This window comes from Phyllobacterium sp. NPDC097923 (assembly GCF_044760925.1).
GTDB classification, from domain to species: domain Bacteria; phylum Pseudomonadota; class Alphaproteobacteria; order Rhizobiales; family Rhizobiaceae; genus Phyllobacterium; species Phyllobacterium calauticae.
Map to the genome: position 1 here is coordinate 839,300 of NZ_JBIWBL010000001.1, position 57,671 is coordinate 896,970.

Annotated in this window: 48 protein-coding genes, 2 tRNA genes and 1 riboswitch (2 of these 51 running past the window's edge); of the genes, 30 read left to right on the forward strand and 20 right to left on the reverse strand. The window is 61.2% G+C overall.

From position 1 onward, the window contains the following. A protein-coding gene (gene uraD / locus ACIQWS_RS04210; RefSeq protein ID WP_403170500.1) for a 2-oxo-4-hydroxy-4-carboxy-5-ureidoimidazoline decarboxylase crosses the window boundary here: on the forward strand, window positions 1–3 show its final stretch. Its footprint begins 501 nt before the window's first position; only the last 3 of its 504 coding nucleotides appear in the window; the start codon falls outside the window, past its left edge; the stop codon is at window positions 1–3. A 10-nt stretch (window positions 4–13) separates the two neighbouring features. Next, window positions 14–370 (forward strand): hydroxyisourate hydrolase, encoded by a 357-nt coding sequence (gene uraH, locus ACIQWS_RS04215; protein WP_403170503.1) that lies wholly within the window; start codon window positions 14–16, stop codon window positions 368–370. Window positions 371–431: 61 nt separating this feature from the next. Here the strand turns inward: uraH and ACIQWS_RS04220 are convergent, their stop codons facing one another. After that, entirely contained in the window at window positions 432–1,607 is a 1,176-nt protein-coding gene (locus tag ACIQWS_RS04220; protein WP_403170506.1) for a DUF2793 domain-containing protein, read from the reverse strand. Between the two features lie 253 nt (window positions 1,608–1,860). Here ACIQWS_RS04220 and ACIQWS_RS04225 point away from each other — a divergent pair, with 253 nt between their 5' ends. Next, complete coding sequence (locus tag ACIQWS_RS04225) at window positions 1,861–3,729, forward strand: polysaccharide biosynthesis protein (protein WP_403170509.1); 1,869 nt, start codon at window positions 1,861–1,863, stop codon at window positions 3,727–3,729. Between the two features lie 86 nt (window positions 3,730–3,815). Beyond that, a complete protein-coding gene (locus ACIQWS_RS04230; protein ID WP_403170511.1) occupies window positions 3,816–4,739 on the forward strand; it encodes a glycosyltransferase in 924 nt (307 codons plus the stop codon). Here the strand turns inward: ACIQWS_RS04230 and ACIQWS_RS04235 are convergent, their stop codons facing one another. Next, window positions 4,740–5,741: a glycoside hydrolase gene (locus ACIQWS_RS04235; RefSeq protein WP_403170514.1), complete on the reverse strand. Its 1,002-nt coding sequence runs from the start codon at window positions 5,739–5,741 to the stop codon at window positions 4,740–4,742. Between the two features lie 442 nt (window positions 5,742–6,183). Here ACIQWS_RS04235 and ACIQWS_RS04240 point away from each other — a divergent pair. After that, window positions 6,184–6,258 (forward strand) — tRNA-Gln (locus ACIQWS_RS04240). Window positions 6,259–6,304: 46 nt separating this feature from the next. Here the strand turns inward: ACIQWS_RS04240 and ACIQWS_RS04245 are convergent. Then, window positions 6,305–7,273 carry an NAD-dependent epimerase/dehydratase family protein gene (locus ACIQWS_RS04245; protein ID WP_403170517.1) on the reverse strand — a complete coding sequence of 323 codons (969 nt, stop codon included), beginning with the start codon at window positions 7,271–7,273 and terminating at the stop codon, window positions 6,305–6,307. Between the two features lie 427 nt (window positions 7,274–7,700). Between ACIQWS_RS04245 and ACIQWS_RS04250 the strand changes: the two genes are divergently transcribed. The 6 genes from ACIQWS_RS04250 to ACIQWS_RS04275 all read left to right on the forward strand — a co-directional run bounded on the left by ACIQWS_RS04250 (window position 7,701) and on the right by ACIQWS_RS04275 (window position 13,901). Next, the gene (locus ACIQWS_RS04250) at window positions 7,701–8,744 is read left to right on the forward strand and encodes an autoinducer 2 ABC transporter substrate-binding protein (RefSeq protein ID WP_223611483.1); all 1,044 of its coding nucleotides are present in this window, start codon (window positions 7,701–7,703) and stop codon (window positions 8,742–8,744) included. Window positions 8,745–8,925: 181 nt separating this feature from the next. Beyond that, the gene (locus ACIQWS_RS04255) at window positions 8,926–10,425 is read left to right on the forward strand and encodes a sugar ABC transporter ATP-binding protein (protein ID WP_223611482.1); all 1,500 of its coding nucleotides are present in this window, start codon (window positions 8,926–8,928) and stop codon (window positions 10,423–10,425) included. Then, window positions 10,422–11,399, forward strand: a complete 978-nt coding sequence (locus tag ACIQWS_RS04260; RefSeq protein WP_288192851.1) for an ABC transporter permease — start codon at window positions 10,422–10,424, stop codon at window positions 11,397–11,399. Before ACIQWS_RS04255 ends, ACIQWS_RS04260 begins: the two co-directional genes overlap by 4 nt. Window positions 11,400–11,416: 17 nt before the next feature. After that, window positions 11,417–12,412, forward strand: a complete 996-nt coding sequence (locus tag ACIQWS_RS04265; RefSeq protein ID WP_403170523.1) for an ABC transporter permease — start codon at window positions 11,417–11,419, stop codon at window positions 12,410–12,412. A gap of 72 nt (window positions 12,413–12,484) precedes the next feature. Further along, the gene (gene rbsK / locus ACIQWS_RS04270; protein WP_403170527.1) at window positions 12,485–13,414 is read left to right on the forward strand and encodes a ribokinase; all 930 of its coding nucleotides are present in this window, start codon (window positions 12,485–12,487) and stop codon (window positions 13,412–13,414) included. Window positions 13,415–13,445: 31 nt separating this feature from the next. Next, window positions 13,446–13,901 (forward strand): RbsD/FucU family protein, encoded by a 456-nt coding sequence (locus ACIQWS_RS04275; protein ID WP_346305210.1) that lies wholly within the window; start codon window positions 13,446–13,448, stop codon window positions 13,899–13,901. 165 nt (window positions 13,902–14,066) lie between these two features. Here ACIQWS_RS04275 and ACIQWS_RS04280 read toward each other — a convergent pair whose 3' ends face one another. The 5 genes from ACIQWS_RS04280 to ACIQWS_RS04300 form a co-directional block, all read right to left on the reverse strand. Then, window positions 14,067–15,050 (reverse strand): LacI family DNA-binding transcriptional regulator, encoded by a 984-nt coding sequence (locus tag ACIQWS_RS04280; RefSeq protein WP_346305202.1) that lies wholly within the window; start codon window positions 15,048–15,050, stop codon window positions 14,067–14,069. A gap of 56 nt (window positions 15,051–15,106) precedes the next feature. Then, window positions 15,107–16,108, reverse strand: coding sequence for an ABC transporter permease (locus tag ACIQWS_RS04285; RefSeq protein ID WP_346305203.1), 1,002 nt, complete (start codon window positions 16,106–16,108; stop codon window positions 15,107–15,109). Further along, entirely contained in the window at window positions 16,095–17,654 is a 1,560-nt protein-coding gene (locus tag ACIQWS_RS04290) for a sugar ABC transporter ATP-binding protein (protein ID WP_403170532.1), read from the reverse strand. The genes ACIQWS_RS04285 and ACIQWS_RS04290 overlap by 14 nt, the downstream gene beginning before the upstream one ends. A gap of 73 nt (window positions 17,655–17,727) precedes the next feature. After that, entirely contained in the window at window positions 17,728–18,663 is a 936-nt protein-coding gene (locus ACIQWS_RS04295; RefSeq protein ID WP_403170534.1) for a sugar ABC transporter substrate-binding protein, read from the reverse strand. 198 nt (window positions 18,664–18,861) lie between these two features. Continuing rightward, window positions 18,862–19,659 (reverse strand): hypothetical protein, encoded by a 798-nt coding sequence (locus ACIQWS_RS04300; RefSeq protein WP_346305206.1) that lies wholly within the window; start codon window positions 19,657–19,659, stop codon window positions 18,862–18,864. Window positions 19,660–20,039: 380 nt separating this feature from the next. Between ACIQWS_RS04300 and cysD the strand changes: the two genes are divergently transcribed. From cysD to cysQ, 3 genes are read left to right on the forward strand one after another with little or no spacing between them, the layout of a single operon-like run. Continuing rightward, on the forward strand, window positions 20,040–20,945 hold the full coding sequence (gene cysD, locus ACIQWS_RS04305; RefSeq protein ID WP_403170539.1) for a sulfate adenylyltransferase subunit CysD: 906 nt from the start codon (window positions 20,040–20,042) through the stop codon (window positions 20,943–20,945). Then, the gene (cysN, locus tag ACIQWS_RS04310; protein ID WP_403170542.1) at window positions 20,945–22,882 is read left to right on the forward strand and encodes a sulfate adenylyltransferase subunit CysN; all 1,938 of its coding nucleotides are present in this window, start codon (window positions 20,945–20,947) and stop codon (window positions 22,880–22,882) included. The genes cysD and cysN overlap by 1 nt, the downstream gene beginning before the upstream one ends. A 3-nt stretch (window positions 22,883–22,885) precedes the next feature. Beyond that, window positions 22,886–23,698 carry a 3'(2'),5'-bisphosphate nucleotidase CysQ gene (gene cysQ, locus ACIQWS_RS04315; protein ID WP_403170544.1) on the forward strand — a complete coding sequence of 271 codons (813 nt, stop codon included), beginning with the start codon at window positions 22,886–22,888 and terminating at the stop codon, window positions 23,696–23,698. Between the two features lie 173 nt (window positions 23,699–23,871). On the opposite strand, the gene ACIQWS_RS04320 is transcribed toward cysQ, so the two are convergent. From ACIQWS_RS04320 to ACIQWS_RS04330, 3 genes are read right to left on the reverse strand one after another with little or no spacing between them, the layout of a single operon-like run. Further along, on the reverse strand, window positions 23,872–24,858 hold the full coding sequence (locus ACIQWS_RS04320; protein ID WP_346305541.1) for an iron ABC transporter permease: 987 nt from the start codon (window positions 24,856–24,858) through the stop codon (window positions 23,872–23,874). 33 nt (window positions 24,859–24,891) lie between these two features. Then, entirely contained in the window at window positions 24,892–25,839 is a 948-nt protein-coding gene (locus ACIQWS_RS04325) for an ABC transporter substrate-binding protein (RefSeq protein ID WP_403170546.1), read from the reverse strand. Next, entirely contained in the window at window positions 25,839–26,645 is an 807-nt protein-coding gene (locus ACIQWS_RS04330) for an ABC transporter ATP-binding protein (RefSeq protein WP_346305538.1), read from the reverse strand. The genes ACIQWS_RS04325 and ACIQWS_RS04330 overlap by 1 nt, the downstream gene beginning before the upstream one ends. Before the next feature lie 318 nt (window positions 26,646–26,963). Then, window positions 26,964–27,177: riboswitch (cobalamin riboswitch) on the reverse strand. A gap of 155 nt (window positions 27,178–27,332) precedes the next feature. On the opposite strand from ACIQWS_RS04330, the gene ACIQWS_RS04335 reads away from it, so the two are divergent. From ACIQWS_RS04335 to ACIQWS_RS04380, 10 genes are all read left to right on the forward strand, one after another. Continuing rightward, a complete protein-coding gene (locus ACIQWS_RS04335) occupies window positions 27,333–30,653 on the forward strand; it encodes a DUF2126 domain-containing protein (RefSeq protein ID WP_403170549.1) in 3,321 nt (1,106 codons plus the stop codon). 186 nt (window positions 30,654–30,839) lie between these two features. Then, window positions 30,840–33,236: a circularly permuted type 2 ATP-grasp protein gene (locus ACIQWS_RS04340; RefSeq protein ID WP_403170552.1), complete on the forward strand. Its 2,397-nt coding sequence runs from the start codon at window positions 30,840–30,842 to the stop codon at window positions 33,234–33,236. 11 nt (window positions 33,237–33,247) lie between these two features. Beyond that, window positions 33,248–34,126, forward strand: a complete 879-nt coding sequence (locus ACIQWS_RS04345) for a transglutaminase N-terminal domain-containing protein (RefSeq protein ID WP_403170555.1) — start codon at window positions 33,248–33,250, stop codon at window positions 34,124–34,126. Between the two features lie 137 nt (window positions 34,127–34,263). Further along, complete coding sequence (gene ppaT, locus ACIQWS_RS04350; RefSeq protein WP_403170557.1) at window positions 34,264–35,385, forward strand: pyridoxamine--pyruvate transaminase; 1,122 nt, start codon at window positions 34,264–34,266, stop codon at window positions 35,383–35,385. Between the two features lie 13 nt (window positions 35,386–35,398). Beyond that, window positions 35,399–37,015: an ABC transporter substrate-binding protein gene (locus ACIQWS_RS04355; RefSeq protein WP_403170560.1), complete on the forward strand. Its 1,617-nt coding sequence runs from the start codon at window positions 35,399–35,401 to the stop codon at window positions 37,013–37,015. A 121-nt stretch (window positions 37,016–37,136) separates the two neighbouring features. Next, complete coding sequence (locus ACIQWS_RS04360) at window positions 37,137–38,117, forward strand: ABC transporter permease (RefSeq protein WP_403170563.1); 981 nt, start codon at window positions 37,137–37,139, stop codon at window positions 38,115–38,117. Beyond that, window positions 38,114–38,932 (forward strand): ABC transporter permease, encoded by an 819-nt coding sequence (locus tag ACIQWS_RS04365; protein WP_403170566.1) that lies wholly within the window; start codon window positions 38,114–38,116, stop codon window positions 38,930–38,932. Before ACIQWS_RS04360 ends, ACIQWS_RS04365 begins: the two co-directional genes overlap by 4 nt. Then, window positions 38,929–39,735 carry an ABC transporter ATP-binding protein gene (locus ACIQWS_RS04370; RefSeq protein ID WP_403170570.1) on the forward strand — a complete coding sequence of 269 codons (807 nt, stop codon included), beginning with the start codon at window positions 38,929–38,931 and terminating at the stop codon, window positions 39,733–39,735. Before ACIQWS_RS04365 ends, ACIQWS_RS04370 begins: the two co-directional genes overlap by 4 nt. Then, window positions 39,732–40,520 (forward strand): ABC transporter ATP-binding protein, encoded by a 789-nt coding sequence (locus ACIQWS_RS04375; RefSeq protein WP_403170575.1) that lies wholly within the window; start codon window positions 39,732–39,734, stop codon window positions 40,518–40,520. Before ACIQWS_RS04370 ends, ACIQWS_RS04375 begins: the two co-directional genes overlap by 4 nt. Before the next feature lie 213 nt (window positions 40,521–40,733). Next, window positions 40,734–41,837: a diguanylate cyclase gene (locus tag ACIQWS_RS04380; protein ID WP_403170581.1), complete on the forward strand. Its 1,104-nt coding sequence runs from the start codon at window positions 40,734–40,736 to the stop codon at window positions 41,835–41,837. A 19-nt stretch (window positions 41,838–41,856) separates the two neighbouring features. Here the strand turns inward: ACIQWS_RS04380 and ACIQWS_RS04385 are convergent, their stop codons facing one another. Both ACIQWS_RS04385 and ACIQWS_RS04390 read right to left on the reverse strand, forming a co-directional pair. Continuing rightward, window positions 41,857–42,786, reverse strand: coding sequence for an aminoglycoside phosphotransferase family protein (locus ACIQWS_RS04385; protein WP_403170630.1), 930 nt, complete (start codon window positions 42,784–42,786; stop codon window positions 41,857–41,859). Beyond that, window positions 42,758–43,402: an FMN-binding negative transcriptional regulator gene (locus ACIQWS_RS04390; RefSeq protein ID WP_403170635.1), complete on the reverse strand. Its 645-nt coding sequence runs from the start codon at window positions 43,400–43,402 to the stop codon at window positions 42,758–42,760. Before ACIQWS_RS04390 ends, ACIQWS_RS04385 begins: the two co-directional genes overlap by 29 nt. Before the next feature lie 206 nt (window positions 43,403–43,608). Between ACIQWS_RS04390 and ACIQWS_RS04395 the strand changes: the two genes are divergently transcribed. Next, on the forward strand, window positions 43,609–43,869 hold the full coding sequence (locus tag ACIQWS_RS04395) for a hypothetical protein (protein ID WP_403170640.1): 261 nt from the start codon (window positions 43,609–43,611) through the stop codon (window positions 43,867–43,869). A 56-nt stretch (window positions 43,870–43,925) separates the two neighbouring features. On the opposite strand, the gene ACIQWS_RS04400 is transcribed toward ACIQWS_RS04395, so the two are convergent. Then, window positions 43,926–44,002: transfer RNA gene (locus ACIQWS_RS04400), tRNA-Pro, on the reverse strand. Window positions 44,003–44,259: 257 nt separating this feature from the next. On the opposite strand from ACIQWS_RS04400, the gene ACIQWS_RS04405 reads away from it, so the two are divergent. Further along, the gene (locus tag ACIQWS_RS04405) at window positions 44,260–46,494 is read left to right on the forward strand and encodes an AGE family epimerase/isomerase (RefSeq protein ID WP_403170643.1); all 2,235 of its coding nucleotides are present in this window, start codon (window positions 44,260–44,262) and stop codon (window positions 46,492–46,494) included. Here the strand turns inward: ACIQWS_RS04405 and ACIQWS_RS04410 are convergent. Continuing rightward, window positions 46,491–47,132, reverse strand: a complete 642-nt coding sequence (locus tag ACIQWS_RS04410) for a TetR/AcrR family transcriptional regulator (protein WP_346305662.1) — start codon at window positions 47,130–47,132, stop codon at window positions 46,491–46,493. The two genes, ACIQWS_RS04405 and ACIQWS_RS04410, sit on opposite strands and share 4 nt — an antisense overlap. Window positions 47,133–47,217: 85 nt before the next feature. On the opposite strand from ACIQWS_RS04410, the gene ACIQWS_RS04415 reads away from it, so the two are divergent. Further along, window positions 47,218–48,411 (forward strand): serine hydrolase domain-containing protein, encoded by a 1,194-nt coding sequence (locus ACIQWS_RS04415; protein ID WP_403170647.1) that lies wholly within the window; start codon window positions 47,218–47,220, stop codon window positions 48,409–48,411. A 39-nt stretch (window positions 48,412–48,450) separates the two neighbouring features. Here ACIQWS_RS04415 and betB read toward each other — a convergent pair whose 3' ends face one another. The 4 genes from betB to betI all read right to left on the reverse strand — a co-directional run bounded on the left by betB (window position 48,451) and on the right by betI (window position 53,898). Further along, complete coding sequence (betB, locus tag ACIQWS_RS04420) at window positions 48,451–49,914, reverse strand: betaine-aldehyde dehydrogenase (protein WP_403177479.1); 1,464 nt, start codon at window positions 49,912–49,914, stop codon at window positions 48,451–48,453. A gap of 209 nt (window positions 49,915–50,123) precedes the next feature. Continuing rightward, entirely contained in the window at window positions 50,124–51,773 is a 1,650-nt protein-coding gene (gene betA, locus ACIQWS_RS04425) for a choline dehydrogenase (RefSeq protein ID WP_403170655.1), read from the reverse strand. A gap of 11 nt (window positions 51,774–51,784) precedes the next feature. Continuing rightward, on the reverse strand, window positions 51,785–53,308 hold the full coding sequence (gene betC / locus ACIQWS_RS04430) for a choline-sulfatase (protein ID WP_403170660.1): 1,524 nt from the start codon (window positions 53,306–53,308) through the stop codon (window positions 51,785–51,787). Next, on the reverse strand, window positions 53,305–53,898 hold the full coding sequence (betI, locus tag ACIQWS_RS04435; protein ID WP_346305657.1) for a transcriptional regulator BetI: 594 nt from the start codon (window positions 53,896–53,898) through the stop codon (window positions 53,305–53,307). Before betI ends, betC begins: the two co-directional genes overlap by 4 nt. 409 nt (window positions 53,899–54,307) lie before the next feature. On the opposite strand from betI, the gene ACIQWS_RS04440 reads away from it, so the two are divergent. From ACIQWS_RS04440 to ACIQWS_RS04450, 3 genes are all read left to right on the forward strand, one after another. After that, the gene (locus tag ACIQWS_RS04440; RefSeq protein ID WP_223611449.1) at window positions 54,308–55,474 is read left to right on the forward strand and encodes an acetyl-CoA acetyltransferase; all 1,167 of its coding nucleotides are present in this window, start codon (window positions 54,308–54,310) and stop codon (window positions 55,472–55,474) included. Between the two features lie 113 nt (window positions 55,475–55,587). Next, window positions 55,588–56,298, forward strand: a complete 711-nt coding sequence (locus ACIQWS_RS04445) for a class I SAM-dependent methyltransferase (protein ID WP_403170666.1) — start codon at window positions 55,588–55,590, stop codon at window positions 56,296–56,298. Between the two features lie 103 nt (window positions 56,299–56,401). Continuing rightward, window positions 56,402–57,421, forward strand: a complete 1,020-nt coding sequence (locus tag ACIQWS_RS04450; RefSeq protein ID WP_403170670.1) for an asparaginase — start codon at window positions 56,402–56,404, stop codon at window positions 57,419–57,421. Here ACIQWS_RS04450 and ACIQWS_RS04455 read toward each other — a convergent pair. Next, on the reverse strand, window positions 57,414–57,671 hold the end of the coding sequence (locus tag ACIQWS_RS04455; protein WP_403170673.1) for a TIGR03808 family TAT-translocated repetitive protein. Its footprint extends 1,071 nt past the window's final position; only the last 258 of its 1,329 coding nucleotides appear in the window; its start codon lies off the right edge, out of view — the gene reads right to left on this strand; its stop codon occupies window positions 57,414–57,416. The genes ACIQWS_RS04450 and ACIQWS_RS04455 overlap by 8 nt on opposite strands.

Genomic DNA, 57,671 nt, shown 5'->3' on the forward strand with positions numbered 1-57,671 from the left:
TGAGAGGTCATCCATGGGAAAACTGTCCACACATGTGCTGGATACGGCGGCCGGGTGCCCTGCCGCAGGCATGACGCTGGAACTGCATCGGATCGATGCGGATGAGATCAGGCATCTGCTCAAAACAACGGTCACCAATGCCGATGGCCGTACCGACGCACTGCTGTTGCCGCCCGGCGAAATGGCGGTCGGGCGCTACGAGCTCAGTTTCTTTGTCGAGGCATATTTTCGGGCAAAGGGCGCTGTTTTGGCGCAACCCGCCTTTCTCGATGTGGTGCCCATCCGCTTTGCCATCGCGGATGTGGAGGCGAATTACCACGTGCCGCTCTTGGTGACGCCATGGTCCTACTCAACCTATCGCGGCAGTTGAGGAACGTTTTGCAGTACAGTGGTGCGCTTGTTGAACCACGCACGATAAAAACCAGTGCCGCTCACCCGTAAATCCCGATCACATTGAATCGCCTGCGCTCGTCAGCTTTGAAGATGAGCAGATTGCCGGATGATGCCGGTGAAGCGATGGGGCATGGGATTGTCACATCCCCGCCCGCACCGTTACCCAGCAATACCCCATCCTGCGGGAAGGCCCCGCCGAGCTGCTTTTGCATGAGCGGTGAGATATCGAGAGCGATGGTCTGATTGGCCGGATCGGCGGTCTGGATCGCGTCGCCCGCGGCCCATGGCCGGATATGGGCGGGATCGCTGACCTGCAGCTGATCGGCAGCGGTATCCCATTTCGCCCAGGCCGACTGAGCCGGCGATTTGCTGGTGTTCCAGATGCGGACCATCGCGATGCCGCGCATGCTGGAGGCGAAGATGCCTGCCGCCGCCTTGCCTTTCAGTGACAGCAGGTCGGCGGAGACGGACGCACAGACGGCGCTGCCGGCGGCGGGTTCGAGAACGGCGGTACCACCGCCATCGGGCAGAAAAATCAGCCCGGACAGTTTCTTGCCCGTCCTCGGCTGGACGATGCCACCGGGAAACTGCACGGCCCCGGTTCTGCTGTCGGCAAGCAGGATATCCCGCCAGTCCTTGCCGTCGATGCTGGCCTTGATGGAAAAATCCCGGTTCCAGATCGTGCCGATCTCGACGCGGCCCTGATAGGCCGACTGAAAAAGAATGGATGCGAGCTGCTGGTCGCCTGCCTTGTTGATTTTCAGCTGATGCCCGCTGCCCGCATGGTCGAACAGTGAGGCGGGGCTCTTCACGCTCAGGCGGTTCGTGTCATCCGCCTGCGCTTGGATGCCGACGCGGTCGACGGGATTTGGTGCCGGACGGAAATCGGTCCACTGTCCCTGATTGAAAATTGCGAGGCAGTTCTCGGCAATGATCCATGCGCGCCATCCGTCCCGCGGCTGGAAGAATGCCCACGCGCCATCCTGCCATGCCGCGATGTGCCCGTCCTTGCCGCCCCACGCACCGGACGCGCCGGATGCGATGCAATAGCGGTTGCCTTCCCGCGGCTCGGCCGGCGGCTCCTTGAGTGTTCTGCTGACCACGCAAAGCTGCACCAGGGCATCCAGTGCCCGGATGGCCTCATTATGGGTGACATGCTTCTGGGCTTGCGACGGTGCGATGTAGGGGAGCTGGAGGTTCGGTGTCTGGTCCATGGCGCGTTGTTCCATCGTTGGAAAAAAGCCAAGGATAAACGCTGCCAGTCTGTGTTGGATAAAGTGGCTGAAAGGACAACCGCCAATTGACCGCCAGACGATGATTGCATTTATGTAACCCTATGTTACTGGTCTTGAAACTATTGGGGAATCTAAGGATGAGCATCTCAATCTCACAAATGCCTCAAATTGGACTTTAAGAAAAATTGCAGTTTCTCATGTCACCCAGGCATACCGTAAGCACCGAGGATCAATGAAATTGGAAAATTTTCGGCAACGCATCGCCATGATGCCGCGTCGTTATAAGCAGGTGCTCCTTGTCAGCTTTGACATGGTGGTGCTGACATTTGCGGCCTGGTTCAGCTACGTGCTGCGGTTCAACACCCTGTTTATGCCCAATACCGAGCAGGCGATGCTGATGATCGCCGCTCCCCTGATCGCATCGCCGGTGTTTATCCGGTTTGGCCTTTACCGGGCGGTTATTCGTTACCTGCCGGATAAAGCCATCTGGACGATGATGCAGGCGGTGACCTTTTCGGTGATCATCTGGGTGGTTGTCGCGTTTCTGACCCAGATGACCGGTGCCGAAGGCGTGCCGCGCGCCGTCCCCTTTTTGTATTGGGTCCTCGCCGTTGTCCTGATCTGCGGCAGCCGCTTTGCCGCCAAATGGCTGCTGTGGAGCCCGATTCGTGAAAAACTCCTGGCCCGGCAGTGCCTGATATTCGGCGCCGGCGATGCGGGGCGGCAGCTGGCCAATGCGCTGCGCAGCCAGAACGAGGTTTTCGTCGCCGGTTTCATCGATGACGATGCCACGCTGCATGGCATGGACATCCTCGGCATCCGCGTCTACCCCACCGCGCAGATCGAAGATCTCATCGATAATTTCGGCATCAACGAAATGATCGTCACCACCTCGTCGCTGAGCGGCAATCAGCGCCGTTTGCTGATGGGCAAGCTCAAGTCGCTCAATGTCAAGGTGCGCATCCTGCCGGCGATTTCCGACCTGACGGCCGGAAAATACATTGTCAGCCATCTGCGCGATATCGATATCGACGATCTCCTCGGGCGCTCGCCGGTGCCGGCCCACCCCGACCTTCTCGACAAGACGGTGGAAAACCGTGTCATCCTGGTGACCGGTGCCGGTGGGTCCATCGGTTCGGAACTCTGCCGGACGATCGTCAAGCTGGCCCCGGCCAAACTCGTGCTGTTCGATGTGAACGAGCACAGCATCTATCAGCTTCACCGCGAACTCGCCGGTATCAGCGATTGCGTTCTGGTGCCTGTCCTTGGCTCGATCAGCGATGGCCCGCTTCTCAAGGTGGTGCTCGATCAGCACAAGGTGGAGAACGTCTACCATTGCGCCGCCTACAAGCATGTGCCGCTGGTCGAGGAAAACGTCGTCGAAGGCGCCCGCAACAATGTCATCGGCACCGATGTTCTGGCGGCCGTGGCCCGCGAGGCGGGTGTCCGCAATTTCGTCCTCATCTCGTCCGATAAGGCAGTGCGCCCATCCAATGTCATGGGTGCAACCAAGCGTTGGGCCGAGCTGATCGTGCGCTACCATGGCGACGTGGCGAAGACGCGCGGCACCGGCCAGATATTCACCTGTGTCCGTTTTGGCAATGTCATCGGTTCCAGCGGTTCTGTCGTTCCGCTGTTCCGCGAGCAGATCGCCCATGGCGGTCCGCTGACGGTGACCCATGACGAGATGACCCGTTATTTCATGTCCGTTCGCGAGGCGGCGGAACTGATCATCCAGGCCGGCGCATTGTCGGAGGGCGGCGACATCCTGCTTCTGGAAATGGGCGACGCCGTACGTATCCGTGATCTCGCCGAAAACATGATTCTCCTGGCGGGGCTGTCGGTGAAGGATACCAAAAACCCCCACGGCGACATCGAGGTCGTCACGATCGGTATCCGCGACGGCGAAAAGCTGCATGAGGAACTCTTCTACGATCCGACAGGTGTTTCGGCGACGAGCCATTCCAAGATTCTGCGCGCCAAACGGCGGGTGGCGCCGGTCGATCATCTGCCTGCAGCGGTCGACGAGCTGCGCGGGCTGATCGCGCAGCAAAACCCGGATGCCGTGCGGACCCTGCTTTTCGAGAAGGCCGTCAGTTAACACGGGACCTCAATCTCGGCCAGATTCCCGTGCAGAAACAGCTGCACTGGTTTCACCGAAACAGACACGAAGCGGGATAGCGGTTGTTGAAAAGGGCTCCATCATCAGGAACGGTTGCCGTCCTCCTGGAAACCTTCAATGGTGCCGCATGTCTCGACGCGCAACTGGCCTCCATCGCCGCGCAAACCTATCCCGATATCGATCTGTGGGTCTCGGACGATGGATCGACGGATGGCAGCCGGGCGATCCTGCAGCAATGGGCGCGGCGCTGGACCAAGGGCCGGGTGACCCTGCTGCACGGCGCCGGTGAAGGGCGAAGCGAAAACTTCCGGTCGCTGATCACCAATCCGGCCATCGAGGCGGAATATTATGCCTTTGCCGATCAGCACGATATCTGGGAGCCGGAAAAGCTTGCCGCCTCCATCCGCTGGATCGAGCACAATGCTTTTGCCGTGCCATCCCTCTTCTGTTCGCGGACGCTTACCATTGCCGAAAACGGCGCCATCGTCGGTTCGTCGCCGCTTTATGCGCGCCCGGCGGAATTCCGCAATGCACTGGTCCAGAACATCGCCGCGGGCAGCACGATGCTTTTCAACCGCAAGGCGCATGATCTTCTCGCCGCGTCGTGCCGGACGACGCAATTTTCCAGCCATGACTGGTGGTTGTATCTGATTGTCTCCGGCGCCGGTGGCGTGGTGCATTTTGACCCGCAGCCGCTGGTGCGGCACCGCCAGCCGAGCCGTGGCGAGGGCTGGCAGGGGCAACTGGCTGCCTTGCGCGCCCGCTTCGCCGTCCGGTTTGCCGATCGGGCCGATCTCAACATTCAGGGGCTGGTGCGCAACCGGGATCTGCTGACCGCCGAAGCGCAGGCGACCTGCGATCTCTACTGGAAGGTGCGATCCGACAACGTCATCCGGCGTATTCTCGCCCTGCATCAGTCGGGCGTTTACCGGCAGACCCTCCCGGGCCAGATCGGGCTTTATCTCGCTGCCATCTTCCGCAGGCTCTGATCAGGCCGCTGTCTGTCTGCGAAAGCGCATCAGCACGGCGGAAACGCATACAATCGCCACCACAATACTGGCAAGCCGAAGCGGAATGCTGGTGGAGCCTGCTGCCAGAGCGCAAATGCCGAGAACGATATTCAGCCCGGCCACCGTCAGCACGACGTGCCAGACGCTCCATCCCGCACGTTTGGCAATCTGATAGGCATGTTTGGAATGAGCGGCGAAAATATTGTCGCCCTCGAGCAGGCGCTTGATCAGCGTCGTCGTGGCATCGGCGATGAAAAACAGCGGCAGGATCAGCCCGGTGGCAATGCGCATGTCGCGGGCGACCATGAAAAAGGCGAGGCCGCACAGGAGCCCCAGCGGCAGGCTGCCGGAATCGCCGAGAAAAACCGTGGCCTTGGGGCGATTGAACAGAGCAAAGCCGCAGAGCCCCCCGGCTATGGCCGCTGCGATGCTGCCGCTGGCCACGCCCGCCAGGCCAAAGGCCGCGAAGCCCGCGAGAAAGGCAAGCGGAATGCCCATGCCGGACACGACCATCAGGTCGAGGCCATCCATGAAATTGGTCAGGTTGATGAAATAGACCAGCGCCAGAACAAGCAGGCCGCGCTCAAGCAGGACCGGGAAAAAATCCGGCAGCAGGCGGAAATCCGGCCCGAGGCCGTAAACGCAAAGGCAGGCGGCGGTCAGCTGCGCGATGATCCGGATGCTTTCCGGCAGGTGATGCCGGTCGTCGAGCATCCCCGTGATCCAGAGGATCAGCGCACCTATGGACGCGGTGACGAGAAAGCGCTGGTCGAGACCCATCCGCGCGCCGAACAGCCAGAGGAGCGCCACGACCACCGGCACGATGGCAAGGCCGCCAAGCTGGCGTGCAGGCTGGGTGTGGTTGGAGCGGTCATTGATTCCCGCGGCCAGGAAATGACTCGGCAGCAACCGGATGAGAACGGCAAGAAGCACGGCGCTGGCAATGGCGGCAAGGACAAAGACGGTGAGGATCGGCGACAAGGCAGCGGCACCCTTAATCTAGGGTCAGGACCCATTAATCTGGTCGAAATGGTATGAGGCCATTTGTTTGGTTACAAGGAGCAAAGACGAAGGCAATGTGGTTCATTGTCGAGTCTTTGCGACGATGGAGCCGGGCAAATGGACCATATCCTGCGGACGCCGAAACGGCTGCAAGCTGCCGTGTCGAACTGCTCGGCCGGGGGGAAGACCCCGCCCTTCGCATCTCTCCTCGCATCTTCTTGCCGTTTCAGGCGCCATTTCGATCATATTAATGAGTCCTGCCCCTAGAGCTTGGCGAATTGTTCACACCCTTGTCATGAAAATAATGCCGAAACAATTGTGAAAGAGCGACAAACTGGGCAATCATTCACGTTGCGCAAGCTGGAACCAGAGGTTATAAGGCCGCGCTGTCCTGCGGTGCAATGCACCCGCATCGGCATTTTGGGGCGTAGCCAAGTGGTAAGGCAGCGGTTTTTGGTACCGCCATTCCCTGGTTCGAATCCAGGCGCCCCAGCCATGTCACAGCAATATCCAAGCCATTGAATATATTCATATAACCGTAATCAATCGCGTGCGGCTGCACGGCTCGCGGGCAAAACCGACTGCGCGATCCGCAACCCGGAATCAACGGTCGGTTCCCAGCCGGTTGATTCCAGCAGGGCGGCGCTTGCCACGAGATTGCCGTTGAGGGTTTGCCAGCGCTGCTGCTGGCCGGTCACGGCGGCGGCGAGATGCAGCAGTCCGGCGGGAATGCTGACCAGTCCGGCATCCCGGCCCAGGCCATGCCGGATCGCCCTGACGATTGCCGCCGCTGTCATGGGCCTCTTGTCCGCGACGATATAGATGCCCCCGTCCGTGTTCGTGCTGCACAGGCTGTGCAGGATGGCGCGGCACAGCGCCGAGCGGTCAAGCACCGAGCGTTGTCCCGTCAGTGACTGCAGCGGCAGGGGTATCTTGCGGGCCGCGAGCCTGATCAGGGCCGCCATGTTGCCTTTCACGCCGGGCCCGTAGACAAGGACGGGACGCAGGATGGTAAAGTTGCGCCTTGGCATGGCCGCGGCGATTTCCGCCTCGGCGGCAAGTTTTGCCCGGCCGTAATCATCGCTTGGCCGGGGTGGCGACAGCTCGGTGACCAGACCCTCCTGCGTGGCTCCCGATTGCGCCCGTATTGACGAAAGGAACACCAGCTTGCCGCTGATCGCCTGATCCGCAGCCCTGGCGAGTTTGGCGGCGAGGACACAGTTCACATCGTGGTAGAGCTGTGCCGCCTCCGGCAGCCGCGTGTGAGCGATGGCCGCCAGATGCACCACATGATCAAACCCGGCGAGCAGCCGCGCGAAATCTTCGTCCGGGGCGGCGGGCGAGGGCAGAGGAATCGTTTCTATCGGGAGGGTCGCCGGGCTCGCCGATGAGCGCGAAGCGCCGGTCACCTGATAACCGGCGGCCATGAGGTGCGGCACAAGCTCCTGTCCGATGAAGCCGGAAGCGCCCGTGACGAGGACCTTGCCCTTGACCATTGTGTGAAACCCCATTCCTGAACCTCACTCATATCAAGAGGTGTCGCTGCCAATCAATGCGCCAATCCATATTCATGGCGCAGAGAGCGGATTTCCTGCTGCGGCAGTACAAAAATTCGTGACAATTCAATATCCCGATAAACATTTGTTCAATCTCGGCCGAGTCGTATTGACAAGTCCCGCATGATCCGAAATGTTAAATGAAACGTTTCATGAAGGCATGAATCGCAGGGAGAGGCACATTTGCGCCGGTTTGGGAGAATCTCGGGCGCAAATTGATCTGACAGTTTTTGGCATCGTACCGCGGCACCCATCGAGGGCGAGCCGGTTTTGATGTGCATCGTCAGGCCAAGGCATTTTCCGCGGCATGAGAAGGATTTCAGGGTGGGCGCTTCGCGCACAGCCGGGAAAATACAAGGCAAAACCAAGGGAGGATAAACCTGTGAAGAAACTGCTCGCATCACTCGCCATCGTTGCGGCACTGGCCGCACCGGCCATGGCCGACAGCGCCGTCGATACATCCAAGGTGAAGAAGGAATACGTCACCTCCGCCAGCGGCAAGACCTATTCGATTGCCACGGTCGTCAAGGTCGACGGCATCGCCTGGTTCGACCGCATGCGCACCGGCGTTGCACAGTTCAAGGCGGAAACCGGCGCAGACGCATGGATGGTCGGTCCGAGCCAGGCCGATGCCGCGGCGCAGGTGCAGATCGTTGAAAATCTGATCGCGCAGGGCGTCGATGCCATCTGCATCGTGCCGTTCTCGGTGGAAGCGGTCGAGCCGGTTCTGAAGAAGGCGCGCGATCGCGGCATCGTCGTCATCGCGCACGAAGCCTCCAACATCGTCAACGTCGATTATGAGCTCGAAGCCTTCGACAACAAGGCCTACGGCGCCAAGCTGATGGAAGTTCTGGCCAAGGATATGGGCGGCAAGGGCAAGTATCTGGCCACCGTCGGCAGCCTGACCTCGAAGTCGCAGATGGACTGGATCGATGGTGCCATCGAATACCAGAAGAAGAATTTCCCGGACATGTCCCTGGCAACGGAGCGTCTGGAAACCTATGACGATGCCAACCAGGATTACACCAAGCTGAAGGAAGCCATGACCACCTATCCGGATGTCAAGGGCATCCTGGGTGCGCCCATGCCGACCTCCGCCGGCGCTGGCCGTCTGATCGCCGAAGGCGGTCTGAAGGGCAAGGTCTTCTTTGCCGGTACCGGTCTGGTTTCCGTTGCGGGCCAATACCTCAAGAATGGCGACATCCAGTACATCCAGTTCTGGGATCCGGCCGTTGCCGGTTACGCCATGAACGAACTGGCCGTCATGGCGCTGGAAAAGAAGAACGGCGAGATCAAGGCCGGTCTTGATCTGGGCCTGCCCGGCTACAACAGCCTGCTCGTTCCCGATGCATCCAAGCCAAACCTGCTCTATGGTGCAGGCTGGGTTGGCGTAACCTCCGCCAATATGGGCGATTACAACTTCTAAGGGAAAACTCACCCCCCTCTGTCCTGCCGGACATCTCCCCCACAAGGGGGGAGATCACATTGCCATCAACTCTCTCACTTACTTTGCAACATTTCAGAAATGATCGATACAGTAGTGAAGGCTGATCTCCCCCCTTGTGGGGGAGATGGGCGGCAGCCCAGAGGGGGGTAAAAGGAAACACATGAGCGAACACCTTCTGGAACTGAAAAATATCGGCAAGCGCTTTGGCGGCCTTGTGGCGCTGGATGCTGTCTCGCTCTCGATCAAGCCTGGTGAAATCCACTGTCTCGCCGGAGAGAACGGTTCCGGCAAATCGACGATCATCAAGATCATGGCCGGTGTTTACCAGCCGACCGATGGTGAAATCCTGATCGATGGCAAGCCGGTCTCCGGCATGACGCCTGCCCAATCGGTGCAGCATGGCATTCAGGTCATCTATCAGGATTTTTCCCTGTTCGGTAATCTGACCGTCGCTGAAAATCTGGCGTTGAACACGCTGCTTCTCGAAGGCAAACGCACCGTCAACTGGCGCCGTGTGCGTGAACTCGCCGAAAAGGCGCTTGCCCGGCTCGGTGTGACCATGGACCTCGACGCCGATGTCGAGACACTGCCGACATCCGGCAAGCAGATCGTGGCGATCGCCCGTGCGGTCATGGCCGATGCGCGCCTGATCATCATGGATGAGCCGACGACGGCGCTGACCCGGCATGAGGTCGATGCACTGTTCCGCATCGTGCGCGATATCCAGGCGCAGGGTATCGCCGTGCTGTTCGTCAGTCACAAGATGCGCGAAATGCTGGAGATCAGCGAACGGCTGACGGTCCTGCGCAACGGCAAGAAGGCCGCCGAAGGCCCGATCAGCGATTTCGATGAGCCTGCGATCACCCGCGCCATGACCGGTCATGACCTGACCGATCAGGTCTATCGCTGGCAGCCGACAAAGGGCGATACGCTGCCGCGTCTCGACGTGCGCAATCTCAGCATTGCCGGCAGCCTCGATGACATCAACCTGACATTGCATGCGGGCGAGATTGTCGGCCTGTCCGGCCTCATCGGCTCCGGCCGCACGGAACTGGCCCTGGCGCTGTTCGGCATGCATCCCAAGTTCACCGGAACCGTCAAGATCGACGGCACGAGCGTGCATCCGAAGACCGTGCAGGAGGCCATTGCCAGCGGCCTGGCCTATGTGCCGGAAGACCGGCTGACGGAAGGCCTGTTCCTGACCCAGTCGATCGAGCGCAACATGCTGGCGACATCGCTCGACAATTTTGTCCGGGGCCTGTTCATCGACCGCAAGAAGACGGCAAAGGCCACCACCGCCATGTTCGGTGCCATGCAGATTGCCGCGCCCGGACCCTATACGCCCGTCAACCATCTCTCCGGCGGCAATCAGCAGCGCGTGGTTCTGGCGCGCTGGCTGTTGACCGGGGCACGGGTGCTCATCCTCAACGGCCCGACCGTTGGTGTCGATGTCGGTTCCAAGGCGCAGATTCATCGCAAGATCCGCGATCTCGCCACCCAGGATGGCCTTGCCGTTTTGATGATATCCGACGATGTGCCCGAGCTTGTGCAGAACTGCAACCGCGTCATCATCATGCATCGCGGCCGTTTCGTCGATGAAGTCGGACCTGATGCTTTGGATGAAGATACTCTAAACGACCGCCTGAAGGCCTTGAAATGACTCTGTTTCGCCGATCGGAATTCATCATCGCGTGCATCCTTTTTGCCGCCATGATCATCATTGGACTGATCAACCCGGCCTTCTGGTCGCTGGACAACCTGTTCGGGCTTCTGCGCAGTAATGTCATCATCGGCATCATGGCGCTCGGTGTTCTCGTGGTGATGATCTCGGGCGGCATCGACGTGTCGTTCACCGCCTTTGCCGCCGCGGCCATGTACCTGACCATCAAGCTGATGATCTATATGGGCTATGAGGGCGTGTTTCTGCCCTTCGTCGCGGCGACGCTGATCGGCCTGTTTCTCGGCGCGTTCAATGCGTTTTTCATCCACACGTTCCGGATGATCCCGCTGATCGTCACGCTGGGCACCGGCAGTGTGGTGCGCGGCTTGCTGCTTGGCCTTGTCGGCACCAGCGTCATCAACATCGACAAGATGCCCCAGCAGCTGATCGCGTTCGCCAAGACCGATCTGGTCAGTCTGACCTCGGCCACCGGCACCAATTTCGGCCTGACGGCGATGATCCTGATCTATCTCGGCCTTGCCCTCGTCACCCACCTTTTCCTGCGCTACACCATGGCGGGGCGCAGCATCTTTGCGTTGGGCGGCGCGCCGGAAGCGGCGAGCCGTGTCGGCTTCAACACCCGCCGCACGCTGTTCTTCGTTTATTGCTTTGCCGGGGCGCTGGCTGGTTTTGCCGGTCTCCTGCACGGCTCGATGATCTGGCTCGCCAATCCGCGTGATTTTGCCGGGCTCGAACTCGACGTCATCGCCGCCGTCGTGCTTGGCGGCGCCTCGATCTTCGGCGGACGCGGCAGCGTCATGGGCACGCTGCTCGGGGTGTTCATGCTTGTCATGGTCAAGAACAGCCTGATCATCATGAAGGTCGACACCACGTGGCAGCGCGTCGTCGTCGGCCTGATCATTATCGTTGCGACAGCGTTGACCGCCTGGCGTGACCGCAAGAAACTGGTGTGAGAGCAGGGAACGTCATCATGCAAAACAGCTCATTCGCCAAGCGCATTTTTGGACAGGACCGCAACATCCTGCAACTGCTCGTCATCACCGTGCTCGTCTTCGCACTGATGTCCTATCTCAACCCGGACAAGTTCCTGCGCTACTACAACTTTGAATCCATCACCTACATCATGCCGGAGCTTGGCATCCTTGCCATTGCCATGATGATCGCCATGCTGACCGGCGGCATCGACCTTTCGGTGGTGGGCATTGCCAATCTCGCCGGCATCCTTGCCGGTGTGTTCTTCCATTCGGTGATTGTCGGAACCAGCCAGTCCACCGGCATGGTGCTGCTTTATACCGGCATCGGCGTCCTGATGGCGCTCGCCATCGGCCTTCTCGCCGGGGTGCTCAACGGTTTCCTCATCTCCAAATTGCGCATCACGCCGATCCTGGCGACGCTGGGCACCGGGCAGATCTTTACCGGTCTTGCCGTGGTCCTCACCGGCGGCCCGGCGATTGTCGGCTTCCCGGATGCGTGGAATTTCATCGGCAACGGCAAGATTCTGGGCATCGCCACCCCGTTCATTCTGTTCGTCGTCGTTGCGGGTGCCGTCGCTGTCCTGCTGACGCGCACCACGCTCGGCGTCAACCTGATGCTGATCGGTACCAATCCGCGCGCCGCGATCTTTGCCGGTCTGCGCAAGGACCGGATGATTTTCTACTCCTACATGATGACGGGGCTGCTCGCGGCCATTGCCGGGATCATCCTGTCGGGCCGGACCAATGCGGCCAAGTCCGATTACGGCGCATCCTATCTCCTGCAGGCCATCCTGATTGCCGTGCTCGGCGGTACCAATCCGGCTGGCGGTAAGGGCAGGGTGCTCGGGGTTTCGATTGCCCTGATCGCGCTGATGCTGCTGTCTTCCGGCTTCCAGATCCTGCGTTTTTCCAACCACCTGATCGACTTCATCTGGGGTGGTTTCCTGCTGCTGGTCATCGCGCTCAACGCTTTCAGGAACAGCGACAGGTAGGGGCATGTTTCTTTCGTGAAGTCATTGATATAGAGCAATTTCAAACACTACGGATAAGGCAAGGAACATAATATGGCTCGTCGCATTGCAGTCGTTGGCAGCAACATGACCGATCTCGTCACGTCGATCATCCGCATGCCGGCGCCCGGCGAAACTCTGGAAGCACCGGCATTCGCCATGGGGTTCGGCGGCAAGGGTGCCAATCAGGCCGTGGCCGCCGCCCGGCTTGATGCCGACGTGATGATGGTCACCAAGGTGGGCGATGACGTGTTCGGCCAGAGCACCATCGACAATCTGCGCAACAACGGCATCGATATCAGCCATGTCGGCATGGTGGCCGGGCAGTCGAGCGGCGTTGCACCGATTTTTGTCGACGAGTCGGGCGAGAATTCGATCCTGATCATCAAGGGCGCGAACAATGATCTCAAGCCCGCCGATATCGATGCGGCCGCCGAAGACCTGAAGCAATGCGACCTGATCCTGATGCAGCTGGAAGTGCCGCTGGAGACGGTCTACTACACCGCCGCCTTCGCCGAGAAACACGGTATCGAGACCATCCTCAATCCTGCCCCTGCCGCGCCCGATCTGGATGCCGCGAAGGTTGCCAAAGTCACCTTCGTGGTGCCGAACGAGAGCGAGTTGGCCTTACTGACCGGCATGCCGACCGATACCGACGAACAGATCGAACAGGCGGCCCATGCGCTGATCACCCGGGGTATCCGCACCGTGATCGTCACGCTCGGCTCGCGCGGTGCGCGGCTGATCACCGCCGACAAGTCGACCATGATCGAACCGGTCAAGGTCAAGCCGAAGGACACGACCGGTGCCGGCGATGCCTTCATCGGCAGCTTTGCCCGCTTCTACGTCGAGACCAAGGAGCTGGAAGCGTCGCTGCAGAAGGCGGCGCTTTATGCGGCGGATTCGATCACGCGTCCGGGCACGCAGAAATCCTACGCGACGACGGCGGAGTTCGAGGCCTTCGTCGCTGCCAACAGGGCTTAAGGCCAATACCCGCAAGAATGAGGAACCAACCGTGCTGAAAAATCTCGATCCGCTGCTGAATGCCGATGTCCTCTATGCGCTGAAGTCCATGGGGCACGGCGACCGTCTGGTCATTTGCGATACGAATTTCCCCGGCGATTCCGTCGGCCGGCAGACCCGTCTCGGCCGCCTGCTGCGGATCGATAATGTGAGCGCGCCGCGCGCCGCCAGGGCCATTCTTTCGGTCATGCCGCTCGATACCTTCATCGATGACGCCGCCGCGCGCATGGAAATCGTCGGCAGCCCCGATGAGATTCCGGATGTGCAGAAGGAACTGCAGGCGGAAATCGATGCCGCCGAAGGCAAGCACTGGCCGATGGTCTCGATCGACCGCATGGCCTTCTACGAGCACGCCAAGAATGCCTATTGCGTCATCGCCACCGGCGAGCGGCGTTTTTACGGCTGCTTCATCCTGACCAAGGGCGTGATTGCGCCGGACGCAGCCTGAAATCTTTTGTTGCCGTTGCACTAAGCGTGGTGCGTGGTTCGACAAGCTCACCATGAGGGATGGAACGAGCTGCAGGAAACTATGTTCTGCAGCGTTTGTGATCAACCGTGCACCAGACCACTTCCCTCATGGTGAGCTTGTCGAACCACGCACCACCCAACGCCTTCAGACGTCCCGGCGCGGCGGCGCCGTCGAACCGCGCACCACCAGCGTTGCCTCGAGATAATCATCCTGCAAAGGCCCGTTGTCGGTACCCGTGATGGCGGCAAACGCCCGCGCGGCGATCTGCTCGACGGGCTGGCTGATCGTGGTCAGGCGCGGCGTCACCAGATTGGCCAGCGGAATATCGTCGAACCCGATGATCGACACGTCGTCCGGCACTTTGAGGTCGAGATCGCTGGCGGCGCGCAGAAGACCGATGGCCTGCTGGTCGCTGGCCGTGGCAATGGCGGTCGGGCGCTCATGCGGCGGACGGTCGAGCAGGAAGCGCCCGAGTGTTTCGCCCGACGCATAGTCGAAATGGCCCTCAACCGCCTCGCAGCGCACGCCTGCCGTGCCAAGCATGTTGAGGAAGCCGGCGCGCCGTTCGCGCGAAACCGGCGCATCGGCGGAACCGGCGATATAGGCGATACGCTCATGGCCGAGCGCCACGAGATGCGCAGCGGCAAGCGCTGCTCCCCGGTAGTGATTGACGGAAATGAGCGGCAATCCGGTAAAGCGCCGGTCGACGGCAACCGTCGCCACGTCGCTGCTCCAGCCCTTTGAGGCACCGAACTGCGTCGGCACGACGATGAGGCCGGTGGGATAGCTTTTGAGCAGGCTGTCGATCTGCGCCAGTTCGATCTTCGGATCGTCATTGGTGATCGACAGAAGCACCGAGAAACCGGCCTGCGAGGCAATCGCCTCCACATGTTTTGCCAGTTCGGCAAAGAACGGGTTGGTGATATCGGGAATGACGAGGCCGATCATGTCCGTGCGGCTGCGGCGCAGACCGCGCGCGACGCCGTTCGGCCGGAAATTCAGCTCGCGAATGGTGGCTTCCACCAGTTCGCGCAGTTCCTTGCCGACGGTCTCGTTCTTCGCCAGAACGCGTGAAACAGTGCCGACGGAAACATTGGCCCGTGCTGCTACATCTTTGATGTTGACCATCTTCCCATGCCTGACCTGTTGCGGGTGCCGTGTGAAGCCGGCAACTCCATATATCCCTATGCTTTCGTCAATCTTTCACGATATTTGTCAAGGATTACTGCAAGGATAATCACAAATCCGGTGATCATCTGGCGCATGAAATCGCTGAGGCCGAGCAGGATGAGGCCGTTGGCGAGTACGCCGATGATGCAGGCACCGAGCAGGGTGCCGACAATGCTGCCGCGTCCGCCGCTCAGGCTGGTGCCGCCGATGATGACAGCGGCAATGGCATTGAGCTCGAAGCCGATGCCGATGATCGGGCTGGCGATGTTCAGGCGGGCCATGTAGATGATCGCGCCGATGCCGACGAGAACGCCGCAGATGGTGAATGCAGCCACCTTGTAGAAGAACACGTTGTGGCCGGCGAGGCGGGCCGCTTCCTCATTGTTGCCGATGCCGTAGAGCACGCGGCCGAACACGGTCTTGGTCAGCACGAACCAGCCGATTGCCACCAGCACCAGCGCAATCAGGAACAGGAGCGGAATGCCGTAGAAGGTCTGCGAGCCGAAGGCGTTGAAGGCGGCCGGGAAGGAATAGATGGTCGATGCATTGGTGACCTGCAGTGCCGCGCCGCGGGCAATGTTGAGCGTGCCCAACGTGACGATGAAGGAGGGGATCGCCCACCAGGCGCTGATCAGGCCGTTGAGGAGGCCGAAGGCGATGCCGGCCACGATGGCGCTGATGGTGGCGAGGAACACGGCAACGGCAGGATCGAGCCCCGGCAGCGTCATCACTGTGCCCGCAACCACCGCGCAGAAGGACAGGACGGAGCCCACCGAAAGATCGATGCCGCCGATGAGGATGACGAAGGTCATGCCGATGGACAGCACCAGATTGATCGTCACCTGCGTCAGGATATTGGTGACATTGCTGGAGGACAGGAAGTGCGGCGTGAAGGAAAACACGATGATCAGCGCGATGAGCGCGATGCCGATGCCCGCTTCGCGCAGCACGGTCTTGGTCGTGGTGGCGATGGTTTTGCTGCCCGCCTGCGCCGTGGTCAAATCAGTGGTGTCCATGGTTGCGTTCGTCCTTGTAGGCAAAGTTCAAAATGCGCTCTTCGGAAAAGTCCGCGCGTGCCACTTCACCGGCAATGCGGTGTTTCGACATGACGAGGATGCGGTCGCTGAGGGTGATGAGTTCGGGCAGTTCCGAGGAGACGATGAGCAGCGCCAGCCCCTTTTCCGAAAGGCCGCGCAGCAGCGCGTAGATTTCGGCCTTGGCGCCCACATCGACGCCGCGGGTCGGCTCGTCGAGCAACAGGATTTTCGGGTTGTTCGCCAGCCACTTGGCCAGGACGACCTTTTGCTGGTTCCCGCCCGACAGCGTGGAGACCGCATCGGCGGTGTCACCGTATTTCAGCTTGATCTCGCCGCCGAGCGCACGCGTCAGCCGGGTTTCCTCGCGTTTGTCGAGAAGGCCGAGCCGGGAAACCTTGCGCAGGCTCGCCAGCGTGACATTGGCCGCAATTGCCATGCCGAGGATCAGGCCCTCTTCCTTGCGGTCTTCCGTGACGAAGCCGATGCCGTCACGAATGGCCTGTTTGGGATTGCGGTAGTGGCGCGGCTGGCCGTCGCGTTCAATCGTGCCGGACAGCGGCAGGTCGGCGGCGAAGATCGAGCGCAGCAGTTCGGTGCGGCCGGAGCCGACCAGTCCGGCGATGCCGAGGATTTCACCGTAATGCAGATCGAACGAAACGCCTTCCGCGTGCGGGGAGGCGGGATGGCGCAGATTGCGCAGGGAAAGCGCGGTGCGGCCGCTCGTGTCGAGATCGCGCGCGGCGGCCATGGCGGCGGCAAGCTGGCGCCCGACCATGTTGGTAACCAGCTGATCGGTCGTCGTTCCCGCAATATCCGCCGTCATGACGGATTCGCCGTTGCGCAGGACCGTGACCCGATCACAGATGGAGAAAACCTCGTTGAGGTGGTGTGAGACAAACACGACAGCAACGCCCTTAGCCTTCAGGGCGGCGATGATCTGGAACAGCCGTTCGGTCTCGCGTGCCGTCAGGGTTGCGGTCGGCTCGTCGAGAATGAGGATGCGGCTGTCGCCCATCAGCGCCCGGGCGATTTCCACCAGCTGGCGGTGCGCCACGCCGAGGGATTCCACCGGGCGGCGCACATCGACATCGCCCAGCCCGATGGCATCGAGCGCCTTGCGGGCTTTTGCGTAGAGCGTGGGGTAATCAACCATGCCGAACGCCTTGTGCGGCATGTCCTCAAAGCAGATGTTTTCGGCAACCGAGAGGTAGGGCAGCAGGTTGAATTCCTGGTGGACGACCTGAATGCCGGCCTTCTTCGCATCGCCCGGCGTGTGCGGATCATAGGTCCCGCCGTCGAGTGCGATCTCCCCGGCATCCCGCTGGATGATCCCGCACAGGATCTTGATCAGCGTCGACTTGCCCGCGCCATTTTCACCGACCAGCGCATGCACCTCGCCGGGGCGCAGCGAAAAGCTGACGCCGTTGAGGGCGACAACGCCGCCGAAGCGTTTCTTGACGCCCGAGAGTTCGAGCACCGGCCCTGCACCAGCACCGGCCGGTGCCGGAGCGGCTGCGCCTGCCATGTCAGTGTTTTCCATGATCATCGACCCGGTTGGCGGCTGTGCCGAACCAGACACAGCCGCGGTTTACCCCGTGTTACTTCACGTCGTCCGATGTCACGAGCTTGATGTCGGTCTTGACCCAGCCTTCGAGCGGCTTGCCGCCGGCCACGACGCCAAGCGCCTTGTCGATGGCGTTGGCGGCCATCTGCTGGCCGAACTGGTCGACCGTGGCAAGCAGCTTCTTTTCCTTCAGCAGCGGCTGGACAGCCGGGATATTGTCAAAGCCGACGACTTCGATCTTGCCTGTTTTACCAGCCGCTTCGATGGCCTTGACGACGCCGAGAACCATGGAGTCATTGGCTGCCATCACGCCCTGGATATCCGGATGGGCGGTCAGCATGTTGGAGAATACCGTGTTGGCTTCTTCGGTTTCCCAATGGGCGGTGCGCGAGTCGAGCAGGTCGAGCTTGCCCGCCGTGACGGAGTCCATGAAGCCGAGCTTGCGCTGGGCCGCATTGTCGGCGCCGGGATTGCCTTCGATGATGACCACCTTGGCGCCTGCACCGAGCTTTTTGGCGAGCGCATCGCCGGCCATCTTGGCGCCTTCGCGGTTGTCCGGGCCGACAAAGGCGAGCTTCAGGCCTGCCTCCTGCTTGGCCTTGTCATCGAGCGCCACGTCGAAATTGACGACAGTGATACCGGCATCCACGGCACGCTTGATCGGCGGAACGAGCGCGCGGGAATCGGACGGGGCAACAACGATGGCATCGACCTTTTGGGTGATGAAGCTCTCGATGGCATTGATCTGCGTCTCGACATCGGTCTCGGACTGCATGCCGACGGCTTTCAGCGTGTAGTCGCCGCGCTTGGCCTCGTGGGCCTTTGCGCCCTCGAGCATGTTCTTGAAGAATTCATTGGCAAGGGATTTCATCACAAGCCCGACGACGGGCTTGTCGGCGGCATAGCTAACTGCAGGCATGGCGAGCGTGCCGGCCAGAAGGCTGGCGGCAATAAAACGTGCGAATTTCATTGTATTCCTCCCAGAATGACAAAAGACGTTCAGCGGTTTGCCACGTCCTCCAACATGGCGATGAAACGTTTCATTGCGCGGGCGCAATAGCGGCGTCTCAGCTCAATAGGAGCCCGAAGATCACGGATTTGTCAACATGAAACGTTTCATTCAAGAGATGGGCGGGTTGCGTGCGAACAGAACGCTGCCTGTGGAACCTTACAGATAATCCGCGACGCGGTTGGCAGCCCAGTGGTAAAAACTGCCGGGAACAAGCGGCTGGTTGGTCGGGTCTTTCTTGTGGACGTGGAAGCCGATGAAATCCGGATGGTCGAGCGGTTCCAGTCCATAAGCCGGGTCAAAGATGCGCAGGGCATCGCGCGCCGTCCAGTAGTAGAAATTTTCCTTCGGCGCGGCATCCTTGAAGAAGCCATAACGCTTGGCCATGCGCGAAATGCCGTCATTGGCGAAGGCCGTGATGCCGATGGTGGCCGGGGTTACCTTCTGTCCGGTCATCCGGAACCAAGCCGGGCGCATGACGCGGCGGCGAAAGCCCAGCCATGGCGGAACGACGACCGTTCCTTCCATATAGGCGTCGAACTCGCCGATGACAGGATTGTCCGGCGGCAGGTACATCGCCGATACGCCGAGGCGGAAGTGGTTTTCCCGGGCGAGGTAAGGCTTGTCGGTCGCCGGATGAAACTGCTTCATCAGATAGATGTCGGTATCGAGCCAAAGGCCCTGCTGTTTCTTCATCAATGTGACGCGAAACAGGTCGCTGAACTGGGATACGACGTGGCCGGCATTCTCGATATCGGGAAAATCCGGGTCGATGCGCCGAAGATATTTTTTGTCCAGTATCGGTGCCGCATCGCAAATCTCGATGCCCTTGGGAAGGTTTGCGATCTCGTCGAACGCGTAGAGTTTCACCCGCTGTCCGGTCATCACCATCGATGCCAGACAGACCCGGTCCACCTCCCGAAGGCGCGGGCCATACCAGAAGGTGCAAATATCCATGAACTATTCCAGCGGAAAAAATTGTTAAAGTGCCAGTCCATCTATGAGAGTTGCTGATCCCGGTCAATCGCATTGTTAGACTAAAGTCGTAGACGTTTGGCCGCATTTCAACGACGCAAAACGTGAGGGAAGGCACGGCCGGGTAGCGGAAATCAGAGTGGATCAATTTTCCACGGATCCGCATTTTTAAAAAAGCCGGACTCCCGCATTCCGCTTCGCTGGAATGAAGTTCTTTCATTCATTGTTGCGGCAGCAATAAATTGGCGCGAATTTGCCCCGGGTTGTGAAACCATCCTTTTCTTCCGGCGACGCGTTCCACTATGGTTGCCGCTCGTATCGGCACATCGTAAGACGCCGAAAAACAGTGGACAGTGATTTTCATGACCAAGAGCCTGACGCACCTTCAGCGTCTTGAAGCCGAAGCGATCCATATTTTCCGCGAGGTTGCCGCAACATTCACCAAGCCGGTGATGCTGTATTCGATCGGCAAGGATTCCTCCGTGATGCTGCATCTGGCGATGAAGGCCTTCTATCCGGCCAAACCGCCGTTTCCGTTCCTGCATGTGGATACCACGTGGAAATTCAAGGAGATGATCGCGTTTCGTGATTCAGAAGCGAAACGTCTCGGCTTCGACCTGCTGCTGCACAGCAACCAGGACGGCATTGACCAGGGCATCAGCCCCTTCGTGCATGGATCGAACACCCATACCCATATCATGAAGACTGTCGCCCTGCGGCAGGCGCTTGACAAATACGGCTTCGACGCGGCATTCGGCGGCGCGCGGCGCGACGAGGAGAAGTCGCGGGCCAAGGAGCGCATTTTCTCCTTCCGCAACGCGCAGCATTCCTGGGACCCGAAGAACCAGCGCCCGGAAATGTGGAAGATCTACAACACGCGGGTCGCCAAGGGCGAATCCATCCGCGTTTTCCCGATCTCCAACTGGACCGAGCTCGACGTCTGGCAGTACATCCTGCAGGAGAACATCCCGATCGTCCCGCTCTATTACGCCGCCAAGCGGCCGGTTGTGGAGCGCGATGGCATGCTGATCATGCGCGATGACGAGCGCATGCAGCTGCTGCCCGGCGAAGAGCTGCAGGAGAAGCTTGTTCGCTTTCGCACGCTCGGATGCTATCCCTTGACCGGTGCGATTGAATCCGATGCGGTGACCTTGCCGGAAATCGTCAGCGAAATGCTGATCGCCCGCACCTCCGAACGGCAGGGCCGCATGATCGACAAGGACGAAGCCGGTTCGATGGAGAAGAAGAAGCGCGAGGGCTATTTCTGATGAACACCGTTGCCCCGATCGAGGCTTCCGCCGCCGAGGAAATCCGCGCCTACATGGCCGAACAGGAAAAGAAGTCGCTGCTGCGCTTTCTCACCTGCGGTTCGGTCGATGACGGCAAGTCGACGCTGATCGGCCGTCTGCTCTACGACACCAAGCTGATCTTCGAGGATCAGCTGGCCGCCCTGCAGAATGACAGCCGCAAACATGGCACCAATGGCGAGGATATCGATTTTGCGTTGCTGGTCGATGGTCTGGAAGCCGAACGCGAGCAGGGCATCACCATCGATGTCGCCTACCGTTTCTTCTCCACGCCCAAGCGCAAGTTCATCGTCGCCGACACGCCCGGCCACGAGCAATATACCCGCAACATGGCGACCGGTGCCTCCACCGCCGATCTTGCCATCGTGCTTGTCGACGCGCGCCAAGGCATCCTGCGGCAGACACGCCGCCACAGTTTCATCGCCTCGCTGCTCGGCATCCGCAACATCGTTCTGGCCATCAACAAGATCGATCTCGTCGATTACTCCCAGACCATTTTTGACAGGATCGTCGCCGACTACCAGGACTTTGCCGGCAAGCTTGGTTTCCAGTCGATCCAGCCCATTCCGCTTTCGGCCCGCTTCGGCGACAATGTGATTTCCGCCTCCGCCAACATGCCTTGGTACAAGGGCCCGGCGCTGCTCGAACATCTCGAAGACGTGCCGCTTGCCGATGCGGATGAGGAGCGCCCGTTCCGGTTTCCGGTGCAATATGTCAACCGGCCCAATCTCGACTTCCGCGGCTTCTCCGGCACCATCGCCTCCGGTGTCGTGTCACCGGGAGACGAGGTGGTCGTCGCCAAATCAGGCAAGTCCTCGCGCGTCAAGCGTGTGGTGACGCTGGACGGCGACCTTGACCGGGCTGTCGAAGGGCAGGCGGTGACGCTGGTGCTGGAGGACGAGGTCGAGGTGTCGCGCGGCAACATGCTGGTGGCACCTGGTGCCCGGCCCGAGGTGGCGGACCAGTTTGCCGCGCATCTCGTCTGGTTTGCCGAACATGCGCTGATCCCCGGCCGTTCCTATATCCTGCGCACAGAGACCGATCAGGCGACAGCCACGATCACCGATCTCAAATACCGAATCGATATCAACAGCTTCGCCCAGGAAGCGGCCAAATCGCTTGACCTGAATGAAGTGGGCGTTGTCAATATTTCAACGCAGGAGCCGATTGCCTTCGACCCCTACAAGTCGAACCGCTCGACCGGGTCGTTCATCCTGATCGACCGTCTGACCAATGCGACGGTCGGCGCCGGCATGATCGATTTCGGCCTGCGCCGCGCGTCCAATGTGCACTGGCAGGCGCTGGATGTCAGCAAGGCATCGCGCGCCGACCAGAAGAACCAGAAGCCGGCGGTGATATGGTTCACGGGCCTGTCCGGTTCGGGCAAGTCGACGGTCGCCAATCTCGTTGAAAAACGCCTGTCGTCGCTCGGCAAGCACACCTATATTCTCGATGGCGACAATGTGCGCCATGGGCTCAACCGCGACCTTGGCTTCACCGAAGAGGACCGGGTGGAAAACATCCGCCGCGTCGGCGAGGTGGCCAAGCTGATGGTGGATGCGGGCCTGATCGTGCTGGTCTCGTTCATTTCGCCGTTCCGTTCGGAGCGCCGCATGGTGCGCGAGCTGCTGGCCGATGGCGAGTTTCTTGAAATCTTCGTCGATACGCCGTTCGAGGAATGCGCGCGGCGTGACCCGAAGGGGCTTTACGCCAAGGCACTGCGCGGCGAGATCAAGAATTTCACCGGCGTCGACTCGCCCTATGAAGCGCCGGAGAATCCGGAACTGCATCTGCACACGGTCGGCCGCACGACGGAGGCACTTGCCTCGGAGGTGGAGAAGCTGCTGGTCGAGCACGGCATCATCTTCAACTACGATCAAAGCTCATGGTCGATTTAGGCGATGCCTGATTTATTCACCCCCCTCGATCACTCGAGCCTGCTTGCCGTCCTGGAAACCGCGGCCATTGCGGCCGGGCAGGAAATCCTGCGCATTTACGCGGAGGGCTGTGATTTCGCGCTGAAGGATGACCAGTCGCCGGTCACGGAAGCCGATCACGCCGCCGAAGCCATCATCCTGGCGGCTCTGCGCAGGGCGACGCCTGACATACCCGTCGTGGCGGAAGAGGAAATCTCCGGCGGCCACGTGCCCGGCGATCTCGGCGCGCGCTTCTATCTGGTGGATCCGCTCGACGGAACGCGGGAATTTGTCAGCCGCAACGGTGATTTCACCGTCAACATCGCGCTGATCGAAAACGCGGCGCCCGTTCTCGGCGTTGTCTATGCCCCCGTGCGCGGTGTGCTGTTCACGGGCGGCACTGCCGGCGCGCAGGAAGTTGCCATCGGCGAGGGCGGTGCCGTCACCGCACGCAAAGCCATAGGCTGCCGCACCAGTCCGGACGACCTCATTGCCGTTGCCAGCCGCTCGCACCGCACGCCGGAAACCGATGCCTATCTGGAAAAATTCCGTGTTGCCGACTGTGTGTCCGTCGGGTCGTCACTGAAATTCGGCCTGCTTGCACGCGGTGAGGCCGATATTTACCCGCGTTTCGGCCGGACCATGGAATGGGATACGGCGGCGGGCGATGCGGTCCTGCGCGCTGCCGGAGGCATAACCCTGACGCTGGATGGCAATCCGCTGACCTATGGCCGCCGCAATCAGGCCGACGACGCCGATTTCGCCAATCCGGATTTCGTGGCCTGGGGAAAGCTATAGTCTGATCGCAATGACATTTGCGTGGTGCGTGGTTCGACAAGCTCACCATGAGGGATGTGGATTGGTGCAAGATCAATCGCGAAGGTTGCAGAGTGTAATTCCCTGCGATCCACGCCCTCCCTCATGGTGAGCTTGTCGAACCACGCACCGCGCTGTTGCCATCCGATCGCCGGTTACCCTGGTCGCTTCCTCAACAGGATCGTCACCACAAAAAACGCGCCGATGGAACTGGTAACGATACCGATGGGTAATTCCTGCGGCGCCAGCAGCAGACGGGCCGCGAGGTCGCTGAGCAGGATCAGCAGGGCGCCGAGCACGGCGCAGGTGACGATCAGTCCCGCATGCAGCTGCCCGGAAAAACGCCGGGCAATGTGCGGGATCATCAGGCCGACAAAGCCGATGACGCCAGCCACCGAGACAAAGATCGCGGTGGAGAAGGCGCAGACGATGAACACCGTGTTGCGCAGGCGCGTCACCCTTATGCCAAGGCTTTCCGCCGTGTTTTCGCCAGCCAGCAGGGCATCGAGATTGCGGTGGTTGTACAGGGCGTAGACCAGGATGGCGGCAAGCCCGGTGAGGGCGAGCGGCAGGTTCTCCCAGCGGGCAAGGCCAAGGCCGCCGAGTGTCCAGAACATCACCGAATGCGCGGCGCGCTGGTCGCCGGCAAACACCATGTAGTTGGTGAGTGCAGCAAACAGGAAGGAGACGGCAAGGCCCGCCAGGATCAGCCGCTCCGGCCCCTGTCCCTGCACGCGCCGCACCAGCATCAGCACGACGATGGCCGCCAGCATGCCGCCGCTGAAGGCGGCAATCGGCAGCGTCCAGATGCCGAAGCGGTCGCCGATGACCGTAATCACCGAGACTGCTCCCGCCGCCGCGCCATTGGAAAGGCCGAACAGGAACGGATCGGCAAGGTCGTTGCGGGTGACGGTTTGCAGCAGCGCGCCGATAATGCCGAGCCCCGCGCCGACGCAGATCGCAAGGATCACCCGCGGCAGGCGCAGGTCAACGATGATCTTGCCGACCGGGCCATTGACGACGGTATCGGAGAGACCGGCGGCATGGGCGAGGGCGCGCAGGACGTCGCCGAGCGGAATGACCGTTGCCCCATAGGCAATCGACACGAGGGCGAGGGCCAGAATGGCCATCACCCCCGTCATGAGTGTCAGATGCTGACGGAAAGGCAGATGCACTCAGAATGCTTCCGGATGCATGGCCTTGGCCATCTTGGCGATGGCCTCGATGTTGGCCGGTCCGGGCGTCAGTTCCGCATAGCGCAGGGCGACGAAGCGGTTGTTCTTGACGGCGTCGGTTTCCTTCATTGCCGGATGGGATTTGAGGAAGTTGAGCAGCTTCTGGTAACCCGCATCATCCTGATAATCGAGGAGGACGAGGAATTCCGGATTGCGCGTCGCCACGGTTTCCCACGAAGTAGTGCCCCAACTGGTGTCGAGATCGGCCATGATGTTGGTGCCGCCGGCTTCGCTGATCATCGCCGTGGGAATGGCGAACTTGCCCGCTGTAAACGGCTTGTCCTCGCCGGAATCATAGAGGAAGACGCGGGTGCCGCTCTTGTCGCCGATCTTGGTCTTGATCGCGGCAAGTTCTGTCTTCCAGCCGCCGACGAGTTTATTTGCCTCGTCCTCTTTGCCGAAAATTTTGCCGAGCTTTTCCATGTCGCCATAAAGCAGGTCCATGGATGCAGCGGGCCGGGACTTGTCGAGATGAACGCAGCTTTCGGTCAGTTCAAGCGTCTTGATGCCATGCGGCGCCAGCGTGTCGGGGGTCACTTCGCCGCCCGGCTTCATGCCGTAATTCCAGCCGGCGAAGAAGAAATCCGGTTCCGCCGCAATGAGATTTTCAAGGGTCGGGTATTTGGGCGCAAGCTCGGGAATGGCGCCCAGCTGCTTCTTGAAGGCGTCGTCGAGCTTGTACCAGCCGGTAATGCCCGAAACCCCGACCATCGAGGATTGCAGGTGCAGGGCGAAGGCCATTTCGCTCATGTTGATGTCCTGGATGACCGCGCGCTTTGGCGCGGCCTCGAAGGTGAGGGGGTTGCCGCAACTTTCGACCGTCACGGGAAACGCCCATGCGGGGGCGGACAGCGCCGATAAGGCGAGGGCGAGCAGCATTCTTTTCATCAAATTCTCCGTAGCTGAGCAGTTTGTTTTGTGGTTGGTCCGGGTGCTTCGAACACCATGAGATCGCGATCCTGCGAGGGATGGCGCAGGCGCAGCACATCGAGATCGAAGACATCGCTGACGATGCGCGGCGTCAGCGTTTCGTCGGGCGTGCCGGCGGCGACGAGCTGGGCGGCATGCATGACGGCGACGTGGGTGGCAAACGGCGCCACCAGCGGCAGGTCGTGCAGGACTGCGATGGTTGTCACGTCGAGGCCGGCGACCAGCGCCAGCAGTTCGCTGCGCGCTTTCGGGTCGAGGTGATTGGTGGGTTCGTCGAGAAACAGGATATCCGGCTGCTGGGCGATGGCGCGCGCCAGCTGCACGCGCTGCCTTTCGCCGCCGGAGAGCGAGCCGATGGGACGGCGCGAAAACGCGGCGATCCCGGCGCGGAGCAGGGCTTCCGTCACGATATCCCGGTCTTTCGCCTTGGTCAGGGTGCCGGTGTGCGGGATGCGGCCAAGGGATACATAATCGTCCACCAGCAATTGCGGGTCCGGCATGTCGGTCTGGCCGACGAAGGCAAATCTCCTGGCCCGTTCCTTCGGCGGCAGCCGGTCTATTGCCGTGCCGTCGAGATGGACGTTGCCGGAGGAGGGACGCAGCAGCCCGGCCAGCATGCGCAAAAGCGTGGATTTCCCGGCGCCATTCGGCCCGATAATGGCAAGACGCGCGCCGCGCACGATGTCGAGCGATACCTCATCCACCAGCGTCTGGCCGGCTGTGCGGAACGTCACCTCGTCGGCACGCAGGGCGACATGGCTCATGGGCGGATATCCGTGACTGCAGGCAAGGCACATGGTGTCAAATCCCAACCGGTAAACGTCGTCGCGTCATCGCGGACGCGTCGTTCTCGTATAGTAACGTTATAACATTAGTCAATACCCGATATGTCATGGCTGCCCCGGCCGCGGCTGGCCGCCGGCGGTCTTGCACGGGGTGCAGAGGATAATCAGGTGGTCGGGTCTTGGCGTGGTCATGCCGGTGCCTTGCCTTGTGGACAAAGGTTAGGGGAACGCGGCCAATGCACCATCGCGACAATGCGGGAGAGGACATCGCATCGCTCCCGGCACACCCCGTCCGGTTCGAATTGTAGATGAGATGGCAGGTCTCCTGGCTCGCGGGTCTCAGCTTCGCCTTGCCTTCCCGACCTTCCGGTCAGTGGCATGTCAGGCATCGCTCACCGCTTACAGTTGCGGGGGCAGCCACGGTCTCGGTCCCTTTTGGGTACGCCTCACCGTGTTCCCTTTTCATCTCCCGCGTTGTCGTGCAGAAGAAACCATCGGCGCGAATGCTATGCGGCCAGCCGCGCAGTTGCAAGCACGTTTATGCGGCAATTTTTGCCGCTGCCAAAATTTTTGGCAAATGAAAGATTTCAATTGGCCGGTAACTCGTTAGAGTGCGGGGAGCATTTGTGGAACCGCGGTTTTTTTGAATCAGACTTTTGAGGCGATATGGCAATTCACGCAGCAGTCTATCATCTGACGCATTACCGGTATGACCGGCCCATCACGCTCGGGCCGCAGATCATCCGGCTCCAGCCAGCACCCCATTCCCGGACAAAAGTTCTCAGCCATTCCCTGAAAGTCAGTCCGGCCAATCATTTCGTCAACCTGCAGCAGGATCCCTACGGCAATTTCCTCGCCCGCTTCGTCTTTCCCGAACCGGTGACGGAGCTGAAGATCGAGGTCGATCTCGTCGCTGATATGACCGTCTACAATCCATTCGATTTCTTCGTCGAACCGGTCGCCGAAACCTGGCCGTTCAGCTATCCCGAAGAGATCAGCGACGACCTGTCGATCTATATGAAGCCGGAATCGGCAGGACCGCTGGTTTCGGCTTTCCTTGCAACCATCGATCGCAGCCCGACGAACACGGTGAATTTCGTCGTCGATCTCAACGCACGTATCCAGCGCGAGATCGGCTACGTCATCCGCATGGAAACCGGGGTTCAGGAGCCGGACGCCACCTTGAACCTGCGCTCGGGATCGTGCCGGGATTCAAGCTGGCTGCTGGTGCAGGTCCTGCGCAATCTCGGTTTTGCTGCACGGTTCGTCTCCGGCTATCTCATCCAGCTGAAGCCTGATCTTGTCGCCATCGATGGTCCCGCCGGAACGGACAAGGATTTCACCGATCTGCATGCCTGGTGCGAAGTCTATCTGCCGGGGGCGGGCTGGATCGGTCTCGACCCCACCTCCGGGCTTCTGACCGGCGAAAGCCACGTACCGCTTGCCGCCACCCCGCACTATCGCAACGCTGCACCGATTTCCGGCATGGCGGAATTCGCCAATGTGGAATTCGGTTTCGATATGCGGGTGACGCGTGTGTCCGAGCACCCGCGCATCACCAAGCCGTTTTCCGACGAATCCTGGAATGCGCTCGATGCGCTCGGCGAAAAGGTCGACGCGATCCTGAACGAACGGGATGTGCGCCTGACCATGGGCGGCGAGCCCACATTCGTGTCCATCGATGATTTCGAATCGGGCGAATGGAACACCGATGCGGTCGGGCCGACCAAGCGCGAAAAGGCCGACAAACTGATCCGGCGGTTGCGTGAGCGTTTTGCGCCGGGCGGTTTTCTGCATTACGGGCAGGGCAAGTGGTATCCGGGCGAAAGCCTGCCGCGCTGGACGTTCTCGCTTTACTGGCGCAAGGACGGCAAGCCGATCTGGGTCAACCCCGATCTGATCGCGCCCGAGAACGGCAAGGCTGACGTCAAGCCGGAAGATGCCGGGAAGCTGCTCGTCGCGTTGGCGCAGGAGCTCGGTGTTGAAGAAGAGATGGTGGCGCCCGCCTATGAAGATCCGGCGGAATGGATCATCAAGGAGGGCAATCTTCCCGACAATGTCGATCCGTCCAACTCCAGGCTGAAAGACCCGGAAGAGCGCAGCCGCATCGCCCGGGTTTTCGAGCGGGGCCTGACCGAGCCGAGCGGTTTTGTCCTGCCGGTGCAGCGCTGGAACAGCCAGGCCTCCGGCCCGCGCTGGCGCAGCGAAAAATGGAAGACGCGGCGCGGCAAGCTGTTCCTGGTGCCGGGCGATTCGCCCGTCGGATACCGCCTTCCGCTCGGCGCCCTGCCGCATGTTCCGGCCTCGGACTATCCCTATATCGTGCCGGTCGATCCGTCGGTGGATCGCGGGGCGCTTCCCGACCCAGCACCGCAGGCGCGTGAGAACATCCTGGCGGTTGCCTCTTTCACCGCGGACGAAGGCAACCAGCAGGAGCGGGTCGAGCAGGAACTGGGGGAAATCGGCGGGGCCGTGCGCACCGCCATATCGGTCGAGCCGCGGGACGGGCGCCTCAGCGTGTTCATGCCGCCGGTGGAGGCGCTCGAGGACTATCTGGAACTGGTTGCGGCGGCGGAAGCTGCGGCGCACAAGCTCGGCCTGCCGGTTCACATCGAAGGTTACAGCCCGCCGCAGGATCACCGCATCAACGTCATCCGCGTTGCGCCCGATCCCGGCGTGATCGAGGTGAATATCCATCCGGCCGCCAACTGGCGCGACTGCGTGGCAACCACAACGGCAATCTATGAGGAGGCTCGCCAGACGCGCCTCGGTGCCGACAAGTTCATGATCGATGGCCGCCATACCGGTACCGGCGGCGGCAACCATGTGGTGGTCGGCGGGGAAACACCCGCCAACAGCCCGTTCCTGCGCCGTCCTGATCTGCTCAAAAGCCTTGTCCTGCACTGGCAGCGGCATCCGTCGCTTTCCTACCTGTTCTCCGGCCTGTTCATCGGGCCCACCAGCCAGGCACCGCGCATCGACGAGGCGCGGCATGACAGTCTCTACGAGCTGGAGATTGCCCTTTCGCAGGTGCCGCGGCCGGGCGAGGGCACGCCGCCTTTGCCCTGGCTGGTCGACCGGCTGTTCCGTAATCTTTTGGTGGATGTCACCGGCAACACGCATCGTTCGGAAATCTGCATCGACAAACTGTTCTCACCCGATGGTCCGACCGGCAGGCTCGGGCTGGTCGAGTTCCGCGGTTTCGAGATGCCGCCCAATGCGAGCATGAGCCTTGCCCAGCAATTGCTGATCCGCGCGCTGATCGCCCGGTTCTGGAACAATCCGATTCAGGGCAGTTTCGTCCGCTGGGGCACGGCACTGCATGACCGTTTCATGCTGCCGGCCTATGTCTGGCAGGATTTCCTCGATGTTCTCGCCGATTTGCGCGAGAACGGCTTTGATTTCCGGCCGGAATGGTTCGAGGCTCAGCTGGAATTCCGCTTCCCCTTCTGTGGGGAAATCGAAAGTGAGGGCGTCAAGCTGGAAATCCGGCAGGCGCTGGAGCCATGGCATGTGATGGGCGAGCAGGGTGCCATCGGCGGCACGGTGCGCTTCGTCGATTCCTCGGTGGAACGGCTGCAGGTCAAGGTCGACGGCTTCAATCCGGCCCGCTACAGCGTGGCCTGCAACGGGCGCGAGGTGCCGCTGAAGATGACGGACAGCCAGGGCACGGCGGTTGCCGGTGTGCGCTACAAGGCGTGGCAGCCGCGCTCCGGCCTGCATCCGATGATCCCGGTCAACACGCCGCTGGTTTTCGACATTTACGACCAGTGGTCGCAGCGGGCGATCGGCGGTTGCGTCTATCATGTCGCACACCCCGGCGGGCGCAGCTATGATACGTTCCCGGTCAATTCGAACGAGGCCGAGGCGCGCCGGCTGGCGCGTTTCGAGCCGCGCGGCCATACGGCCGGCGGATATGAATTGCGCAGGGAGCAGCCGTCGGGTGAATTTCCGATGACCCTTGATCTGAGAAGGCCGAGGCATTGAGATATGGTTGGCATCATGGCTGTGCGTGGTTCGACAGGCTCACCATGAGGGAGCGGGAGGATTGCAGGCAGACATATCCTGCGACGTGGCAGATTGACGTTGCAAACCACGCCTTTCCTCATGGTGAGCCTGTCGAACCACGCACTCCTGTCCTGCAGCACTCACAAACCGGTTATCGATAGACACATGTCACAGAGCGTGAAAACCAACCTACTCCCCGGTCTCCTTGCCAGCTACAAGCCCCTGCAGGGCGTGGCGGACGAGATGATCGATCCTAACGGGGCTGTTCGGCCCGGCTGGGAAAAGCTGCTGCGCTCGCTCGACACGCTCGGCCCCGAAAAACTCGCCACCCGCTTTGCCCGCGCCAACCAGTATCTGCACGATGCGGGCGTGTTTTACCGGGTCTATGACGAGACCGGCACGCAGGAGCGCGAATGGCCGCTCGCCCATGTTCCGCTTCTGATCAACGAGGATGACTGGCGCGCCATCACATCAGGGCTGACCCAGCGCGCCGATCTCCTGGAGGATATCGTTGCCGATATCTATGGTGACAACCGGCTGGTGCGCGATGGCCTGCTGCCGCCGGATCTGATTGCCTCGAACCCCGAGTTCCTGCACCCCGTCGCCGGTGTCAAGCCGGCCAGCGGGCATTTCCTGCATTTCTGCGCTTTCGAGCTGGGGCGCGCACCCAATGGCCAGTGGTGGGTGCTGGGCGACCGCACGCAGGCGCCTTCGGGTGCCGGGTTTGCCCTGGAAAACCGCGTTGCCACCACCCGCGCCCTTTCGGATATTTCCGGCGCGATGAACGTTCATCGGCTTGCCGGTTTCTTCAAGGATTTCCGCGATTCCCTGCAGAGCCTGATCCACGATCCTGCAGGCCGAGCGGCCATTCTCACGCCCGGCCCGAACAACGAAACCTATTTCGAACATGCCTATATCGCCCGCTATCTCGGCATCATGCTGCTGGAAGGCGACGACCTGACCGTCAGCAAGGGCCGGGTCATGGTGCGCACCGTGTCCGGTCTGAAGCCCATCGATGTTCTGTGGCGGCGTATGGATGCCGCCTATATGGACCCGCTGGAGCTGAAGTCCGATTCGTGGATCGGCACCCCCGGCATGGTCGGCGCGCTGCGCCAGCGTTCCGTCTCGCTGGTCAATGCGCTGGGGTCTGGCATTCTCGAAACCCGGGCGCTGCTCGCCTTCCTTCCGGCGATCTCGAAAGCCCTGCACGACCGCGATCTCGCTTTGCCGAGCATCGCCACCTGGTGGTGCGGCCAGGAGAAGGAACGCCAGCACGTCATGAACCGGCTCGACCAGATGATGGTCGGCCCGGCGCTGTCGACCCGGTTGCCGTTCGAAGACGTGCAGGCCACGGTTCTGGGCTCCGCCCTCGACGATGCGGCGCGTCAGGCCCTGTTGCACAAGCTCAAAACCGACGGCCGTGGACTGGTCGGGCAGGAAGCCGTCAAACTGTCGACGACGCCGGTCTATGTGGACGGCAGGCTGGAGCCGAGGCCTTTTGTCCTGCGCGTCTTTGCGGCGCGTCATGGCGATGGCTGGAGTTTCATGCCGGGCGGGTTTGCACGCGTCGGGTTCACGCTCGATACGGCGGCGATTGCCATGCAGCGCGGCGGGCAGGCGGCGGATGTGTGGATCACCAGTTCGGCGCCCGTGCGCAAGGATACGCTGCTGCCGCGCGAGGACGATGCCTTCCGCCGCAATGTGCCGGGCACGCTGCCGAGCCGTGCGGCGGAAAACCTGATGTGGATGGGCCGCTACATCGAGCGTGCGGAAGCCACGGCGCGTATCCTGCGGGCGTGCCATGCCCGTTATGCCGAGACGGCCAATGCGGAATTGCCGCTTCTGACGGAAATGCGCGATCAGCTCAAACCCCTCGGCATTGATCTCGATGAAGCCATTCCCAAGGGCCTCCTGCGTTCCATCGATGGCGCCATGCTCAGCGCCGGACGTATCCGCGACCGGTTTTCGCCCGATGGCTGGTTGGCGCTGCGCGATCTGTCGAAGACCGTGCACCGGTTCCAGGGGGTGGTGTCGCAGGGCGATGACGGCACCCGCGCCATGACGATCATCCTGCGCAAGCTGGCCGGGTTCTCCGGTCTGGTGCATGAGAACATGTATCGTTTCACCGGCTGGCGTTTTCTTGAAATCGGCCGCAGGCTGGAGCGCGGCATCCAGATGGCGCGCATCCTGGCAAACCTGTCCCGCCATGAAGCCCCGGAAGGTGCGCTGGAAATGCTGCTGGAAATCGGCGACAGCGTCATGACGCATCGCCGGCAGTACAGCGTCTATTCCGGCCGCCTCAGCGTGCTCGATCTTCTGGCGCTTGATCCGCTCAATCCGCGCTCGATCATTTTCCAGCTCGATGCGCTCAAAACCGAGTTCAATCTTTTGCCGCAGCGCGAGGCGGGTGCGCATATGTCCGCCTTTTCCAAGGATGTGCTGCGCCTGCACACGCAGCTTGCCATCATGGAATCCAGCGAACTGACCGCTGACAAGCTGCATCAACTCGCCAATGAAATCGGCGCGCTGTCCGACACCATCTCCGATACGTATTTTGCCTGAGGGGGTGAGGAATGCTCTATAACATCCGCCTCCACCTGCATTATGACTATGAACGCTCCGCAGCGGGCGGGCGCCACCACATCCGGGTGATGCCGCAGACCCTGCCGGGAATCCAGCGCGTGGTCGCCTCAAGTCTCTCCTTTGATCCTGCCGCGGCGGAACGCTCCGATTTTACCGATTTCTTCGCCAATACGGTGACCTCCATCGTCTGCCGCAATCCGCACGAGACGCTCGATGTGACGATGACGGCCCGCATCAATGTGGCGCGGCCGCAAACCATGCTCGATGTTTCGCCTGATATCGCCGGTCTGATCCGGGAAATACGCGGCGTCTGGTCGGTGGCATCCGATGCGCCGCATCACTTTCTGACATCCAGCGCCCACGCGGCCATCGACCCTGACATATCGGCCTACGCTGCGACAAGCCTCGGCAGGACGCGCACCGTCATGGAGGCGGCGGGCGATCTGTGCAACCGCATCCATGCGGATTTCGCCTATGATTCCGACGCCACCAATGTGCGCACCACGGCGCGGGAGGCGTTCGACCTGCGGGCGGGTGTCTGCCAGGATTTCAGCCACATCATGATTGCCGGCCTGCGCGGCATCGGCATTCCGGCGGGCTATGTCAGCGGTTTCCTGCGCACCATCCCGCCACCCGGCAAGGAGCGGCTGGAAGGTGCCGACGCCATGCATGCCTGGGTGCGTGTCTGGTGCGGGCGCGAGGCGGGCTGGCAGGAGTTCGATCCCACCAATGCGATGATGGCCGGCAATGACCATATCACCGTGGGTTACGGCCGGGATTATGCCGATGTCTCGCCCATCGTCGGCGTGCTGAAAACCAGCGGTTCGCAGGAAGCAAAGCAATCGGTGGATGTGATCCCGCTGGAGTAAAGGGATAGACAGCGCTTTTGTCCTTCGCGTTGCCATTATTGGAATAGTTTTTCTTGGTTTCCAGCAAACGGGAGAATATGGTCTGCTTCAAGTGCCATTTGCGCCGGTGAATGGGATGAAATTTCGAAGTGCGATCCATGCTCCCCATTCCACCGCTGATGCTGACCACAGGTCCGGTTCCCGCCTATCCGCAAGTGCTTGCCGCGCTCGGAAAGCCTGTTCTTTATGACTATGATGCCGCCTTCCAGGCCTTCTATGCCGAGGTGATCGAAAAACTGCGGCTGGCGCTGCGGCAGGACACGGCGCCGGTCATCATGCAGGGGGAGGCCATTCTCGGCATCGAGGCCGCCGCTGCCGCGCTGATTGCCCGTGACGATGTGGTTCTGAACCTTGTCTCCGGTGTCTATGGCAAAGGGTTTGCCGGCTGGGCCGCGCGCTATGGTAGGGAAGTCATCGAGCTTGCCGTGCCCTATGACGACATCATCGACCCGCAGGCAGTTCGCGAGGCGCTGCGCCAGCGCCCGGATATCAAAATTGTCTCGCTCTGCCATCACGACACGCCGTCCGGCACGCTCAATCCGCTGCGGGACATCGGCGCTGTCGTTGCCGAGCACGGGGCCTATCTCATTGTCGACGCGGTGTCGTCCTTTGGCGGGTTGGATGCCCATCCGCTTGAGGCGCATGCCGACATTTTCATTACCTCGCCATCGAAATGCCTGGGCAGCACGCCGGGTCTCAGCCTCATCGGCGTGAGCGAGCGGGCCTGGGCCAAGATCGAGGCCAACCCGGATGCGCCGCGCGGCTCGTTCCTCAGCCTTCTCGGCTGGAAAGGCGCCTCGGAGCCCGGAAAGCCCTTTCCGGTGACGCCGTCCATTGCGGAAATCTATGCGCTGGATGCGGCGCTGGATCTCTATGCCGCGGAGGGCGCCGAAAACGTCTGGGCCCGCCATGCGCAAACGGCTGAAATCACCCGCAACGGCCTGCTTGAGCTTGGCCTGACGCTGTGGCCGAAAAAGCTGGAATTCTGCGCGCCGACGGCGACCGCTTTCAAGCTGCCCGATGGTTTCAGCGACACGGCCTTGCGCGACCGGTTGCGCGATGAGCACGGCATCCTCCTGTCGCTCGGCCGCGCCGACACATCGGGCAAGCTGCTGCGCGTCGGGCACATGGGCGCGTCCGCCAAACCCGATTTTGCCCGCGCCACCATCAGGGCTCTCAGCCAGATTCTGTCCCGCCCCCTCGGCCAAACCTATGCATAAGAGGATCGCAAGCATGTCCCGTATCCTGTTGAACCGACGCTCTTTTCTCCATCTGACCGCCAGCGCCGCCGCGCTCACCGCCATGCCGGGTCTTGGCTGGGCGCAGGGGGAAACGCCTGTCAAAGGCGGGCGTCTGATCGTTGCCGGGGACAGTGAACCGGCCAATCTCAATCCCGCCATCGTCGCCTCCAACGGCGTGTTCTTTGTCGCCAGCAAGATTGTCGAGCCGCTGGCCGAACAGTCCTATGACGGCAAGGACGGCCTGTCGCCGCGCTTGGCCACCGCCTGGGAGGGCTCAGCCGACGGCCTGACTGCAACGTTCAAACTGCGCGAAGGCGTGACATGGCATGACGGCAAGCCGTTCACCTCGGCTGACGTTGCCTTCTCCGCGCTGGAAGTGTGGAAGAAGCTGCAGAATCTTGGCCGCGTGGTCTTCAAGAACCTTGAGAGTGTCGAAACACCGGATGACCACACGGCCATCTTCAAATTCTCCCAGCCGACGCCATTCCAGCTCATCCGCAATGCGCTGCCGGTGGTCACCTCCGTCGTGCCGAAACATCTCTATGAAGGCACGGATATTGCCAAGAATCCGGCCAACCAAACATTGGTCGGCACCGGTCCGTTCAAATTCGGCGAACACAAGCCGGGCGAATATTATCTGCTGAAGCGCAATGAGGCGTACTGGCAGAAGGACCAGCCATTGCTGGATGAAATCGTCTACCAGATCCTGCCGGACCGTTCATCCGCCGGCAATGCGCTGGAGGCCGAACAGATCCAGCTGGCTGCTTTCTCCGCCGTGCCGCTTGCCGATCTCGCCCGCATCTCCAAGGTGCCGGGCCTGAAGGTTTACGCCAATGGCTATGAAGGGCTGACCTATCAGCTCATCGTCGAAATCAACCATCGCCGCAAGGAACTGGCCGATCCGAAGGTGCGTCAGGCGCTTGCCCATGCCATCGACCGGGATTTTGTCGTCAAGACGATCTTCCTCGGCTATGCAAAACCGTCCACGGGGCCGGTTCCTGCCTATGACAAGGCGTTTTATGAGCCAGATGTGGCCGCCCATGCCTTCGATCCGGCCAAGGCGGAAGCGCTGCTCGACGCGGCGGGTTACAAGCGCGGCGCCGATGGCAACCGCTTCACGCTCAAGCTCCTGCCTGCCCCATTCTTCAATGAAACCAAGCAGTTCGGCGACTATCTGCGCCAGGCGCTGGCCAAGGTGGGCATCGATGCGCAGGTTGTCAGTAATGATACACCCGCCCATCTGAAGGCGGTCTATACGGACCATGATTTCGATATCACCGTGGCAACGCCGGTCTACCGTTCCGATCCGGCGATCTCCACCACCATCCTGTTCGAAAGCGGGCTGCCCGCCGGTGTGCCGTTCTCCAACCAGTACGGCTATGCCAATGCGGATGTGGACAGGCTGATCAAGGATGCCGCTTCCACCGTGGATAGCGAAAAGCGCGCCGGCCTCTATAAGCAGTTGCAGAAGGTTGTGGCCGCGGACCTGCCGCTGATCAATGTGGCCGAGTTCTCTTTCATCACCGTTGCCCGCGATACTGTGCAGAATGTGTCCGACAATCCGCGCTGGGCTGTGTCCAACTGGGCGAATGTCTGGCTGAAGGGGTAGGGGTTAAGGGTATGGTTTTATCGTGATACCGCATCTTCCCTCCTGAAAACAAACCCGTTTGTCTTCCGGCATTATTGGCTCTAGTGTCCCCCTCCATTTGCATGACCTGTCGGAGCCCTTCTTGTCGCCTCTTGCATCCTTTTTCCTGAAACGCCTTTTGGGTGCGATTCCGGTTCTGGCCGTTGTGCTCATCGGCAGCTTTCTGCTGCTGGAGGCGGCATCCGGTGATGCGGTGGATTCCTATGTCGCGGGTTCCGGCGGCATGGATGCCGACCAGATGGCACAGCTGCGCCAGGCATGGGGCCTTGATCAGGGCCCATTCCATCGTTTCATCGCTTATGTCTCGGCGCTCGGCCATGGCGATCTCGGCTGGTCGACAGCGTTTCAACGTCCGGTGCTCTCGGTGATTGCCGAGCGCCTGCCGGTGACGCTGCTGCTGATGGGCATTGCCACCGCACTCGCCTTTTTCCTCGGTTCACTGCTCGGCGTCATCGCCGGCGCAAAGCCCGGCTCCCTGCGCGACCGTTTCCTGTCCGTCGGTTCGCTGGCGCTTTACGCTGTGCCCGGCTTCTGGCTGGGGCTGGTGCTGATCGTGGTCTTCGCCGTCGATCTGCGCTGGTTGCCGGTCGGCGGCATCGAGACCATCGCGTCCGGCAAGAGCGGATGGGCGCGCATGGCGGATATCGCCGCGCATCTGGTCCTGCCCGTCGCTTCGCTCGCCATGGTGTACCTCGCGCTGTATCTGCGCCTGATGCGCGACCGCATGAGCGAGGTCTGGCGCGATCCCTTCGTCACTGGCCTGAAGGCGCGCGGCCTCAGCCGTGGCCGTATCGTCTGGCGGCACGTGGCGCGCAATGCGGTCCTGCCGGTCATTACCATGCTCGGCCTGCAGGCGGCGGTCATGCTGGGCGGCAGCGTCGTGGTGGAAAGCGTTTTTGCCATTCCGGGATTCGGACGGCTGGCGGCGGAGGCTGTCTCGCGGCGCGACACGCCGCTGCTGCTGGGTGTCATCCTGTGCAGCGCCATAACGGTGATTATCGCCAATCTGCTGGTCGATCTGGCCTATGGCAGGCTCGATCCGCGCGTGAGGATCGGCCGATGACGATCTGGCGGCGTCTCAACCTTGAAGGCAGGGCCGGGCTGGTGCTGCTGCTTGCGCTGGTTCTCATGGCCTTGCTCGCCCCGTGGATCGTGCCGGGCGATCCACTGGCCATCGTCGGCGAACCGCTGCTGCGGCCTTTCGCATCGCAGGCGCATTGGCTGGGCACCGACCGTCTTGGCCGCGATGTGCTGTCGGAGCTTCTCTACGGCACGCGCACGACGCTGCTGGTGGCGTTCTTCTCGGCTGCGGCATCGCTCGTCATCGGCAGTCTGGTCGGCACGCTGGCCGGTTTTCTCGGTGGTATTGCGGATGCAATCCTGATGCGGATCACCGAGGCATTCCAGACGGTTCCGGGTTTTCTGCTGGCGCTGGCGACAATCAGCGTGACCGGGCCGAGCGTCCCGACCCTCATTCTGGCCATCAGCCTCGGCACGTGGACGCAAGCCGCGCGGGTGACACGCGCGGAGGTGCTTTCCCTGCGCGAGCGCGATTTCGTGGCCGCCGCCCGCACATTGGGTATGCGGCCGCTGGAGATTGCCTTCCGGGAAATATTGCCGAATGCCTTTGGTCCGGCCGCCTCGCTCGCTGCCATTTCCGTAGCCGCGGCCATCCTCATCGAAGCTGCCCTGTCGTTCCTCGGCTTCGGCGATCCGAACCGGGTGACCTGGGGCAGCATGATTGCCGAAGGGCGCACGGTGCTGCGCGCGGCGCCTTATCTTTCCATCGTGCCGGGTCTGGCGCTGGTGGTCACGGTTCTCAGCGTGCATCTGATCGGGCGCGGCCTGTCGCGCAGTGAAAGGTTCCTCGAGCCATGAGCGAACCATTGCTGCGCGTGGAAAATGTCGGCGTGACCTACGGCAAGACCGTTGCGCTGACGGATGTCTCACTCGACCTTGTCAGGGGCGGGCGGCTTGCCCTGATCGGCGAAAGCGGCTCGGGGAAATCCACTCTGGCCATGGCCGTTGCGGGGCTTCTGCCAAAACAGGCGCGCCAGACCGGCTCGATCGTCTTTCCCGGCACGTCGGGCCGCCCGCGTCTCGGCCGGGATATCGGTGTGGTGTTCCAGGACCCGGGCGGCAGCCTCGATCCGGTCATGAGGGTCGGCGACCAGATTGCCGAGGTTATCCGGGCGCATGAGGACACCAGCTGGATCGCCGCGCGGGTGCGCGCCGCCGACCTGATGGACCGGGTGCGTATCCCAAAAGCCCTGTCGCGCCTCAACAGCTATCCGCACGAATTCTCCGGCGGGCAGCGCCAGCGCATCGCCCTTGCACTCGCTTTGGCAGCCAATCCGTCGCTTGTTATCGCCGATGAGTTGACCAGCGCGCTCGACACGGTGGTGCAGCGCCATATCGTCAACCTGCTGGACGAGCTGGTGCGCGAGGATGGACTGACGCTGCTGTTCGTCACCCATGACATCGCGCTGGCGTCCGAACGCGCCGACCAGATCGCCGTTCTCTACAAGGGACAACTGGTCGAACGGGGCGCTGCAGCCGATGTTCTCGGCCAGCCCGCGCATCCCTATACCAAGGCGCTGATCGGCGCGCATTTGTCACTCGACACGCCGCGGCAAAGGCGGCTTGTTGAAATCAACCCTGACAGCCTGAACCTGCCATGAGTGGAACCGACAATTCCACTGTTCTCGAAGTAAAGGATGTTGCCAAGCGCTTTGGCGAGCGCAACGCATCGGGCTTGAAGAATATCGGATTTACCTTGCGGCGCGGTGAAACGCTGGCGCTGGTCGGGGCATCGGGTTCGGGCAAGACGACGCTCGCCCGTCTCGTCATGCGGCTGGGCAATCCGGATGCGGGATCAATCCACCTGTGCGGCCACAATATCACGGCCCTGCGGGGCGAAGCCCTGCGGCTGCTGCGCCCGCGATTCCAGATGGTGTTTCAGGATCCGCTGGCGGCATTCAATCCGCGCGCCACGGTCCGGCGCATTCTGGAAGACCCGCTGCGCCTGCACGATCTGGCGCCGAGGGACAACTATGGCCAGCTTATCGCCGCCGCGCTCGAACGGGTGGGGCTGAGCCCTGATCTGATGCAGCGCAGTCCGCTGGAACTGTCCGGCGGTCAGCGCCAGCGTATCGCCATTGCCCGGGCGATTGCCACCCGGCCCGACCTGATCGTGCTGGACGAGCCGGTATCGGCGCTGGATGTTTCCGTGCGGGCACAGATCCTCAATCTCCTGCTCGATCTGCAGGAGGAAACCGGTGTGTCCTATCTCTTCATTTCCCACGATCTTGCCGTGGTTCGGGCCGTGGCCGACCGCATGATCGTGCTGGATGAGGGGCGGATTGTCGAAAGCGGCGAGACCGAACGGGTTCTCGCCGCCCCGCAGGCCGAAGCAACGCGGGTTCTGATCGATGCCGTGCCCAGGCTGCAGGTTCCCGCCGGTTGAGAACCTGGCGATCCCCGCTCCGGGAATAAAAATCCGCTCTCATGCTTTTCAAGCAATCGATTGGTAAAATTTGTTTCAAAGGTCGTCAGTCAATACAACCTGTGGTAGAAGATTCGCGTGGTATCGCCCAATAGTTCAATTTTTAAGGATGTCCTTCGCACGAAATTAGCCCGCAAACGCTAGTGTCGCGTGAAGTGGAATTGAGGTTGATAATTGTACGCTGAATATTTCCCTGTCTTTGCCGATCTCGTCCATCGTCTTGGGTTGGTTGCCCTGATCAGCATGGCCTATGGCTCCATTATCCGCGCTTTCAATCTGCCCTGGACGCGCGGCCTGATGGTTGGGCTTCTGTTCGGCGGTGCCGCCATCATTTCCATGCTCGACCCCGTCATCGTCGATGATGGCATCATTGTCGATGCGCGTTCCATCCTGCTGGCGCTCAGCGCACCGTTCGGCGGCGTTGTGGCGGTGCTGGTGTCGACAGCTCTAACGATCCTGTCCCGCGTCCTGATCGGAGGCGTTGGTGTGCAGGCCGGTGTCGTCGGTATTGTCATCATCGGCCTGATCAGCCTGATCTTCACGCTGGTCTACCGGCCCCAGACCTATTCCTGGAAACATTTCCTCATTCTCGGCCTGACGGTTCCGCTCTACACGCTGAGCATCTTCATCCTGCCGTTCGAGCAGGCGCTGCCGATTTTCCAGCGCATTGCCTTACCGATACTGACCTTGAACGTTGCCGGGATTTTTCTCATCTCCATGTTCCTGCATCGGGAACGCCTGCGTGTCGACCGGGTGAAGACGCTGGAGGTGGACGCCCATACGGATCCGCTGACCAACCTTGCCAACCGCCGCCTGTTTGACCGGGTCGCGCGGCGCACCTTCCGCAAGGCGGCATCGACCGGTGGCGACGTCTTTTCGCTTGTCATGATCGACATCGATTCATTCAAGAGCATCAACGATCGTTGGGGCCATTCCAATGGCGATCTGGTGCTGGTCGAAATTTCCACCATCATTCGCTCGCTGGTGGGCAAATCCGATCTGGTCGCCCGCTATGGCGGGGAGGAGATAGCGATCCTGATGCCGTCCGCAGCCGCCGGCGAAGCCATGGTGATGGCCGAAGCGATCCGCCGGCGCGTCAACGAGACCTTTTTCGATCTCGGGCGCACGCGGGCCCATGTCACCGTCAGCGCCGGTGTCGCCACCTTCACGGCGCAGCATCAGTCAATGACGGAATTGATCGAGGAGGCGGACGTCGCGCTCTACCGGGCCAAGCGCCTCGGCCGAAACCGCATCGAGCTGGCGGCCATGGCTGCCTAGGGTCTGGATCCTACGCTGCTCACAGTAGGCTGTCGATGGCGCGGCAGCGTTGAAGCGCCCAATGCATGTCGTCGATCGCCCCGTCGACGGCGCTCTCATGGACCTGCTGCAGCCCGATGCGCAGCTGATAGCACGCGAGTACGGTTTTGTCCTGGACGAGATCCGGCCGGTGAACCTCAAAATAGCGGGCCTGCTGCTCCATACAGTCCAGCCACGGCCGCCAGAACAGGATATTGGCGATATCGTAGAGCGGGTCACCATACATGGCTTCCGACCAGTCGATAACACCTGTGATCCTACGGCCATCGGTCAATACATTGTTCGAACCGAAATCCGCATGCACAAGCGCCCGCACATCGGGGCAGTGCCTGGCCAGTTCGGCACAGCGTCCGGCCATATCCGCGACCTGGTCACCGCCGGTCACGCCATCCCAGTCATAGGCTGACACGGCGGACAGGAATTCCTGCCAGCTTGCATTAAGTCCGTTTCCCGACGCATCGAACGGGCCGTAGCCGCGCGCTGAGCCAATGTCTGAGACAGCAATGGCCTGGAGGACATTGGCGACCGGTGCAAGAACCGGCGGCAGATCCTGCGGTGGCAAACCCTGCAGGGTGACACCTTCTGCCATGTGCGAGATACAAAACCCGTTGCCGTCATCGAGAACGCCGTGGGCGACAACGGCAGGAATGGGCAGCGCGGGCGCGGAAAAATGCCGGCTCGCATAGGCGTCCTTGGCAAATCCATCAGCGGACCGGTTGACGCGCAGGACAAAGCGCTCGTTGCCCAGACTATAATGGAAGGCGCGCGAATCCTCGCCTTCCGTGATCGGGACGAGCCGGACGGTCTCGCCCGTCAATTGCCGGAGCTTGCCTGCGGCGGCGGCCAGTGAAATATCAGGTTTTTGCATGACGGGAAGGCGGTCAGGCGCCGCCGGATTTTCCCCGTTCATGCACGATCCGCGCCATGGCCTGCGCTTCCGGGCCTTCCCCCTGCAGGCCCTCGGCAACGCCGGTCCTGTCGGCTTCAGCCCGGTTCTGGCTGACTTTCCATTTGCCTTCGATGCGGGTGATCGGGATTTCAACGCCGATAATGCCTTTCACCTGTCCGGCAATGAATGGCTCGGGCGCATCTTCCACCGCCCATGGCTGGGCGCGGCCGCCTTCCTGCGTGCGGGTGAGGCTGCCGATCTGCCGGCGCAGCCATTCCGGATCGTCCTGTATCTGCGGTGTACCCCAGGCCTGGACAACCACATAGTTCCAGGTTGGTACAACCTTGCCGTGTTCGCGCTTGGCCGCATACCAGGACGGCGTGATATAGGTGTTGGGGCCCTGGAAAATGACCAGCGCCTCGGCACCCGCCTGCAAGGCCGCCACCTGCTCGTTGGCTCTGGCCAGATGCGCGCGAAGGGTTCCGTTCGGCCCCGCATCCGCATCGAGCTCGAAGGGAATGAGGTTCGCCATCAACCCGTGTTCGCCGCTCGTTACCAGCATGGCCAGCGGATGCTTGCGGATCAATGCGTGCATCACGTCAAGGCGATCTTCACGAAACGCGGGTGGTCTGTACATGGATTGCTCCGGTCGATCTGGAGTGGTCATGGCTTCATGCCATGCATGGAACTTGGACTGGAATAATAGTGGATCGGTACGGCGGCGCAAGGCGCATGCATGACCGGGCCCGCCAGTACGGATGAATCTGGATTTTCCCGCTTGCTATTTCACGATGCGTCGTAAGATGATGAAGCGAGAAACAAGGAATATCCCGAGGGCTGATGATGGACGAAGAACCCGAACTGGTTGTATCGCGTTTGTCGAAGGAGTTCACGCGCGATGGAATCACCGTCAGCGTTGAGATTTACCGCCTTGCCGAGCAGAACGAATGGACGCTCGAAGTGGTGACCGAAGACAAGGATTCGATTGTCTGGGACGATCCGTTCGAAACGGACCAGGCTGCATTTGACGAATTTCTGCGTGCGGTCGAGGACGAGGGGCTGGCCGGCCTGATCGATCCCGACGGCGGCGATACGCTGCACTGACAGGCGCGTGGCATGTCCGCAGATCGGACATCGAATGGGAAAGCTGTTGAAAACACTGGTCGGAGTGAGAGGATTCGAACCTCCGACCCCGTCGTCCCGAACGACGTGCGCTACCAGGCTGCGCTACACTCCGTGACCAGCGATGCGGGGTATATACCGCCGAGTTTTTATGCCTGCAAGTCGTTTCATAAGCACTTCTTCAATTATACCCGTGCAAACATAAACCTTGTTCCGGAAATGGTTGAACCGGCCTTGTGATCGCTGCTGAAAGTCTTGTATCGGTAAAATACGGATGATGCGATGTATCGCAAAGTCTGCCGGAAGAGAGCGAATTGTATATCGGACGAGATATCGACTGAAACAATGGGGTTGCATGCAATGACATCGGGAATGAAGCGGATTATCAGCTTTGTGATGAGTGGCGGTGTTGGTTCGAGGCTCTGGCCTTTGTCGCGCGAAGACTTTCCCAAGCAGTTTCATAATCTTTCCGGTCAAGGTTCTATGCTGCTGCGCACCGTCAAACGCATGGGCGCACGCGGCGGCGAAATGCCTGTTCCGGTCTATCTGCTTGCCTCCGAACGGCATGCCGACCGCATCAGCCAGGATCTTTCCGGCGTCGATCTGGCGGGCGGGCGGGCGATTCTCGAGCCCATGGGCCGCAATACCGCGGCCGCCGTCGTGCTGGCAACCGAGATCACGCTGCGCGAACATGGCGATGATCTGGTGCTGGTCGTGCCCTCCGATCATGAAATCACCACGGACCGGGATTTCTGGAACACGGTGGAAGCGGGCACCGATGCGGCCATGGCCGGCCGGATCGTTGTGTTCGGCATCCAGCCGGACCGGCCGGAGACGGGCTACGGCTATATCGAGGTCGGACCGCAGAACGAAAACACGCGCGACGTTATCCGTTTCGTGGAAAAGCCGAACGAGGAAACCGCGATCCAGTATCTCGAATCGAAGAACTTCCTCTGGAATTCCGGTATCTTTCTGTTCCGCGCCAGCACCATGCGCGATGCCTTCCGTGCCCATGCGCCGCAGATCTGGGATGGTGCCGTCACGGCGCTCGACGAGGCGACAAGCAATGTCTCCGGCACCTACCTGCCGCATGATCTCTACGCCGAGGTGCCGTCGATTTCCGTCGACTATGCCATCATGGAACATGCGCAGGACATTGCGCTGGTCCCGGCGCGCTTCCGCTGGAACGATCTCGGATCGTGGCAATCCCTGCTCGAAGTCAGCTCGAGCGACGGCAGCGGCAATGTGATTGTCGGCGATGTCGTGGCCATCGATTGCGAGAACAGCTATCTGCGCAGCAATGGCCGCCTTTTGTCGGCCATCGGCCTGCGCGATCTTGCCGTCGTGTCGACCTCGGACGCGACATTCGTGGCGCCCGTTACCGAAAGCCAGAATGTCCGCAAGATCGTCGAACAGCTGGAGAAAACGGGACGGCTTGAAACCAAGTTCACCCCGGCGCAGGACCGGCTGCCGCAGGTCGGCGCCTATGAAAAGCGTGTGCGCCACTGGCTGTTCGAGGAAACGTTGCCGCTCTGGTCGACGGTCGGCGTCGACCGGCGCTATGGCGGTTTCCATGAGGCGCTGACCTTCGACGCCACGCCCATCGTCAAGACCAAGCGGATGCGCACCACGGCGCGGCAGATCTATGCCTTCGCGGTGGCGCACGAAATGGGCTGGGATGGCCCGGCCCATGATCTGATCGACCACGGCATCCGCTTCATCACGGCCAATGGCCGCACGAAACGCGGCGGCTGGGTCAAGACCTTTAACCCAGATGGTACGGTCCTCGACGGGGCGGAAGATGCCTATGACCAGTCCTTCGTGCTTCTGGCGCTGGCGCATGCCCATCGGGCGGGCCATCCGCAGGCGCTGGGTCTTGCCACGGAAACCTTTGCCTTCATCGATGAGTATCTCGCCGATTCCAAGCTGCGCGGTTTTCTGGAAATGCCGGGGGATACCGGTCTACGCCGGTCCAACCCGCATATGCACCTGCTGGAATCATTCCTTGCCTGGTACGATGTGACGGGCAACCGTGATTACCTGCAGCGCGCCGCGCGCATCGTCGATCTGTTCCGGCATCACCTCTTCGATGCGGAGACATGGACGCTCGGCGAATATTTTACCGATGACTGGGAGCGGGCAGCGGGCGAAAAAGGCGAATGGACGGAACCGGGGCACCATTTCGAATGGGCCTATCTTCTGTCCAATTTTGCCAAGGCGTCGGGCCAGAAGGATATCATCCGCCACGCACGCAAGCTCTACGCCTCGGCCATTGCCAACGGGCTGAACCGGACCACGGAACTCGCCTATGGCGCTGTATCCCGGCACGGCCTGCCGCTCGACACCAATTCACGCAGCTGGCCGCAGACCGAGGCGGTGAAGGCCGCGATTGCACTGGATGGCAATGGCGGACCGGACCTCAAGCCGGAAGTCGAAGCACGCGTGGGCCGTCTGTTCCGCTGGCATATCGAACAGGCGCCCAAGGGCCTGTGGATCGACCTGATCGATGAAAAGGGCAGGGCAAGGGCCGAAGACGTGCCGGCCTCGATCTTCTATCATCTCGTCTGTGCCCTGACGCAGTATGTGGATTACATCGGCAAGGCTTAATCCGGGGCTTGCACGGGCCATGCACGCATGGCCGTTTCAGCAATGCCTGTCAATTCTTCGACACTGGCACCGTCGCGCGCCTGCACCGACATGCCTTGAATGATGGTGCCATAAAAACGGGCAAGCTGGCGCACATCGGTGGTCTCCGGCAGTTCGCCCGTGCCGATGCCCTTGCGGATATAGTTCTCGATCATGTCCAGACTGCCGCTGCGCATGGCGGCCAGACTATCGGCGACCCCTTTCACTTCCGATGCGCAGGAGAGAACCGCCGTCGAGATCATGCAGCCGCCCGGGCCTGCGGTGAACGTTTCCGCCGCGCCGCGCAACAGACGTCGGATCCCGTCATAAACCGTCTTTTCCTCCGTAAGCGCCGAGGGGAAATAGGCTCCGAAACTGCTGCGGTAGAGGTCGAGGACCTCCGCGTAGAGCGCTTCCTTCGAACCGAAGGCCGTGTAGAGGCTGGGCGGGGTAATGCCCATCGCCGCCGTCAGGTCGTTGATCGACGTGCCCTCGTAGCCGTGCTCCCAGAAAAGTTGCAGTGCTTTCTCCCGCGCCGCCTCCCGGTCAAAGCTGCGCGGACGGCCGCGCTTGCGGGCGGGTTCTTCAACGGTGCTGACAGATGGCTCATTTATTTTCATAGTGACCACTAATAAATTGTTGACGCGAGGCAGGCTTGTGCTAATCCTATTATATAGCGACCACTATTAAAAAAGGAACAGGCCGATGAACATACCAGTTGCTACCGCCCTGACAACACTTGCCTTGACCGCTCCGGCACTGGCTGCACACACCAGTTTCAAGGACCGGCTCGACGCCGTGATTGATCACGCCATCGCCGATCAGACCATCGTGGGCACCGTCATCCTGGTCGCCGAGAATGGCGAGATCGTCTATCGGCGCGCTGCCGGATTTGCCGATCGCGAGGCCGGGATTCCGATCAGGGAGAACGCCATCTTCCGCTTTGCGTCGATGACCAAGCCGATTGTTGCGGTTACAGCCCTGCGGCTGGTGGAAGAGGGAAAGCTGAACCTCGATGATCCCGTCACGCGATACCTGCCGGATTTCCGGCCAAAACTGGCCGACGGCCGCGAATCTGTCATCACCATCCGGCAACTGATGGACCATACGTCAGGCCTGAACTACGGTTTCCTGCAACCCGCCGATGGCCCCTATCACAAGGCCAACATATCCGACGGTCTTGACCAGCCGGGGCTCTCCATCGAAGAAAATCTGCGGCGCATCGCAATGGTCCCGCTGTCGTTTGAACCCGGTACCGCCTGGGGGTACTCGGTCGGCATCGACGTGCTGGGCGCAGTGCTTGCCAAGGCCACGGGGAAAACGCTGCCCGAACTGGTGACGGAAAATGTCACAGGCAGGCTGGATCTCAAGGATACGGCATTCAGCGTGAATGACCGGGCAAGACTGGCGGTAGCCTATGGCGATGCCAAGCCGCCGGTGCGGATGGAGGGACCGCACGTCGTGCCGTTCTTCGATGGCGGCGTCAGCTTTGCCCCGGATCGCATCTTCGATCCTGCTTCCTACGCGTCCGGTGGTGCTGGCATGGCCGGAACAGCCGACGATTACATCCGCTTCCTCGAAACCCTGCGCAAGGGTGGTTCGCCTCTGCTGAAGGCAGGCAGTGTCGAGCTGCTGGCTGACAACCAGATTGGCGATATCGTCGTGACGGCCACGCCGCCGGGTTGGGGGTTCAGTCTCGGATTTTCGGTCTTGAAAGATCCTGCGGCGGCGGGCTCGCCGCAATCGGCAGGCACGTGGCAATGGGGCGGTGTCTATGGCCAGTCGTGGTTTGTCGACCCTAAGCGCAAGCTCACCGTCGTCGCGCTGACCAATACCGCCCATGCCGGCATGATGGGGGCATTTCCCGATGGTGTGCGCGACGCCATCTACGGCAAATGATGGAGATGGCGGGACAGATCGATGTTCCGCCTCCACGCCTCAATAGGGGCTCTCGACCTTGCCCGTTTCCACATAGACCGACTTGATCTGGCTGTAGTGGTAAAGCGCAGCCAGACCGTTTTCACGGCCGACGCCGGACTGCTTGAAGCCGCCGAACGGCATTTCAACCGGTGCGAGGTTGTAGGTGTTGATCCAGCACGTACCGGCCTTGAGCTGGCTGATCACCCGGTGCGCGCGGGACAGATCCTTGGTGAAGACACCCGCTGACAGGCCGAACTCCGTATCATTGGCGCGGGCGACAACCTCGTCCTCGTCGTTGAAATCGAGAACAGCCATGACGGGGCCGAAAATTTCCTCCTGCGCGATGGTCATGCCATCGGTGACACCGGTAAAGATCGTCGGTTCGACATAGCAGCCGCCTTCAAAGCCCTGCATGTTCGGCACGCCACCGCCAAAGGCGAGCGTCGCCCCCTCAGCCTTGCCCTTTTCGATATAGGCAACAACCTTGTCGCGCTGCGCCGCGTTGATCAGCGGTCCCAGATGGATTTCGGGATCGAGCGGATCGCCGAGGCGGATTGCCTTGGTGCGCGTCACCAGCCGGTCGAGGAACCTGTCCTTGATGCCCTTCTGGACAAAGACGCGGGTGCCGTTCGAGCAGACCTGCCCGGTGGAATAGAAATTGCCAAGCAGCGCGCCGCCAACGGCGTTCTCCACATCCGCATCGTCGAAAATGATCAGCGGCGACTTGCCGCCGAGCTCCATCGTGGCGTGTTTCATGTGCGAACCGGCCTGTGCCAGCACCTTCTTGCCGGTGGGGACGGAGCCGGTCAGCGACACCTTGGCCACGAGCGGATGATCGACGAGCTGCGAGCCGACATCACCAAACCCCTGCACCACATTGAACAGGCCATCGGGCAGACCGGCTTCCCTATAGATCTCTGCCAGAGCGAGGGCAGACAGCGGGGTGTTTTCCGACGGCTTGAAGATCATGGCATTGCCCGCAGCGAGCGCTGGGGCTGACTTCCAGCCGGCACCCTGGATCGGATAGTTCCATGCGCCGATGCCGACGCAGACACCCAGCGCCTCGCGGCGCGTATAGGCATAGGAGCCGCCAAGTTCGATCATCTCGCCATTGAATCCGGCGATGATGCCGCCGTAGAATTCCAGCGCGTCGGCGGCCGAAGCCGGATCGGCAACCAGCGTTTCCTGAATGGCCTTGCCGGTATCGAGCGTTTCCAGCTCGGCGATCTCGGCATTGCGGGCGCGCAGAAGGTCCGCCGCACGGCGCAGGATACGGCCGCGTTCCACCGGCTTGAGCGCCGCCCAGGCGGGCTGCGCAGCCGCCGCAGCCTGCACGGCCTGTTCGATCAGGGCCGGTGTTGCGCCAAACAGTTTTGCGATGATTTCGCCGGTCGCCGGATAGATCACATCGAGCGGCTTGCCGGCCTTGTCCTCGACGAAGCGGCCATTGATGAAATGCGATGCCTTCGGCTGCGCGCGCATGGTGTTCTCCTGAAGTTTGTTCATTCTTATATTACTCACCCCCCTCTGTCCTGTCGGACATCTCCCCCACAAGGGGGGAGATCAGCCTTCATCGATATTTCTACCAATCTTCAAGGTTGCAAGGTAAGCGAAAGCGTTGATGTCGATGTGATCTCCCCCCTTGTGGGGGAGATGGGCGACAGCCCAGAGGGGGGTGAATACACAATCACTCACCTATCACTCACTTCCCAGCGTGGATTGATCCACGGCTCCTGATTGGAGCGCGGCAGGGGATCGCGGCCAAGAATATGGTCGGACGCCTTTTCGCCGGTCATGATCGAGGGACCATTCAGATTGCCGTTGGTGACGCGCGGAAAAATCGAGGAATCCGCCACCCGCAGGCCCTCGACACCGATCACCCGGCACTGCGGATCGACCACGGCCATGGGATCGCTTGCCGCGCCCATCTTGCAGGTGCCGCAGGGATGGAAGGCGCTTTCCGCATGTTCGCGCAGGAAATCGTCGATGGCTTCATCGGACTGCACATGCGCGCCCGGCGAAATCTCGCGGCCGCGATAGGGATCGAGCGCCGCCTGGCCGAAAATCTCGCGGGTCAGCCGCACCGCATGGCGGAAGTCCGCCCAGTCATCCGGATGCGACATGTAGTTGAAGACGATCGTCGGCTTTTCCAGCGGGTCGGACGAGCGCAGGGTGACGCTGCCGCGCGACTTCGAGCGCATCGGACCCACATGCGCCTGGAATCCGTGGCCCTTGGCTGCCGCCTTGCCGTCATAGCGGATGGCGGCGGGCAGGAAGTGATACTGGATGTCTGGATAGTCGACACCGGGTTTTGAGCGCACGAACGCGGCGGATTCAAAATGGTTGGTGGCGCCGTCGCCGGTCTTGAAGAACAGCCACTGCGCGCCGATCCTTGCCTTGGAAAACAGCCCGAGTTTCGAATTGAGCGTGATCGGCTTCAGGCTTTCCTGCTGGATGTAGACTTCCATATGGTCCTGCAGGTTCTGGCCGACGCCGGCGCGATCGGCCACCACGGCAATACCATGGTCCTTCAGGTGCTGCGCCGGGCCGATGCCCGACAGCATCAGAAGCTTTGGCGAGTTGATCGACGACGCTGCCACGATCACCTCACGCCGCGCGCGCACGATTTCCGTCTTGCCGCGCCGGGTGATTTCCACCCCCGTCGCCCTTTGATTCTCGATGACCACACGCCGCGCGAAGCCATTGACGAGACTCACATTCCGTCGCTTCAGCGCCGGGCGCAGATAGGCATTGGCCGTCGACCAGCGGCGGCCATTGTGAATGGTCTGTTCCATGGCACCGAAGCCTTCCTGCTTGGCGCCGTTATAATCTTCGGTGACTTCGAAACCGGCCTGCCTGCCCGCATCGACAAAGGCGTGGAAGAGGGGATTGTCGCGGCGCCCACGCTGCACATGCATCGGACCGTTGGTGCCGCGCCATCCAGCCTCACCGCCATGGGAATGTTCCATGCGCTTGAAATAGGGCAGCACGTCCGCATAGGACCAGCCGGTCGCGCCACTCTCCGCCCAATGGTCGAAATCATGGGCGTGGCCGCGCACATAGACCATGCCGTTGATGGAGGAGGAGCCGCCGATCACCTTGCCACGCGGGGTCACCAGCGTGCGGCCGCCCAAATGCGGTTCGGGTTCGGATGAGAACCCCCAGTCATAGGTGCTCATGTTCATCGGGAAGGAGAGGGCGGCGGGCATCTGGATGAACGGCCCCATATCCGTGCCGCCGAATTCGATAACGATGACCGAATGCCTGCCGTCCTCCGACAGGCGGTAGGCCATGGCGGAACCGGCCGAACCCGAACCGATGATGACGAAATCTGCTTCCATAGCTGGCCCCATTATTCGCCGCGCGGAAAACGCGCGTTTTCTTCCAGAACATTCAGATCCATGTGATTGCGCATGTAGCGCTCCGAGGCCTTCTGCAGCGGCTGGTAATCCCAGGGATAATAGGAGCCGTTGCGCAGCGCCTCATAGACCACCCAGCGCCGCGCCTGGCTCTCACGCACGGCGGCGTCATAGGCCGCCATGTCCCAGCGCGCCCTGGCGGCGGCCGTGAACTGGGCAAGCAGCGCGGCATGGGCGGGATCACCGGCAAGGTTGGTCAGCTCGTGCGGATCCGATTCAAGATCAAACAGTTGCGGCGGATCGATCTCGCAATGCACAAACTTGTACCGGCCGTCGCGGATGCAGACCAGCGGAGCATTGGAACCCTCCGCCGCATATTCCATCAGCACCGGGCCCTGCCGCTTGCCGCCCGCGATGACGCCGGTCAGGTCCTCGCCGTCGGTCCATGGTTTGACGGCGGCAATGTCGATACCGGCGAGCGCCGCAAGTGTCGGGTTGATATCGAGCGTCGAGGCCGGCTGGGTGACCAATTGCGGCGTGATGCCCTTGCCTGCAATCATCAGCGGCACGCGGGCCGACCCCTCGAAAAAGTTCATCTTGAACCACAGTCCGCGTTCGCCCAGCATGTCGCCATGGTCTGACGTGAAGACAATGATGGTGTCGTCGAGCATCCGCGTTGCCCGCAGCACCTGCAAAATCTCGCCGATCTTGTCATCGACATAGGAAATATTGGCGAGATAGCCCTGGCGCGCCCGGCGGATGTTATCAGGGGTAATATCGAATTGCGTGTAGTCGCAGGCCTGCATCAGACGCTGTGCATGCGGGTCCTGCGCTTCGAAGGGGATGGCGGCAACGGCAGGTTCAAGCGCCGGCGAATTCTCGTAGAGATCCCAATATTTGCGCCGTGCCACATAGGGGTCATGCGGATGGGTGAAGGAGACCGTCAGGCACCACGGGCGGCGCGCCGGATCATCCGACGTGCGCGACAGCTGGTAGAGTTTTTGCGTGGCGTGAAACGCCACCTCGTCGTCATATTCCATCTGGTTGCTGGTTTCAGCGACGCCGGCGCCAGTGACCGAACCAAGATTGTGATACCACCAGTCGATGCGCTCGCCCGGTTTGCGGTAGTCCGGGGTCCAGCCGAAATCGGCGGGGTAAATATCCGTGGTCAGGCGTTCCTCTAGGCCGTGCAACTGGTCAGGCCCGACAAAGTGCATCTTGCCGGAAAGGCCGGTGTAGTAACCGGCGCGGCGCAGATGATGCGCATAGGTCGGAATATCCGAGGCGAACTCGGCGGCATTGTCATAGACGCGGGTGCGGGACGGCAGCTGCCCGGACATCAACGAGGCACGGGCCGGGGCACAGAGCGGCGAAGCGGTATAGGTGTTGGCAAAGCGGGCCGAACGCTGCGCCAGCGCATGCAGATGCGGGGCATGGATGAAATCGGCCGGGCCGTCCGGAAACAGGGTTCCGTTCAGCTGGTCGACCATCAGGATGAGAATATTCGGCCTTGTCATAGGGATGCTCCGGCGGCGGCTAGTTTCGTCGTCACGTAATCTTCCACGAGCGCGATTGCCGAGGCTGCCTCAGGCGCGCCATTGCGCAGCGCATGGCGGATATAGAGCCCGTCGATCATCGCCCCGGTGCCCTCGGCGATCTGCAGGGCGGTGTCCCGGTCGGTCATGCTGCTCAGCGCAAAGGCGAGGTTGGAGTGCATGCGCCGGGCATAGACACGCAGGAGCCGGCGGGTCTCGACCGACTGCTGCGCATGCACGTAAAAGGTCAGCCACGCCGCCACGGTCTGCGGCGCGAATTGCGAGGCGGAGAAGTTGACGGCGATGATGGCGGCAACGCGTTGTGCCGGTGTTTGCGCTGGCGCCAGCGCGGCGAGGAGGTCCTGCCCGAGTTCTTTCAGGAGATGGCGCATGGTGGCGAGGATCAGCTGTTCCTTGCCGCCGAAATAATGATGCGCCAGCGCCGGCGAAACCCCCGCTTCATGGGCGATTTCCGCGACGGTCACATCAAGCGAGCCGCGCTGGCCGATGGTGCGGATCGCCGCATCGATCAACTCCCGCTTGCGCAGTGGTTCCATTCCGACTTTGGGCATGCTGAAAAACCTCGTTCAGCGGCATTATTAATCTTGATTGACTGATCAATCAATAAAAATAGCGACGTTTTGGAGCGGTATTTGATGGGAGTGGCGCAAAGCCTCCGTGCGTGGTTCGACAAGCTCACCATGAGGGAGGGTGAGGGCTGCAGTGAGTATATTCTGCAAGGATTGCAATTGGCCCTACACCAAACCACTTCCCTCATGGTGAGCTTGTCGAACCACGCACCACATTCTGGCAGCGCTGGTGTAACCACAGGCAAGCAATAAACGACTCTCCACGATGCTCCCAACCGCACGATAATTGCCAAACCACAGGCGCCGGTATTGCACTGCAACAAAGTCCTTTACCTTGAAACGATGCGGGTTCATGGTTACCTCAATAAGAATGACATTTTGGAGGAATGACATGACAGCCTGTATCGTTGGATGGTCGCATTTGCCTTTCGGAAAACTCGAAGGCGAGAGCGTGGAAAGCCTGATCGTCAAGGCGGCCGTCGCTGCGCTCGATCATGCAGGCATCGGCCCGCAGGATGTCGACGAGATTGTCCTCGGCCACTTCAATGCCGGGTTCTCGCCGCAGGATTTCACCGCCAGCCTCGTCCTGCAGGCCAGCGATGCCTTCCGCTTCAAGCCCGCCACCCGGGTGGAAAATGCCTGCGCCACCGGTTCGGCTGCCGTGCATCAGGGCATAAAGACCATTCGCGCCGGCGCTGCCCGTGTTGTACTGGTGGTGGGTGTCGAGAAGATGACATCGACGCCGGGACCCGAGATCGGCAAGAACCTTCTCAAAGCCTCCTACCTGCCGGAAGAGGGCGATATCCCTGCCGGTTTTGCCGGGGTGTTCGGCCAGATTGCGGCGGCCTATTTCCAGAAATATGGCGACCAGTCCGATGCGCTGGCGACAATCGCCGCGAAGAACCACAAGAACGGTGTGGGCAATCCCTATGCGCAGATGCGCAAGGATCTGGGCTATGAATTCTGCCGGCATGAAAGCGAGAAGAACCCCTTCGTCGCCGGTCCGTTGAAGCGGACCGACTGCTCGCTGGTGTCGGACGGCGCAGCGGCGCTGGTTCTGACCGACACGCAGACGGCACTGAAGATGAAGCGCGCCGTGGCCTTCCGTGGCGCTGCCCATGTGCAGGATTTCCTGCCGATCTCCAAGCGCGACATCCTGCTGTTCGAAGGCTGCGCCGAAGGTTGGAAGCGCGCCCTCGATCAGGCCGGTGTCACCATCGACGATCTGTCCTTTGTCGAAACCCATGATTGCTTCACCATCGCCGAACTCATCGAATATGAGGCGATGGGTCTGGCCAAGCCGGGCGAGGGTGCCAAGGTCGCGCTGGAAGGTCAGACGGCCATGGGCGGGCGCCTGCCGGTCAATCCATCCGGCGGTCTCAAGGCCAAGGGTCATCCGATCGGCGCCAGCGGCGTCTCCATGCATGTGCTCTCGTCCATGCAGCTGACGGGCGAAGCCGGCGGCATTCAGGTGCCGGATGCCAAGCTTGCCGGCATTTTCAACATGGGCGGCGCGGCCGTCGCCAACTATGTGTCGATCCTCGAACGAATCAAATAAATCGTCCAATAGCGTTCTTTTCGAATCCGGGACTTCAAGTCCCGGATTCGTCGTGTCAAAAGCATCCGGCAAATCCATGAATTGAATCATCTTTTCCGGCAGAGGAAAAAGACATGTCGAACGGATGGAAAGAATCGGCATCCGCCTGGATTGCCGAACAGGCGGAAGACGGTGACTACGGCCGCGTTTATGTTCTCGACAAGCCGATGCTGGAACGCGTCAGCGGACGCGGCTTTAAAAACGCGCTCGATGTCGGCTGCGGCGAAGGCCGCTTCTGCCGCATCCTCAAGGGCCTTGGAATCAAGCCGGTCGGTATTGACCCGACCGAGGAATTGCTGGCGCAGGCGCAGGCCCGTGACCCCGAAGGAGACTATCGTTTCGGCTATGCGGAGGCGCTGGAATTTCCGGATGCTTCCTTCGATCTGGTCGTAAGCTACCTCTCGCTCATCGATATTCCCTATCTGCGCAAGGCCATCACTGAAATGGTCAGGGTGCTTGCGCCGGGTGGAACCCTGCTGATTGCCAATCTCAACAGTTTCAACACGGCGGGGCAACCGGGTGGCTGGCAGCCCGATATCAACGGCGATCCGCGTTTCTACGTGGATCATTATCTCGAGGAGCGCGTGGACTGGGTGGAGTGGCGCGGCATCCGCATCCAGAACTGGCATCGGCCACTGAGCACCTACATGTCGCTTCTCCTCGGCCATGGTCTCACCCTGCGCTATTTCGCCGAACCGGCACCTTATGGCGGCGATCCCGACAAGGCCGATCGCTACCGCCGGGTGCCCTATTTCCTTGTCATGGAGTGGCAGAAGGATGGCTGAGCGCAAATCTCCGGTTTTCTCCATTGGAAAGGCAAACGGGGCATCCTATAAGACCATCAATTCCGGCGGACGCCGGTCGATTTCCTGAGCAATGTAGGGCGTTATGAGCAATCCGGTTCTGGTTGAAGTTTTTCGCGGCGAAACAGTGGAGAGCCGCCATCGCGGCGCGGTTGTTGTCACAGACGGTGACGGCAGGATTGTCTATTCGGCCGGCGATATCGAACGGCCGACCTTCCCCCGTTCGGCAATCAAGGCAATCCAGGCGCTGCCGCTGGTGGAAAGCGGCGCTGCCGATGCCTATGGCTTCGGCAATGAGGAACTGGCCATGGCCTGCGCGTCGCATTCGGGCGAGCCGCTGCATGTGAAGAAAGCCGCCGATATGCTCGGCCGGGCGGGGCTTGATGTTTCGGCGCTGGAATGCGGTGCGCATTGGTCATCCGATCAGTCCGTGCTGATCGCCCAGGCCCGCAGCATGCAGGAGCCGACGGCGCTGCACAACAACTGCTCCGGCAAGCATTCCGGATTTCTTTGCACCTGCGTGCATCTCGGCATCGAGACCGCAGGCTATTCGACCCTGGGATCGCCGACGCAGACCATGGTATGCGAAGCCATGGAGAGCGTGACCGGCGCGGTTCATTCGCTGGATCATTGCGGCACGGACGGTTGCTCCATCCCGACCTATGCCATCCCATTGAAAAGCCTTGCCCATGGCTTTGCCCGCATGGCGACCGGCACCGGCCTGCCGCCGGTACGGGCCAAGGCAGCAAAGCGTCTGCTCGATGCCACCATGGCGGCCCCATATTATGTTGCAGGCACCAACCGCGCCTGCACGCGGCTGATGGAAATGGCGCCGGGGCGCATCTTCGTCAAGACCGGTGCGGAAGGCGTTTTTGTGGCGGCTTTGCCGGAGTTCGGTCTCGGTATCGCGCTCAAATGCGATGATGGCGCGACCCGCGCCTCCGAAGCGATGATCGGAGCGGTTCTCGCGCGGATTTTCCGTGGGGATGCGGAGCTGGAATCGAAGCTCGACCGGTTTGCCGACCGCGAAATGCGCAACTGGAACGGCATCACCTTCGGTGTTGTCAGCCCGGCCGATATCCTGACGGAAGCCGATATCAACTGAGAATATTGCGCGCGACGATCAACTTGTCATAACCGCTGGCGTTCTGCCGGGCGAGATCCTTGGTCACCGCATCCATCCAGCGATGGCCGAGAATGCCGCCCCGAGCGGCCTTCTCGATGATATTGTCGGTGATGACAGCGGAGCCGACGCCGTCGACGACGCTGACATAAATGCCGGTGCCCGCCTGCCGGATTACATTGCCCGTGGCGGTGAGGTTGCGCATATAGGGGCCCCAACCCAGCTTGATGCC

Excerpts from the sequence above, each read along its gene's own strand:
- uraH (WP_403170503.1), top strand. The coding sequence starts at position 14 with ATGGGAAAACTGTCCACACATGTGCTGGATACGGCGGCCGGGTGCCCT.
- ACIQWS_RS04220 (WP_403170506.1), bottom strand. The coding sequence starts at position 1,607 with ATGGACCAGACACCGAACCTCCAGCTCCCCTACATCGCACCGTCGCAA.
- ACIQWS_RS04225 (WP_403170509.1), top strand. The coding sequence starts at position 1,861 with ATGAAATTGGAAAATTTTCGGCAACGCATCGCCATGATGCCGCGTCGT.
- ACIQWS_RS04245 (WP_403170517.1), bottom strand. The coding sequence starts at position 7,273 with ATGGGGTTTCACACAATGGTCAAGGGCAAGGTCCTCGTCACGGGCGCT.
- ACIQWS_RS04255 (WP_223611482.1), top strand. The coding sequence starts at position 8,926 with ATGAGCGAACACCTTCTGGAACTGAAAAATATCGGCAAGCGCTTTGGC.
- ACIQWS_RS04260 (WP_288192851.1), top strand. The coding sequence starts at position 10,422 with ATGACTCTGTTTCGCCGATCGGAATTCATCATCGCGTGCATCCTTTTT.
- ACIQWS_RS04265 (WP_403170523.1), top strand. The coding sequence starts at position 11,417 with ATGCAAAACAGCTCATTCGCCAAGCGCATTTTTGGACAGGACCGCAAC.
- rbsK (WP_403170527.1), top strand. The coding sequence starts at position 12,485 with ATGGCTCGTCGCATTGCAGTCGTTGGCAGCAACATGACCGATCTCGTC.
- ACIQWS_RS04280 (WP_346305202.1), bottom strand. The coding sequence starts at position 15,050 with ATGGTCAACATCAAAGATGTAGCAGCACGGGCCAATGTTTCCGTCGGC.
- ACIQWS_RS04285 (WP_346305203.1), bottom strand. The coding sequence starts at position 16,108 with ATGGACACCACTGATTTGACCACGGCGCAGGCGGGCAGCAAAACCATC.
- ACIQWS_RS04290 (WP_403170532.1), bottom strand. The coding sequence starts at position 17,654 with ATGGCAGGCGCAGCCGCTCCGGCACCGGCCGGTGCTGGTGCAGGGCCG.
- ACIQWS_RS04295 (WP_403170534.1), bottom strand. The coding sequence starts at position 18,663 with ATGAAATTCGCACGTTTTATTGCCGCCAGCCTTCTGGCCGGCACGCTC.
- ACIQWS_RS04300 (WP_346305206.1), bottom strand. The coding sequence starts at position 19,659 with ATGGATATTTGCACCTTCTGGTATGGCCCGCGCCTTCGGGAGGTGGAC.
- cysD (WP_403170539.1), top strand. The coding sequence starts at position 20,040 with ATGACCAAGAGCCTGACGCACCTTCAGCGTCTTGAAGCCGAAGCGATC.
- cysN (WP_403170542.1), top strand. The coding sequence starts at position 20,945 with ATGAACACCGTTGCCCCGATCGAGGCTTCCGCCGCCGAGGAAATCCGC.
- cysQ (WP_403170544.1), top strand. The coding sequence starts at position 22,886 with ATGCCTGATTTATTCACCCCCCTCGATCACTCGAGCCTGCTTGCCGTC.
- ACIQWS_RS04320 (WP_346305541.1), bottom strand. The coding sequence starts at position 24,858 with ATGACGGGGGTGATGGCCATTCTGGCCCTCGCCCTCGTGTCGATTGCC.
- ACIQWS_RS04325 (WP_403170546.1), bottom strand. The coding sequence starts at position 25,839 with ATGAAAAGAATGCTGCTCGCCCTCGCCTTATCGGCGCTGTCCGCCCCC.
- ACIQWS_RS04330 (WP_346305538.1), bottom strand. The coding sequence starts at position 26,645 with ATGAGCCATGTCGCCCTGCGTGCCGACGAGGTGACGTTCCGCACAGCC.
- ACIQWS_RS04335 (WP_403170549.1), top strand. The coding sequence starts at position 27,333 with ATGGCAATTCACGCAGCAGTCTATCATCTGACGCATTACCGGTATGAC.
- ACIQWS_RS04340 (WP_403170552.1), top strand. The coding sequence starts at position 30,840 with ATGTCACAGAGCGTGAAAACCAACCTACTCCCCGGTCTCCTTGCCAGC.
- ACIQWS_RS04345 (WP_403170555.1), top strand. The coding sequence starts at position 33,248 with ATGCTCTATAACATCCGCCTCCACCTGCATTATGACTATGAACGCTCC.
- ppaT (WP_403170557.1), top strand. The coding sequence starts at position 34,264 with ATGCTCCCCATTCCACCGCTGATGCTGACCACAGGTCCGGTTCCCGCC.
- ACIQWS_RS04355 (WP_403170560.1), top strand. The coding sequence starts at position 35,399 with ATGTCCCGTATCCTGTTGAACCGACGCTCTTTTCTCCATCTGACCGCC.
- ACIQWS_RS04365 (WP_403170566.1), top strand. The coding sequence starts at position 38,114 with ATGACGATCTGGCGGCGTCTCAACCTTGAAGGCAGGGCCGGGCTGGTG.
- ACIQWS_RS04370 (WP_403170570.1), top strand. The coding sequence starts at position 38,929 with ATGAGCGAACCATTGCTGCGCGTGGAAAATGTCGGCGTGACCTACGGC.
- ACIQWS_RS04375 (WP_403170575.1), top strand. The coding sequence starts at position 39,732 with ATGAGTGGAACCGACAATTCCACTGTTCTCGAAGTAAAGGATGTTGCC.
- ACIQWS_RS04385 (WP_403170630.1), bottom strand. The coding sequence starts at position 42,786 with ATGAACGGGGAAAATCCGGCGGCGCCTGACCGCCTTCCCGTCATGCAA.
- ACIQWS_RS04390 (WP_403170635.1), bottom strand. The coding sequence starts at position 43,402 with ATGTACAGACCACCCGCGTTTCGTGAAGATCGCCTTGACGTGATGCAC.
- ACIQWS_RS04395 (WP_403170640.1), top strand. The coding sequence starts at position 43,609 with ATGGACGAAGAACCCGAACTGGTTGTATCGCGTTTGTCGAAGGAGTTC.
- ACIQWS_RS04405 (WP_403170643.1), top strand. The coding sequence starts at position 44,260 with ATGAAGCGGATTATCAGCTTTGTGATGAGTGGCGGTGTTGGTTCGAGG.
- ACIQWS_RS04410 (WP_346305662.1), bottom strand. The coding sequence starts at position 47,132 with ATGAAAATAAATGAGCCATCTGTCAGCACCGTTGAAGAACCCGCCCGC.
- ACIQWS_RS04415 (WP_403170647.1), top strand. The coding sequence starts at position 47,218 with ATGAACATACCAGTTGCTACCGCCCTGACAACACTTGCCTTGACCGCT.
- betB (WP_403177479.1), bottom strand. The coding sequence starts at position 49,914 with ATGCGCGCGCAGCCGAAGGCATCGCATTTCATCAATGGCCGCTTCGTC.
- betA (WP_403170655.1), bottom strand. The coding sequence starts at position 51,773 with ATGGAAGCAGATTTCGTCATCATCGGTTCGGGTTCGGCCGGTTCCGCC.
- betC (WP_403170660.1), bottom strand. The coding sequence starts at position 53,308 with ATGACAAGGCCGAATATTCTCATCCTGATGGTCGACCAGCTGAACGGA.
- betI (WP_346305657.1), bottom strand. The coding sequence starts at position 53,898 with ATGCCCAAAGTCGGAATGGAACCACTGCGCAAGCGGGAGTTGATCGAT.
- ACIQWS_RS04440 (WP_223611449.1), top strand. The coding sequence starts at position 54,308 with ATGACAGCCTGTATCGTTGGATGGTCGCATTTGCCTTTCGGAAAACTC.
- ACIQWS_RS04445 (WP_403170666.1), top strand. The coding sequence starts at position 55,588 with ATGTCGAACGGATGGAAAGAATCGGCATCCGCCTGGATTGCCGAACAG.
- ACIQWS_RS04450 (WP_403170670.1), top strand. The coding sequence starts at position 56,402 with ATGAGCAATCCGGTTCTGGTTGAAGTTTTTCGCGGCGAAACAGTGGAG.